The organism is Burkholderia sp. MS389, assembly GCF_016899425.1.
Taxonomy (GTDB): Bacteria; Pseudomonadota; Gammaproteobacteria; order Burkholderiales; family Burkholderiaceae; genus Burkholderia; species Burkholderia sola.
This window is the reverse complement of the sequence record NZ_CP045995.1, coordinates 573,447-629,926: the sequence shown is the minus strand read 5'-3', so window position 1 is coordinate 629,926 and position 56,480 is coordinate 573,447. Positions and strand designations below refer to the sequence as shown.

Genomic DNA, 56,480 nt, shown 5'->3' with positions numbered 1-56,480 from the left:
AGCACATCATGCTGGTTGCGGATGTGTGCTGGTGAGTCGATTGAAAACCATATCGGTATCTTGAATTAAATAAATTCGTATTGTTATGTAAGCGTTATTAAAAATCGATGTTTCTTTATGACTAACCAATCAAGCGAGGCCGTGGCGCCCCTCGTCGATCAAAAGCCATCACCGGATAATCGGCAAGAAGCTCCGGGAGCCATGGCCATCCCGTTGCCGAAAAGGCTGTTGGCCGTCCAGAGCGCACAAAACCCGTTGCTTGAAGCAGCAAGTGCACTCCTGCGTGCGCAGGCGGATATGCCGGAACATCTTGAACCTGAGCAGATACTTGCACTACACATGCTCCTCGATCAGGAAGTGCGCGTATTCGAGAAACTCTGCGAACAGGCAAACATCCGGCGAGATCACATGATCGGCGCGAGCTACTGTCTGTGCACGGCACTGGACGAAGCCGCAACACAAACCGCATGGGGCCAGGAGGGTTCGGCGGCAATCGAATGGATCCACGATGGGCTTGCAACCACTTTCCACGGAGATCTCAAGGGCGGCGACAAGGTCTATCTTCTGATTGGGCGCTTGCTGGAAGATCCGGATGAGCACCGGGACCTTCTTCAAGTGATCTACCGCATTCTCAGCCTCGGTTTCCAAGGCCGATACCGGGACATGACCGACGGCAAGCGCAAGCACGACGCGATTCGTCAACGGCTCTACAACGTGATCACGTCTCAGCGCGAACCCGTGCCGCTGACGCTATCGCCCCACTGGCAATCGCCCGCGACAGGCAAACGCTTGTCGTTCACCGATTTTCCGGTATGGATCACCGTCACGATCCTGTCGGTCATCCTGCTCGGCCTGTTCGGATGGTTCAAGTACGAACTGTTCAGCCGCAGCGCGGACGTCCAGAAGCAGATTGCCGACATCGCCCGCATGACGCCGCCGCCTGCACCGCCTCCACAACTGCATCTCAAACAGTTGCTCGAGGACGAAATCGCGGCAGGCACGGTAAGCGTCGTCGAGGATGCCCGCCACAGCGCCGTCACGTTCCGCGGCGACGCCATGTTCAAGCCCGGTGGCGCTTCGGTTCAGGCATCGATGAATCCGCTGATTTCGAAGATCGCCACAGAGATCGCCAAGGTGCCGGGCAAGGTCACGATCATCGGCTACACGGACAACGTGCCGATTCGCAGCCGACATTTCGCATCGAATCAGATGCTGTCGGAAGAACGCGCCACCCAGGTCATGCAGATGCTGCAAACCGCCGGCGTGCCGGCGAACCGGCTCGAAGCCGTCGGCAAGGGCGATGCCGATCCGGTCGGCGACAACCGCACCGCGCAGGGGCGTGCGCAAAACCGGCGCGTCGAGATCGACGTCGCACGCTAAGCCAGATCCGTTTCCGGAATAACACATGAAGAAGTTCCAGTTCCTGTCGTTTCTGGCCTCGCGCCAGTTCCTCGCGTTCCTCGCACTGATCGTCGTTTCGCTCGTGATCTGGTTCGTCGGCCCGTTTTTCGCGTTCGGCGGGCTCAAGCCGCTCGCCGGCGCCGGCATCCGCGTGCTGCTGATCGCGCTGTTGCTCGCCGGTGTGCTGCTCTGGCTCGTGGGCGTGTCGACGAGCATCGTGTTCATCGCGTTGCTGTGCCTGCTGATCTGGTATGCGGCGCCGCTGCTGTCGCTTGGCCATACAACGCCGTTCGAGCCCGTGTCGGCCCGACTCACCGCGATCGCACTGATCGTGGCGGCTTTTGTCCTCTTCTGGATCGTCCGCGTGTGGCAAAAAATGCGCGAAGACGATGCGTTCATGAAGAAGATGCTGCGCATGGATCGCCGCAAGAATGAGTCGCCCGCTGCAGCCCGCCTGCGGAAAATCGAAGGGATCGTGACGAGCGCGCTCGTGCGCCTGCAATCGATGCGTACCGGCGCGCGTGGTCTTGGCAAGCTATTCCAGGGCAAGCGCTATTTGTACGAACTGCCTTGGTACATCACGCTCGGTTCGCACGCGTCCGGCAAGACGAGCGTACTGATGAACGGCGGGTTGGCGTTTCCCGTTGCCGAGCAGATGCAGCGCGCGGCCGGGACGCCTGTCGGCGACGCTGCCGCGGTGGACTGGTGGTTGACCAACGAAGCTGTATTGATCGACACGGCCGGCTACTACACGCGTCATGGCACGTCGACGGCTGATGACGTCGGCGCGCCCACTGAGGAAACGGGAAAGCCCGCAACCCGCGTTCCGGGCAAGGCCGGCGCCGATGCCGAGCCGGCTGCGGATGGTGCTGGAGAAGATGAGAAGCAGAACGAGGCGTCGCACTCGAAAGCCGCTGCAACGTCGATGGCCAGCGGCCATGTCGTGTCGCCTGGCCCGGGTACGGGCGAACGCCGACAGAAGGTGGATCGTGCGGAGTGGCTCGGATTTCTGGGCATGCTGCGCCGGCATCGTCCTCGCGCACCGATCAACGGCGCGTTGCTGACGATCGATCTTGCGACGTTGGCAAGCGCCGACGAACAGGCGCGCGTGGCGGAGGCTGCCGCGTTGCGCGCGCGGCTGGCGGAACTGAGGCAGGAGCTGGGTATTCGTTTTCCTGTTTATGTGGTCGTCACGAAGATGGATCGTCTGACAGGCTTCGCCGAGTATTTCGGCGCGCTGACAGCCGAGGGGCGGGCGCAGGCATGGGGCTTCGCGCTTCCGTATGGCAAGGAAACCGTTGCGAAGCAAGGGCTGCGCGCGCGCTGCCATACGGAACTCGCCGAACTTGCGCAACGGCTCAGCGCTTCGATCGATACGCATTTGCAGGACGAATACGAATCGCACAAGCGCCGATCGCTTGCCGCGTTGCCCGAGGAGTTCGCCGCGCTGCTCGGACCGCTGCTCGAGATGATCGACCGCGTGTTCCTCGATTCGCGTTACGACGACACCCAGCTCCATTCGACGTTGCGCGGCGTGTATTTCACGAGTGCGCGGCAACGGGATGGCGAGCTCGTTGCGAAGCGCAACACAGTCGTTCAACGTCTTCTGTCGACTCAGAAACACGCGCCCGTTTCACCCGCGCGCGCCGAGGGCAATCAGGGTTTCTTCTTGCACGATCTCCTGACTCGCGTCGTGTTCCCTGAAGCGCATCTGGTGAGCCCCAACCTGCGCTGGGAATATCGTTACCGCCTCTCGCGCCTGATCGGCCACACATTGGCGCTGGTGTTGTTCGTGTGGTTGGCAATCGGACTCCGCGCGAGCTTCGGCCACAACAGCGACTATCTCGATGCGGTTGACCGCAAGGTGCAGGCGCTTGCGGCGCGCGTCACCCAGCTCTACAAGGCACCCAAACCGGAGGCCGTGCCGGACACGCTGACCGACGCGCGCGATTTGCCGACCTTCCCCGGTCTGGACCTGTCGAATCCGGACAGCACGTGGCGCTACGGTCTCTACACGTCGGCGGACATCGCCACCGAAAGCCGCCATGCGTATGACGTGCTGGAGGACAACCTGTTGCTGCCGCAGATCGTGCACCGCCTGGAAGACGTCATGTCCCGGGCGATCGCCAGCAAGGACCCGAAGGCCGCCTACGATGCGCTGCGCGTCTACCTGATGCTGTACGACAAGGCGAAGTTCAACGCGGATGACGTCAAGGCCTGGGTGCTCGACGACTGGGCGAAGACCGACAGCGCGGCTGCTTTCGGTGGACGTGTGTCGATGATCGACCACGTGCAGCAGCTTTTCTCCGGAGCGCGCGTGGTGCAGTCGCCGCTCATCCGCAACGATGCGCTGGTGCAGCAGGCGCGCGCGTTTCTCGATGGCAGCAACGCAACCGATCGCCTTTACCAGCGCGCGAAGGCAGCCATGCTCAAGGAGGCGCCCGACGAATTTACGTTGCTGCGCGCGATCGGCCCGCAGGCCGGCACGGTGTTCACGCGAGCGAGCGATGCACCGTTGTCGCGCGGCGTGTCGGGGCTCTTCACGTTCGAAGGCTATCGGAATCTGTTCGACAAGCGATTGCCGGAATTCGTGCAAATCGCGCGAGACGACGATGCGTGGGTGATGGGGCGCTCGTATCTGGCGGGTTCGTCGGATTCGGCTCAAAAAAAAACGGCTGAGATCGTGAGCAGCGCGACTGGCGCGGACGATGCGTTGACCGACGCGGTCCGCCGCGAATACCTGATGGAATATGCGCAGCAATGGGACGCGTTTCTCGACGACATCCGCACCGTGAGCGGTACGAGCCTTGCGTTCAATCTGAAGGTGCTGCGCAGCTTCGCGGCGCCCGATTCGCCGCTCGTGCGGCTGGCCCGCGCGGCCGTGCGCGAGACGACGCTCACGCAGCCGCTCGCTGCGTCGGACGGTTCGCTGCTGCAGCGGGCCGCCGACCAGCTCAATCAGAAGGCGGACAAGGCGTCGGGTATTCGGGCGTCGGAGCGCGTTGAACGGGAACTCGTCGACAATCACTTCGCGGCGCTGCGCGAGGTCGTGACGGGGAGCGTGGATGCGCAGTCCGATACGCAGCCTGTCGCCGCGCGGGCGGACAAGACGGGGCTGGATGGCGTCACCAACCTGCTGAACGACTATTACACGGCGCTCACCGTCGCCGACAATGCGTTGTCGAACAACAGCATGCCACCGGCGAGCGACGTCGCCGCGAAATTGAAAATGACGGCCGACACGATGCCCGCGCCGTTCCGCGCGGTATTGCTGCAGCTCTCGGCCGACGGCTCGCGCGAAGTCAATCAGGGGATTGGCCACCTGCTGTCGCGCCAGATGCAGGCGGTGGTCGGCGATACGTGCCGGCTGATCGTCGAGGGCAACTATCCGTTTTCACCGGACAGCACGCGGGACGTCGGCATCGACGATTTCACGCGGGTATTTGCGCAGGGCGGCTTGATCGACGACTTCTTCACGAAAACGCTTGCCCCGTTCGTCGACACGGCCGCGAAGCCGTGGCGCTACCGGACGCTGCCTGGCGCAGCCGAACCCATGCGGGGGCCGGACCTGGAGCCGTTCGAGCATGCGAAGGCCATTCGCGATGTCTTTTTCAACGATCCCGGCCACAAGCAACTGACATGGAAGGCCGACATCCGGATTCCCGAGCTTGACCCGACGATCATGAGTCTGTCGCTCGACATCGACGGACAGACTGCGCTCTATCAACACGGTCCGGTCGCGCCTTTCACGGTCACGTGGCCGGGGCCGCGCGGTGGCGTCCACACGGAAATCACGGCCAGCCCGCGGATTCGGCCGGACACGTCGACGATCGCAGCGGACGGACCGTGGGCGTTGATGCGCCTGCTCCAGAAAGGTCGCGTGGTGGACACGGCGACGCCGGGCCGTACGCGCATCGCGTTCAGTTTCGACGGTCGACAAGCGGCGCTCGACGTCGTAAGCGCCGGGAGCGTCGCGAATCCGCTCACGAGCGACGTGCTGAAGACCTTCCGGTGTCCCAGCACGATGTCGACGTTCAACCTGCCGGACAGCGGCCCGCCGCCGGGGTTGCCGCGAGGCATGTTGCCGGCGAGCACGGAAAGCGCCTCCCGCTGAATCGGAAGGAATCGATCGATGACTCTTTCGACATCTTGCCCGCAGGGTGACGCAAGGGCTGTGGCGTCGCTGCCTGTTGCCGCACGTCTCGAGGCTGCCCGGCAAGCGATCAACCCGCTACTCGAAGCGTCGCGCGTCCTGTTGCAGGCGTTGGCCGATACGCCGGAAACGCTCGATGCCGATGCGATCGCACCGCGGCGTCGATGGCTGGGGCACGAAGTTCGCCTCTTTACCTGGATCTGCAATGCGCTCCCGGTCCGACCCGAGCATGTCCGTTCCGCAAGCTATTGTCTGTGCTCCGCGCTCGACGAGGCGGCGATGCAGACGTCTTGGGGAAAGGGCGAAGCAACCGGCGTCGAATGGCAGGACAACTGCCTGGCGAGTGCGTTCGGACATGATCGTCAGGGCGGCGACCGTGTTTTCCGACTGATCGACGAGACAATGCGCGATCCGCGTGCGAACCTCGATCTGATCGAGCTATACCAGAACGTACTCGATCTCGGCTTTCGTGGGCGCTACCGGTTTGAAGCCGGGGGGCAAAAGCGCCTGCAGGTCATTCGCGAACACGTACACGACGTGGTCACGACGGGGGGACACGGCGTGAATCGCGTCAGCAAGCCGCCGAAACGTCAGCGACAGACGGTCGATCCGTGGGTACGTCCCGTTTCGGTGCGTCGATCGCGAGCGAGGTTCGCCGGAGGTCTCGCCGTCGCGTTATTGCTGGGGGCCGGGGGCTACGCCGCGGTGGACCGGTGGGTTCACGCGAAATCGAGGCGACCGGCGTCGACGCTCGATGCACTGGTTCGCAATCTGGAACTGCGGCTGCGCGATGAAGTCGCGGCAGGGAATGTCGAACTGATTCGCGACGCCGGGCGCCATGCGGTGACGCTCCGATTCAGCGGAATGTTTGGGCCCGGCGACGCAACGGTCGCGCCGTGGGGCGCTTCGGTCGCGGCTTCGGCAGGCCGGGAAATCGCGACCGTGACCAAGGACGCGACCGTCCGAGTGGCAGGATATGCGGACAGCACACCGATCAGTTCGGCACGTCAAGCATCCAACTACGCGCTTTCCGAAGCACGTGCCCGGCACGTCGCCCAGATTCTCGCTGCGGCAGGCGTGCCGGCGCCGCGCATCATCGTCGAGGGAAATGGCGATGCCGATTCGCTGGCGGACAACGTTACCGCGTCCGGAAGGGCGAGAAATCGTCGTGTCGAAGTGACCATTACGAATTGACGTTCGATTGCGAGCGACAATTTCAGCCCTGAGCAGGCGACGAGTGCATGTCCAGCAAGATCACGGGCACAGCCGTGTTCGCGGGCCCAGTCACCGACTACCTTCTCGCCGAGGGAGGGAGAAGTCAGGGGCTCATGTAGTGGGAGCTGTTTGAGGACCCTGACACATTCAAACAGCCCCCGGCCTTTCATCTCATTGGCGTTTCTTATTGCTGCCGTTCCCACGCACGCGCCTGCTCGGCGCGCACGAACGCTTCCGACGAGGCCGGCAGCAGGTTGCGGAACGCGCCGCCGTCGCTGTCGATCACGTCGACCATCTTCGCGATCATTTCCTCCGGGTCGTGCTGTTCGAGCGGGAACGTCAACCGCTCGGGCGTCACGGTATGCACGGCCGGATCGTGCCAGCGCCGCGTCGTTTCCATCATCCGGTCGTTGAAGCCGGTGCGATACGGGCCCGGGTTCACGACAGCGACGCGGATGCCGTGCGGCGCCAGCTCCGCGTGCATCGCCTCGGCCACCGATTCGACCGCGTGCTTCGACGCGCAGTACGCGCCGGTGAACGGCCCCGTGATCAACCCCGCGATCGACGACACGAACACGATCTTGCCGCGTTTGCGCGCGAGCATCCCGCGTGCGATCTGCTGCGTGAGTTCGAGCGGCCCGAACACGTTCACGTCGAACAGCTCGCGCACGATCTCGATCGGCAGGTCGACGAGCGCGCCGGCTTCGCCGACGCCCGCGTTGTTCACGAGCACGTCGATGTCGAGTTCGGCGGCGCGCGCGCGATCGTAGGCCGACGTGACGTCGAGCTTCACCGCGCGCAACGCGGTGTCGCGCTGCGCGGCGGCGTCCGTCAGGGCGTCGATCTCGACGGCCGTGCGCACGCCGGCCGTCACGTCGTGGCCGCGTTCGGCGAGCCGCAGCGCGACTTCGCGGCCGAAGCCGGTGCCCGCGCCGGTGATGAAGATGCGTTTCCGTGTCATGTGCTTACCTCGTGGAGTGAAGGGTTGCCTGAAAAAGGTCGCGGCAGTGCTGCGCGATCGCGGCGTCTTCGTCGACGCTGCCGCCCGAGATGCCGATCGCGCCGACGCAGCGCCCGTCGCCGTCGACGAGCGGCTCGCCGCCGCCGAACGTGACCAGGCCGCCGTGACTGTGTTCGATGCCGCGCAGCGGACCGTCGCCCGACATCGCACCCAGCGCACCGGTCGACGTGCGAAAGCGGACGGACGTCAGCGCCTTGCGCTGCGCGAGGTCGATCGCGCCGAGAAAACAGTCGTCGGTGCGCACGAACGCGAGCAGGTTCGCGCCGGCATCGACGACGGCGATCGCGACGCCGGCCACCTGCAGCGACGCGGCATGCGCGAGCGCAGCGTCAATCGTGCGGCGGGCGACGGCGAGCGGCAGCGGAAGTGAGGCAGTGAGCGGGTTCATGCGAGGCTCCGAGGAACGACAGCGCCAGTGTAGGCAGTTGCGGTATATGGGAGAATCCGTATTCCGCTCGAAGCAGTTTCAAGTTTTTCTAATGATGAACAGACGATGAGCAGACGCGATCCGATGGCCGGCCTGCACGTGTTCATGACCGTCGCGACGGCCGGCAACTTCACGCGGGCCGCCGCCGCGCTCGGCCTGACGCCGGCGGCCGTCAGCCTGGCGATCGGGCAGCTCGAGGGCGAGCTGAACGTGAAGCTGTTCAACCGCAGCACGCGCGGCGTGAGCCTCACCGAAGCCGGCCAACGCTACCGGCGGCAGACCGAGCCGGCATACCGGCAGGTCATGCAGGCACGGGACGAACTGAAGGATGCGCGCAGCGAGCCGAACGGGCTGTTGCGCGTGACCGCGCTGCCGCTCGCGCGCTTGCTCGTGATCGCGCCGGTGCTCGCCACGTTCCGCGAGCGCTATCCGAAAGTCCGGCTCGAAATTCGCTACGAGAACGAACTCGTCGACATCGCGAAGGACGGCTTCGACGCGGGGATTCGCCTGGCCGATCGATTGCAGCCGGGCATGATCGGCGTGCGGATCGCGCCTGCGCTGACGTGTGCACTGGTCGCGTCGCCCGGCTATCTGGCGCGGTACGGTGCGCCGGAATCGATTGCGCAGCTCGAGCATCATGCGTGCGTCCGTTTCCGGTTCTCGGAAAGCGGACGCCTGCATAAATGGCTGCTGCGCGACGGGCGACGCGACGTCGATCTCGATCCGGACGGCGTGTTCGTGACGAACGACGACGATGCGGTGATCGACGCGGCGCGCGCCGGTGTCGGCATCGCGTTCGCGTTCGTGCGCGAGCGGATCGAGCAGGACCTGCGCGACGGCACGCTCGTCGAGGTGCTGCCGGGCGCGTGCCGCACGCTGCCGCCGATGTGGCTGTACTACGTGAATCGCAAGCACATGCCGGCCAAGCTGCGCGCGTTCATCGACGTGCTGCGCGAGCGCGAAGGCGCGGGTGCGGCGTAAGCGCGTCGGCCGCTCGCTGCAGCAATGGACCCGGCGGCGCATGATGGCGGCTCCCCCCACGAAGCCATGGAGTCGCGTGATGACCGTATTCCCGCATTTTCCGATTCGAACGTTCGTGATTGCCGCTGCGCTGGCGGCCGCCGCGGTGTGCAGCGCAGCGGCCATCGGCCAGACGTCGACGGTGCCGGCCGGCACGGCTGTCGCAACGCCCGACAACGCGGTGCTGCTGACCGTGTTCCTGAAACACGACCAGTCGCGCCCGCTCGCCGAGTTGAATGCGCAGCTTGCGAAGCAGGGGTTCTACAAGGCGTTTCCGCCGCCGGGCGTCGAGGTGGTGAGCTGGACGGTGACGATGGGAGTCGGGCAGATCGTCGTGCTGCGGCTGCCGGCGTCGCGGGTGCGCGAGGTCAATCGTGTGCTCGAGGATACGGCCTGGGGCGCGTACCGCACGGAGTTCTACCCGACATACGACTACAAGGCGATCGGGATGGGGGAGCATGAGCGGGCGAAGTAACGCGCGGTGGCGTATGTCCGTACCGGCGGTGCGCCGCGGAGGGGCGCAGCGAATCGGCCCGCCGCCATTCCGCACCGCGCCGCGCCCTCGCGTTTTCGTCCTCACCCGGCGGGCTCGGCGCGGTAAATTCCACCGAAATGCATCACAAGTCATTCATCCGATGAAAAAACGACCTCCGTTGCCGGTATGATGCGCACCTTGCGTTCGTGGGACGCACGGTTTCTTTATGCGTTTCGATGCGCGAGAAACCACAAATCCGCACAAAGGCGACGTGAAAGATTCTGTAATATAAGTTCCGTATACTCGTAAGTTCTGATCCAGGCGCCACGCCCGTCTTCGGCCGGCCGCCCATGCAGAACAACCAGACAGGTCGCCGCCCGGCCAACCCGCGCCGCGACACGCTATGCACCACCACTGAACACGTTATGTCTTCCCGCCACCCTGGTTCGCCCGGTCGTGCCGAGGCGGTGATCGCCCGTGCCCGGGCGCTGATCCGCCACGAGCGCGTGCTGTCGCCGCTGCTCGCGCTCGGCATCGGCCTGCTGCTGATCGTGGTTTTCCAGCATCTGTCGGAATCCGTCGACTACCGCTCGGTGATCCGCCAGTTGCGTCACATGTCCGTCGGCGAGTGGGGCGCGTCGCTCGCCGCGACGGCCCTCAGCTACCTCGCGCTCGTCGCCCGCGATGCCGTTGGCCTGCGCTATGTCGCGGCCAAGGTGCCGCGCGTCGCGTTGTGGATCGGCGCGATCGCCGGTTCCGCGCTCGGCAACGCGACCGGCTTCGGCGCGCTGACGGGCGGTGCGGTGCGCGCCCGCGTGTACGGCGTGTCGGGCGTCACGCCCGCCCAGATCGGCCGGATGACGGTGTTCACGAGCGGCACGCTGGCGCTCGCGATGGTGCTGATGACGGCGGTCGGCATGGTCTGCGTGCCGGAGGCGCTCGCCGCGATGCTGCACGTCGCGCCCGGCGTGCTCACGTGGACGGGCGCCGCGTTGCTCGTCGCGCTCGCCGCGCTGGTCGTGCTGTGCGGCAACACCGCACGCCCGGTCGTCACGCGCTTCAAATGGCTGTCGTTCGACGTGCCGGCGCGGCGCGATCTCGTCGCGCAGGTCGTCTACGCGGTGCTCGACGTCGTTGCCGCAGGCCTCACGCTGTGGGTGCTGCTGCCGGCGGCGCCCGTCGGCTTCCCGACCTTCATTACCGTTTACGCGGCCGCGTTGCTGCTCGGGATGATCGGCCATACGCCGGGCGGGATCGGCGTGTTCGAGGCGGCGATGGTCTTCACGCTCGGTCGCGAAGTGCCCGCGCACGCGATGGTCGCCGCGTTGATCGCGTATCGCGCGATCTACTTCGGCGTGCCGCTCGTGCTGTCGGCCGGCCTGCTGGCCGGTTTCGAGGGCCGCGCGCTGCGGCGCCGGCTCGTGACGCGGCAGGCCGTGCGCGTGTCGCAGCTCGCGCCGGTGTTCCTGAGCCTCGTGACGTTCGCGGTCGGCGGGATGCTGGTGATCTCGAGCGCGACGCCCGCGTTCTGGCACCGGATCGCGATCCTGCGCCACATCGTGCCGCTGTGGGTGCTCGAAGGCTCGCAGGTGATCTGCAGCGTGCTCGGCGTCGCGCTGCTGTTCGTCGCGCGCGGGCTGCTGCGCCGGCTCGACGGCGCGTGGTGGATGACCTTCGCGTTGACGCTCGCGAGCCTCGCGCTGTCGCTGGCCAAGGGCCTCGCGTTCGTCGAGGCCGGCGTCCTCGGCACGCTGCTCGTGCTGCTGCTCGTCAGCCGTCGCCGGTTCAACCGTCATTCGTCGCTGCTCGCCGAGCGCTTCACGGTGAGCTGGTTCGTGTCGGTGGCGATGGTGCTGATGCTGGCCGTGTGGGTGCTGTTCTTCGCGTTTCGCGACGTGCCGTACACGCGCGATCTGTGGTCGCATTTCTCGTTCGATGCGCGCGCGCCGCGGGCGCTGCGCGCGACGCTCGCGTCCGGCGTGTTCGTCGCGCTGTTCGCGCTGTGGCAACTGCTGCGCCCGGCGCCCGGGCGTTTCGTGAAACCCGCGGAGCAGGACCTGATCGACGCGGAGCAGATCATTCGCGCGCAGGAGTGCAGCGACGCGGGCCTCGCGCTGATGGGCGACAAGTCGTTCCTGTTTTCCGAATCGCGTCGCGCGTTCCTGATGTACGCGAAGAACGGCCGCACGTGGGCCGCGCTGCACGACCCGGTCGGCCCGCGTGAAGAGTGGCCGGCGCTGATCAGCAAGTTCATCGCGCTCGCACACGCGCACAGCGGCCGCGCGGCGTTCTACCAGGTGCGCGCGAACGCGTTGCCGCTGTATCTCGACGCGGGGCTCACGCTGATGAAGCTCGGCGAGGAAGCGCATATCGCGCTCGACCAGTTCGACCTGAAGGGATCGAACCGGTCGCACCTGCGCTACGCGCTGCGCCGCGGCGACAAGGATGCGCTGACGGTCGAGGTGATCGCGCCGGGCGACGTGCCGGCCGCGCTGCCGGCGCTGCGCGACATCTCCGACGGCTGGCTCGACAGCCGCGATGCGCGCGAGAAGAGCTTCTCGGTGGCCGCGTTCCACGACGGCTATCTGTCGACGCAGTCGGTGATGCTGGTGCGTCAGGCCGACAAGCCGATCGCGTTCGTCACGTTCATGACGACCGACCTCAACACCGAGGCGACGGTCGGCGTGATGCGCCATCTGCCCGACGCATCGCCGTACGCGATGGAGTATCTGTTTACGCAGCTCGCGCTGCATCTGAAGGAAGCGGGGTTCCGCAAGCTGAGCCTGGGCATCGCGCCGTTCTCGGGGATGGGGGCGGCGAAGATGCCGTCGCCGTTCCACCGGCTCGGCCTGATGGTCTGGCGCTTCGGCGGCCGCTTCTACAACTTCCGCGGCTTGCGCGCTTTCAAGAGCAAGTTCGAACCGCACTGGGAGCCGCGTTATCTCGCGGCCTCGGGCTCGGTCGGCGTGTTCGTCACGCTCGCGGATCTGTCATTGCTGGCTGGAGGTCGGCGTTCATGATGTCGAAGAAGTTAATCGCGCGGGCGGCAGCCGCCTGCGCGGGAATGATGCTGGCCGGCGCCGCGTGCGCCGCGCAGCCGGCCGCAGTGAAAGCAGAAACCGTCTCCGGCGGCCGCTACGGGCCCGTGACCGTGACCCGGCCGAGCGGGCCGCTGCGCGGTTTCGTCGTGCTGTTCTCGCGTGAGGCCGGCTGGCATGCCGCCGATCAGCAGGCGGCCGACGCGCTCGCGAAAGCCGGCGCGATGACGGTCGGCGTCGATTCCGGGCGTTACGCGGCGAATCTCGCCGCGAAGCAGGAGGCCTGCCACCACCTCGACGGCGACGCCGAGGCGGTCAGCCATCAACTCGAACGGCTTGCGCAGTCGTCGCGCTATTTCACGCCGATCGTCGCGGGCATGGGCCAGGGCGGCGCGATCGCGAAGCAGATCCTGTCGATGGCGCCGGAGAACACGATCGCCGGCGTCGTCGCGGTCGGTCCGGCCGCGAAGCTCGATCCGCGCTTCAAGCCGTGCCCGCCCGATTCGACGATCGTGCGCCGCGCGATGCCGGGTTTCGTCGAAACGGCTGCCGCGGGCGACACCGCGAAGCTCGTATCGCTCGTCACGTCGCACCTGCGCGACACCAGCAGCAGCGACGAACTCGACGTGTCGGACCTGCCGCTCGTCGAACTGCCCGCCAAGGGCGGCAGCGACCGGCTCGCGATCGTGATCTCGGGCGACGGCGGCTGGCGCGATCTCGACAAGACGATCGCCGAGGCGCTGCAGCGCGACGGCGTGTCGGTGGTCGGCATCGACGCGCTGCGTTACTTCTGGAGCGAGAAGCCGCCCGCGCAGGTGAGCCGCGATCTGGCCCGCGTGATGCGCACGTACACGGCGCGCTGGCATGCGAACCGCGTGGCGCTGGTCGGCTACTCGTTCGGTGCCGACGTGATGCCGTTCGCGTACAACCGGCTGCCCGCCGACCTGCGCGACAAGGTCGCGGTGATGTCGCTGCTCGGCTTCGCGCCGTCGGCCGATTTCCAGATCCGCGTGACGGGCTGGCTCGGCATGCCCGCGAGCGACAAGGCGCTGAAGGTTGCGCCGGAAATCGCGAAGGTGCCGCCGGCGCTCGTGCAGTGCTTCTATGGCGCGGAAGAGACGGACACGATGTGCCCGGCGCTCGCGAACACGGGTGCCGACGTGATCAAGACGCAGGGCGATCACCACTTCGGCCGCGATTACATCGCGCTCGAGAAGAAGATCCTCGGCGGGTTCGGCAAGCCGGCGGCGGCGCGCTGAACGCCGGCGGCGCCCGCGTGACGGCGGGCGCCGGCCGGTTTTGCTTCCGGTTCATCGTACGGGCGGCCAGCGAGCCGCCCGTTTCATTTTCCGGGCTGCGCTGCCGCGTCCTGCGGCGGCATCGTCGTTCTCGCATCGCGCTGATAGAAGCCCGGAAACCGGTCGAGCTGCCGCCGTGCGGCCGTGAGGTCGGTGTCGTCGCCGAGCACCGCGCTCGAAAACCCCGTGCGTTCCATCAGCAGCAACTGGTCGACCAGGACGTCGCCGGTTGCGCGCAGGTCGCCGGCGAAGCCGTAGCGCTTGCGCAGCAGGTAGGCCTGGCTGTATGCGCGGCCGTCGGTGAACGACGGAAACTGCAGGTCGATGCGCTCGGCCTGCGCGATGCGCGCGGCGAGCGGCGGCAGTGCCTCGTCGTTGCCGATCGTCAGCGTCGTCGCGCCGTGCTGCTCTGTATCGTCGGCATGGTCGGCCGGCGTCAGCAGCCGGATGCGTTCGTTTGCGTTCGCGATCTCGTGGTTCATACGGGTTCTTCCTGATGACGCGCGGCGTTCGCGGCGGCCTTGAACGGCTCCGTTCCGACGCGGCGCACCGTGTCGATGAATCGTTCGCAGCGGCCGTTCGCGTCGACGCGCGCGTCGAGATACGCGTTGACGATCGCGTCGACGACGTCGACGATCTCGTCCGCCGAAAACGACGGGCCGATCACCTTGCCCGGCCGCGCGGGGCCGCTTGCGATCGAGCCGTCCGACCCGCCGAGCGTGACCTGGTACCACTCCGCGCCGTCCTTGTCGACGCCGAGGATGCCGAGGTGGCCGCTGTGATGATGGCCGCACGAGTTGATGCAGCCGCTGATGTGCAGGTCGATGTCGCCGATGTCGTGCAGCAGGTCGAGATCGTCGAAGCGCTCGGCGATCGCGTCGGCGACCGGAATCGAGCGGGCGTTCGCGAGCGCGCAGAAATCGCCGCCCGGACACGCGATCATGTCGGTCAGCAGCCCGACATTCGCGCTCGCGAGCCCGATCGCGCGGGCGTTTTCCCACAGCAGGAACAGGTCGTCGACGTGTACCCACGGCAGCACGACGTTCTGCGTGTGCGTGACGCGCGCCTCGCCGGCCGAGAAGCGGTCGGCGAGATCGGCGAGCGCGTCGAGCTGGTCCGGCGACGCGTCGCCGGGCGCCTGCAGGCGGCGCTTGAACGACAGCGTGACGATGCGCAGTGCCGGGTCGCGATGATCGGCGACATTGCGGGCGAGCCAGCGCGCGAACGCCGGATGACGGCTCGCCTGCGCGGACACGCGCGCGTTGGCGTCCGCGAGGTCGAGCGTGCGCGGCTTCAACCGCGGCGGGACGAACGACGCGGCGACGCGATCGAATTCGGCCTGCGGGATCGTGTGCGGGCCGCCGTCGTGGACGACGATCTGGCGGAACTCTTCCTCGACGTCGTCGATGTAGCGTTGCCCTTCGGTCTTCACGAGGATCTTGATCCGCGCCTTGTACTTGTTGTCGCGCCGCCCGTAGCGGTTGTACACGCGGACGATCGCCTCGACGTAGTTCATCACGTGCTCCCACGGCAGGAACGCGCGCAGCAGCATCGCGATCGTCGGCGTGCGGCCCATCCCGCCGCCCACGCTCACGCGAAAGCCGAGCGCGCCCGCGTCGTCGCGCACGAGCTTCAGCCCGACGTCGTGCCAGTCGGTCGCCGCGCGGTCTTCGGTCGCGCCCGTGATCGCGATCTTGAACTTGCGCGGCAGGAACGCGAATTCCGGATGCAGCGTCGTCCACTGGCGCATCACTTCGGCGAACGGGCGCGGATCGGCGATCTCGTCCGGCGCGACGCCCGCGCGTTCGTCGCACGAAATGTTGCGGATGCAATTGCCGCTCGTCTGGATGCCGTGCATGTCGACGGTCGCGAGCAGGTCCATCACGTCGGCCGCCTTCGCAAGCGGAATCCAGTTGAACTGCACGTTGGTGCGCGTCGTGAAGTGCGCGCTGCGGGTCGGCAGGCGCAACGTGCCGAGCAACGCCTGGGCGTCGCACGCGGCGCGGTAGGTGGCGTCGTCGGGTACGTCGTAGTCGCGCGCGATCCGCGCGAGCATGCGAAGCTGCGCGCTCGACAACTCGCCGTACGGCACCGCGACGCGCAGCATCGGCGCGTGGCGCTGCACGTACCAGCCGTTCTGCAGGCGCAGCGGCCGGAACGCGTCCTCGCCGAGCGTGCCTTGCTGCCAGCGTTCGAGCTGGTCGCGGAACTGGGCGGCGCGGCTGTGCACGAGCGCCCGGTCGAAATCGGTATATCGATACATGGCGTGATACGCGAGAGGCGCCACGGCGAATGGCGCGCGGCGCGGGAAGGCGTTGCGACGGATGTCAGGCAACGGAAGACAGCGTAGGGAACGCGATGCGGCGCGACAAGCAGCAGATCGGAACGAAAAAGGCGCAGCAGATGGCCGGTGGGGCGCCGGCGTGGGCCGGGCATGCGCGCATGCCCGTGGCCGAGGTCATGCGTCGACGACGAGCGCCGGATCGAGCGCGCGAATGCGCTGGTCGATGAAGTAGCCGCCGCCTTCCTGGTAGCGCAGGAACAGGCGGCCGCACGCGCGACAGCGGCTGACGGCGCAGCGGTTGTACGGGAAATGGCGCGGCGCGATCGGCGCGTCGTCCGACGCGTAGCGCGTGCCGGCCGGATGATATTCCGCGTAGGTCGGCTCGGGTTCGCCCGGCGGGATGAGCGTGGCCACTTCGATCAGTTGGGTGTCCGGCAGCGACAGCGGCAGGGTCGTCCAGCCGGCGAGCGAGGTCTTCGTGCACGTGCACGGCAGCGTGACGTGCGCCGCGTCGGCCGTCAGTTTCAGCAGCGCGTCGTGATCGAGGTAAGGCAATTGGCTCATGGGCAATCGGGAAAGGGCGGCGGGACCTGCAATGTAACCCGCGTACGGATCGTCTGCATGGCCGTGACGTGGCCGGCGCAGCGCGCGTTGCGCGATCAGCCTGCCTTGCGGACCGACGGCTGCGCGACCAGTTCGCCGAGCACGCGGATCGCGCGCTCGATGTCGCGGCTCCACGGATGGCCGAAATTCACGCGCACGCAGCGCTCGAAGCCGTGCGCGGCCGAAAACAGCGGGCCCGGTGCGAAGCTGATACCGCGTGCGATTGCCTGGCGATGCAGCTCCATCGCGTCGATCGCGTCGGGAAACGCGAGCCACAGGAAATACCCGCCGTCGGGCCGCACCCATTCGACGCCGGCCGGCAGCCAGCGCCGCAGCGCGTCGTCCATCCGGTCGAGCTGCGTGTGCAGCGCGCCGCGCAGCTTGCGCAGGTGCCGGTCGTAGCCGCCGTGCTCCAGATAGTTCGCGATGCCGGCCTGCGCGGGAATGCTGGCCGACAGCGTCGTCATCAGCTTGAGCCGCTGCACCTTCTCCGCGAACCGGCCCGCGGCGGCCCAGCCGATCCGGTAGCCGGGCGCGAGCGTTTTCGAGAACGAACTGCAGTGCATCACGAGGCCATGACGGTCGAACGCGCGGGCGGGCAGCGGATAGTCCGGGCCGAAATGCAGTTCGCCGTACACGTCGTCCTCGATCAGCGGCACGTTGCGCGCCGCGAGCAATTCGACGAGCGCGCGCTTTTTTTCGGCGGTCAGCGTGACGCCGGTCGGGTTCTGGAAATTGGTCATGAACCAGCACGCGCGGATGTCGTGCCGGTCGAGCGCGTTCGCGAGCGCATCGAGATCGAGGCCCGTGCGCGGATCGACGGGAATCTCGACCGCGCGCAGGTCGAGCCGCTCGATCGCCTGCAGCGCCGCATAGAAGCCCGGTGCTTCGACGGCGACGACGTCGCCGGGGCGCGTCACCGCCATCAGGCACAGGTTCAGTGCTTCGAGCGCGCCGTTCGTGACGACGATTTCGTCGATCGGTTGCGAGATGCCGGTCGCGAGATAGCGCCGCGCGATCTGCTGGCGCAGCGCCTCGTTGCCGGGCGGCAGGTCGACGACCGTGCTCCACGGGCTCACGAGCCGCGTGGCCTGCGCGAGCGACTTCGCCAGGCGCGGCAGCGGAAACAGCTGCGGCGCCGGGAATGCGGAGCCGAGCGGCACGATGCCGGGCTGCGTGGCCGCATCGAGCACGGAGAACACGAGGCTGCTGATGTCGACCTTGCGCGTGACGCCGGCGCGGCTCGCGCGGCGTTTCGTCGTCGGGCTCGCGGCCGGCTGGGCGCCCGGCGCGACGTAGTAGCCCGAGCGTTCGCGCGCGCGGATCAGTCCCCACTGTTCGAGCAGGTAGTACGCGCGAAACACCGTCGACTGGCTGACGCCATGCTGCGCGATGATCTGTCGCAGCGACGGCAGGCGCGTGCCGACTGCAAGGTTGCCGTTGCGGATGTCGTCGGCGATCGTATGGGCGAGGGTTTCGTAGCGTTTCATCGGCGTGGGCGGAGCGCGTCGTCGCCGTGCGCGGGCCGGAGCGGCGCCGCGCCGGCGGGCGCGGCACATTGTCCGATGCGCGGCCTGAAAAGGAAAGGCGCGGGTGTGTCGGCCGCGCCGTCCCGCTGCGTCAGGCCGCGTTCGGCTCGGCAATCGGCCCGCCGCTGCCGCGCGGCGGCGGCGGCACCGGCTCGACCTTGCCGACCACGACGACGCACAGCCCGCCGGCCACCGCGAGCGGCGCCACGAACGAGCCTGTCGCGATCGACAGCATCACGTCGGTGAAGGTCGTGATGAAGATGCCCGCGAAATTGCCCGCGCAGTTCCGGATGCCGCCGCGCGATGCGACGTGCGCGGGCGTCGGCGCGACCCCCACACGGGCCCCTGTAATTGGGGGACGTTCGGCCGTGAGGCCCGCGAATATGCGCGATGTGCGGCTTGTTCCGATTGCGTGACCCTGCGTTTTATGGTCTCGTTGCGGGATATCGCATCGACTCAAAAAAGGACAGTCGGATGCAGGCGGGCGATTCACGCGGGGTCCGATTGATCAGGGGAATCGGCGCATGCGCGCGCGCCCGCGGCGCCGTGCGCATGCTGCTCGTCATATCGATGCTGGGCTGGCTCGCGCCCGCTCTGCCGGCCTTCGCCGTCTCTCCCGAAACCGTCAACGACAACGTGCTGCGCGTGCTGGCCTGGCCCGGTTACGCGGATAGCGATATCGTCAGCGCATTCGAGACGCAGTTTCATGTGCGTGTCGAAGTGACGCTGGTCGATTCCGACGAAGCGCTGTGGACGCGGATGCACAGCGCGTCGCCGCCGCCATACGACGTGCTGGCCGCGAACACGGCCGAGATCCAGCGCTATGCGCATGAACGCCTGCTCGCGCCGATCGACCTGACGCATATCCCGAACCGGCGGCGGCAATTGCCGAATTTCCAGCAGCTCGCGACGATCGGCGGCCTCGTGCAGGACGGCGCGTCCTACGCGATCCCGTTCACGTATTCGTCGATGGGACTGATCTACGACCGCAAGCAGGTGCCGGCCGCGCCGCGCTCGATGCGCGAGTTGTGGAACCCGCGCTATCGCGGCAAGGTGCTCGACTTCAACAGCGCGCAGCACAATTTCTCGTTCACGGCGCTGGCGCTCGGCTATCCCGATCCGTTCCGCCTGTCGCCCGCGCAGACGCTTGCCGTGGCCCGCAAGCTGATCGACTTGCGCCGCAACCTGCTGACGTACTACACGCTTCCCGAGGAAGCGACCGCGCTGTTCATCCAGCATCGCGCGGCGCTGATGTTCGGCAACTACGGCACGCAGCAGGTCGAGCAGTTGCGTCGCGCCGGCGCGGACGTCGGCTACGTGATCCCGGACGAAGGCGCGCTCGCGTGGCTCGATTGCTGGGCCGTCACGCGAGGCGCGCGACGGCCGGAGCTTGCCTTCGCGTGGATCAACTACATGCTCGAACCGGCGATCGGCACGCTGCTGACTGAGCGTCAGGGGCTCGCGAACACGCTCGAGCCGCGCGGCCTGGATACCGGGCGCCAGCATCTCGTGTGGCTTCAGCCCGTGGAGGACATCGCGCGCCGCGAGTCGCTGTGGAGCCGCATCGTGTCGGGCGATCGGCCGGAGCGGTTCGCAAAATGATCCGGCTCGGGCTCACGTCGAAGCTGTCGGTGCTGTTCGCGTGCATCGGCGTGATCGCGTCGGGCACGACCGGCTACTACGCGTATCGCGCCAACCGCGCGATGCTCGTGCAGGAAGCGCAGCACAGTCTGCTGATGTCGACGCAACTGCTCGGGCAGCGCTTCACGACCGCGCTCGCCGACGTTGCGGACGACGCGCTCGTGCTCGCGCAGTTGCCGTCGTCCGCGGCCGTCGCGGGCGGCGACAATGCGGACAACGCGCGACGCATGCGGCTCGAGCAGGTGTATTACAGCTTCATGAGAAATCATGCGGAATACTTGCAGATCCGCCTGATCGCAAGCGGGCATTTCGGGATCGAACGCATTCACGTGGATCGCGATGCGCGCGGCATCGTCGTGCTGCCCGAAAGCGCGTTTCAGGAGAAAGGGCAGTTCTCCTACGTATTCGATACGCTCGCGACGGCGCCCGGCCATATCTACCTGTCGCCGATCGTGATCAATCACGAGACGGGATCTCATGCGGCGCAAGGGCTGCCGATCCTGCGCGTCGGGACGCCGGTGGTCGACGCGTCGGGCCAGACGGTCGGCGCGCTCGTCGTCGATGTCGAACTTTCCCGGGTGTTCGACCGGATCGAACGCGATCTGCCGGACGACTATGCGGTCTATCTCGCGAACGAGTGGGGCGATTTTCTCGTGCATCCCGATCCGGAACAGGCGTTCGGTTTCGATCGCGGCCGGCGCGTGCTGATGCAGGACCGTTTTGCCGTCACGCGCGTGCTGTTCGACGGCGGGCGCACGAACGTGACGCTCAATGGACTCGCGCAGCCCGATCAGGCGCCGGGCCAGATGTTCGCGTTCGTGCGCACGCCGTTCGGGCACGACGAGGGCAGCCGCTTCGTCGTGCTCGGGATGGCGCGCCCGCTGGCCGACGTGCTCGCGCCGGACGGCATGCTGGGCGAACGGATCGTCAGGATGGTGCTCGTGTCGAGCGTGCTGGCGGTGATTCTCGCGATCCTGTTCGCGCGTGCGATCACGCGGCCGCTGCAGGCGCTCGCGCGCGCGGCGACGCACGTGTTCGACGATTCGGCTGCCGAACGGCTGCCGGTCGCGCGGGCCGACGAGATCGGCGTGCTCGCGCGTTGTTTCGACAGCATGCGCGTCGAGATCCGCACGCAAATGGCGATGCTGCGCGCGAAGCAGCAGGAGCTCACGCATCTCGCCGGTCACGACCCGCTGACCGGCCTGCCGAACCGCCTGCTGTTCATGGAGCATCTCGATGCGGCGATCCGGCATGCGGCCGCGGCGCGCGAGGGGCTGGCGGTGATGTTCGTCGATCTCGATCGCTTCAAGCAGATCAACGACCAGCACGGCCACTCGGCCGGCGATCGCACGCTCGTCGCGGTCGCGAAGCGGTTGAGCCAGGTGCTGCGCGGCGACGACATGGCTGCACGGCTCGGCGGCGACGAATTCATCGTGCTGATTTCGGACGTGCATTCACCGGCGGTGATCGGCGATGTCGCGACGCGCATCCAGATCGTGATGGCCGAGGAGCTGGAGTTCGACGAAGGGCGCATGGCCGTCGGCGCGAGCATCGGCGTCAGCGAGTTTCCCGCGGACGGCGCATCGGCCGAGGAGCTGCTCGTCAAGGCCGACGCGGCGATGTACGCGGCGAAGGCCTCCACGCAGTGCGTGTGCGTGCGCTATCAGGATCTGGTCCGCGGCGGCGTGCCCGACGGGACCGACCGTGCCGCATCGAGCAGCAGCGGCTGACGGCGGGGCGAAACGCGACGAGCCCGTCGCGGGACGGGCTCGTCACGGGCGCGGGCTGCACGCGCAAGGCGCGCAGCGGCACGCTTAGTGGCCGAAGTAGACCGAGTCGCGCGGGCTGTGTGCGCGGCCGACCGGTGCGCCGCCTTCGACGGTCGCGGCGGGCTGCGCACCGAAGCCGCTGTTGTCGATGCCCTGCACGCGGGCTTGCGCGGCCTCGAGGTCGGCCGGGTAGTGCGGGCTCGCCTGGCTGGGCTTGTAGCCGGCCTTTTCGAGCTGGACCAGTTCGTTGCGCACTTGGGCGCGGGTCACGGTGCTTTGCGCGAATGCGCCGAACGAGGCGGACAGGGCGACGGCGGCAACGACTGCGGAAACGAGCGATTTCATGATGACCTCCGATGTTTATTGGCTTTCCGCGTTCGACACCATGTCGTCAGCGGTTGATTACATCGTAGGCGTCGGCTCACCTAGGGTAAACGTGACTTTCAGCGAAAGATCGTTGCTTTACGGGTAATAATTCGACGCAAACGCGATCCGTCCCCATGCTGTATTGCGAGAATGGCAAGCAATCGCGGGAGAAGTGGGGGCGGGGGCTGGGGCCCGCGCCGGACGGTAAACGACGGGGCGAAGAGCTCACGGTGGAACCGCAGGGCGACAGCGCTGCCGGATCAGACCCCGTCGTCGTCGATTTCCTTGCGCTCGCGACGTTCCTCGTTACCGCGGCGCGCGCGCAGGCGCTGGCGCGACAGGACGGCGATTACCTGCTGGGTCGGCGCGCCGGACGGCAACTCGTTGCGGATGCGATCGGGCACCATCGGCAGGCCCGCGCGCTGTCGGCGCAGCGCCTTGGCGATCGCGCGGCGGCATTCGTCGCCGTGGCAATCCCATTCATCGCGGATTCTCTGGCAATAACGACATTGTTCCATCCGAATAGTCTAACGCGTCTTCGGGAATGGAGCAGGGCGTGGCGCCGGCCGGATGACGCGCTGGGCGGTCGACGGCCCGCGGTACAGGCGCGTCGCAGCTTTCGGAACCCGTGTGCGATCCCGCTCGCGCCCGACGTATGACCATCGAACCGGTTCAATATAATTCAACAGAACTGGCCGCCTCATGCGCGGCGTGCATATCCCCGAACGAAAGGAAATCCGATGACGCTTGCCCAGTTGCAGGCCCTGGCCGCCGTGGTCGAACTCGGCTCGCTGACGGCCGCGGCAGACCGGCTCAGCCGCAGTCAATCCGCGATCAGCCACGCGCTGACGGAGCTGGAGGACATCACGCAGGTCAAGCTGCTCTGGCGCGACCGGCAACCGGTCGTCCTGACGGCGGCCGGCGAACGCCTGTGGCCGTATGTCCAGAGCGTGGTGCGGGAAGCGCAACTGCTGCGCCAGCAGTTCAGCCTGTCGCGCGGCAAGCTCGAAGGGAAACTGGTGGTCGCATCGCTGCCCAGCGTGTCGCTGGCGTTCGTCGTGCCCGCGCTCGAGGCGTTGAAGGACATGCACCCGGGTGTATCGGCGGTGCTGCTCGAAGGGACGGACAGCGAAGTCGAAGGGTGGATCGACGACGGGACGGCCGACGTCGGCGTGGTGGCCGGCACGAAGACGTTCGCGCACCACCTGCCGCTGCTCGACGAGGATTTCGTCGCGGTCGCGGCAGACGATCTGTTCGCGAGCCGCAAGAGCGTGTCGGCCAGGCAACTGGCCGCGGCGCCGTTCATTTTCTCGAAGGCGGGGTGCGGGCCGGTGATCGCGGATTACTTCGCGCGCGGCGGCGTGCCGCTTCGGGCCGCGTTCAACGTCGTCGAGATGCGCACGATCCTGTCGATGGCGGAGGCCGGCATGGGCGTGTCGATCGTGCCGCGCATCACGCTCACGTACACGCCGTTCGGCGGCCGCGTGCTGGCGCTGTCGCCACGGCTGCATCGCTCCGTGCGACTGGCGTGGAATACCGCCGGCAATGCGGTTGCCGATGAGTTCGTGCGGCTCGTCGACGCGCAGCGTCCGAAGGCCGAAAAGACGATCCGGACGCGCGCGAAAAAGGGCAAATAGCGAGCGGCGAACGCGATGAACGGCGCTCATGGGCGACGTGCAGTTTATTCATGCTGACGATGGCCGGGATGCAATACATTGTTCCTACCTCGTCATCGATCCCGAAGGAGTGTGCCGTGCCGGCCCCGCCCATCCTGTTTGCGTTCGGACTCGTGTCGCTCGGCATGGCGCTGACGCCCGGACCGAACATGATCTATCTGGTGTCGCGCTCGATCTGCCAGGGCCGCCGCGCCGGGCTGGTCTCGCTCGGCGGTGTCGCGCTGGGATTCGTGTTCTACATGGTGTGCGCGGCAGTGGGCATCACCGCGCTGCTGATGACCGTGCCGTATGCGTACGATGCGCTGCGCGCGGCCGGCGCGCTGTATCTGGCCTACCTCGCATGGCAGGCGCTGAAGCCGGGCGGGCGCTCCGCGTTCCAGGTCCGGCAGTTGCCGCACGACAGTCGCGTCAGGCTGTTCATCATGGGCTTCGTCACGAACCTCGCGAACCCGAAGATCGCGGTGATGTATCTGTCGTTGCTGCCGCAGTTCATCGTGCGGGGGCACGGCAGCGTGCTCGCGCAATCGCTGGCGCTCGGCTGCGTGCAGATCGCGGTGAGCGTCAGCGTCAACGCGCTGATCGCGTGCGCGGCCGGTTCGATCGCGGGTTTTCTCGCGGGACGGCCGCGCTGGGCGGCGGTTCAGCGCTGGCTGATGGGCACGGTGCTGGCCGGGCTGGCCGTGCGGATCGCGCTGGAATCGTGAAGCTAGCGCGCGTCGATCAATGGTTCCGGGAATCGCCGGCAGCGATCCGGCGTTGTGTCGACGGCACCCGGCATCGTCACCCTTGGCAATTGCTCTTCGCTCCCTTGGCGATCGGCACGGGCTCGGTCGTGTCACGACGCCGTCCGCGCGTCGCGAGCCAGCAAAGGATCGAGCCGCCGCACACCATCGACGCGCCTTGCCAGAATTCCGCCGACAGCGGCGCGTGCAGCAGCGTCGCGGCGAGGGCGGCGGCGAGCACCGGCGTGAAGTACGATGCGCCGACGATGACCGTCACGTTGCCGTGCATGATGCCGGTGTTCCAGGCCGCATAGCCGAAGCCGAGTGCCGACGCCGCCAGCACGAGATACGCGACCGCACGCAAACTGAACGTCATGCCGCCACCGCCTTCGATCGCGAACTTGATCCAGAGCACCGCGGCGACCAGCATGAAGAACGGCGTCACGCCGTTCTTGCCGTCGGCGATGCGCGCGGTCACCGTGCAATAGGCGGCCCAGATCAGCGCGCCGAAGAACGCCAGCCCGTAGCTCAGCGGATTGTCCGCGACGTTGCGCAGCATGCCGGCCGGATCGAGCCCCTGGTCGCCGCCGAGCACCCAGCAGATGCCGAGCATCGACAGCAGGACGCCGGGCACGACCAGCAGGTTCGCGCGCTGCTTGTTGAACACGATGGCGGCGACGAGCGTGAGGCTCGGCCACAGATAGTTGACCATCGCGACTTCGACCGCTTGTCGAGCGTTGCTCGCATAGCCGATCGACAACGACAGGCACACCTCGTACGACACGAACAGCAGCCCGCCCCACAGCAGATAGTTTTTCGGGAACCGGCTCAGGTCGGGGAAGCCGATCGAAAACAGCAGAAGCACGGACGCCACCGTATAGATCATCGCCGCGCCGCCGGTCGCGCCGAGGTTTTCGCTGACCCCGCGCACGAGCGCGACCACCGACGCCCATAACAGCACCGCGCCGAGCCCGACGAGCGTTGCGTTGTTCTTGCGTTTGATGTTTGCTGCCTGTTTCAACATGCTGATTCGATTTCGGATGATTCGGGTCGGCTCGCGCATGCCGTCATCGCGAGCAGCGATACAAAACGGAGATTTCGCCGGAAGCGCGCATTTTACGGGGGCGCAGCCGTCGCGGCGATTCAGCCGGACCGGCGTGTCCGGTCGATTCGGTCGTGCGAGCCGATCACGCGTCGTCGATACGCCACGGTGCACCGATTTCCGACAGCGCACGTCCGATCGAATCGAGCATCGCGTTCCGCGTCGGGCCCAGCGTCGTGACAAGGAGGAAACCGGCTGCTTCGATCGACAGATCGATGAGCGGCCAGCCGTTGGCCGCATCGCGAATTTCAAGCCGTCGTTCGTGTGGATCGACGTCGATGTCGATGTCGACGTCGCCATGCGCTTGTCGCAGCACATTGGCGATGGCGTCGAATGCGTCGGCCGAAGGGGGCGTGTGAATGCGGTATTCGAAACTCATCTGCGTGGACCGGTGTGCGAGGCGGGCAGTCTAACCCGCGCCGTGCTTCCCGTCCGTCGACTGTAACGCATCGGGCGCCCACCGCAGCGGGCGCCCGATGCGTCGATCACCGCTCGCGCCGCTTCTTGCTCAGCTCGATCGTCTCGAACAGCTCGTATTGCGCGGTCGGGTGCTGGTCGGCGCCCGGCGCGTGGTAGTAGCGCATCGTGATCGTCGTGTGGCCGCCCGGCTTGCCCGGATCGTGATCGAACACCGCGATCCCGTAGCCGGTGCCCGTATCGCGGCGTGCGGACCAGATCGCATCCTCGAGCGCATCGGCCGGCTGGCGCACGAACGTGTTCGGCGCGGTGCCCGGCACCGGCCGGTTCGGCTTCGTGAATACCTTCGCCTGCGCAAAGCCGGTCGACGGGTTTTCGCCGTACACGTCGAGCGGCGCGCTGGTGCCGCCGCCGCCGAGGATCAGGTGGATCGTGCCGTGGCTCGTGTCGAACTTCGTGCGGTCGGGATCGTTCGAGCCGACCGGGCGCGGCTGCAGCGTCTCGACCACTTCGCCGGTCTTCGCGTCGACGCCCGCGCGGTGATTGCAGCCGCGCACCGGGTAGCTGCGCTCGTAGTCGTGATCGTGGCCGCACAGCACGAGATCGACGCCGTAACGGTCGAACAGTGGCAGCCACGCTTCGCGAATGCCCTTGTCGGACCCGTTGCCCGTCTTCGACGAACTGAGCGCGTCCTGGTGCATCTGCACGACGATCCAGTCGATGTCGTCGTCATGCGCGGCATGGCGCAGCGTGCGTTCGAGCCAGCGCGTCTGCTCGCCGTTGCTGTAGCCGCGCACGTAGAACGACGTGCCGGGCTCGATCGGCGGTCGGCCGGTGCTCGCGGCCGGCACGAGCGGCGCGGGGCCGCCGACGAACGCGGCGGCATCCTGGTACACGACGTCGTCTGCGTCGAGCGACACGAACAGCACGGAGCTCACGCGGAAGCTGTACCAGCGGCCCGGGAAATGCGTGCCGTTTTCCGGCAGCGTATAGCGTGCGAGGTACGAGTCGAGCCCTTGCGGGCCGTTGTTGAACTCGATCTCGTGATTGCCGGGGCACGGCATCCACGGGCGATTCGCGGCCGACGTCTGGTTGTTGTTGCCGAAATCGCGCCACACCTCGGGCTGGTGCGCGGGGTTCAGGTTCGCGTAGCAGAGGTCGCCGTTCAGCAGGTGAAACAGCGGCTGGAACTGCTCGACGGCCTGCACCGCGAAGCGGCTCTGCGGCGACGACAGGACCCACGCACCGTTCGGCGTCGCGAGATCGCCGTAGCTCGTGAAACGGAACGGCGCCCGGCCGCGCGGCGCGGTCGAAAAATTCGCGGAGAACGGCTGTGCGGCGTTGCTGTCGTTGTCGGCCGTGATTTCGTAGCGGTAGCGTGTGTCGGGCTTCAGCCCGTGCACGCGCGCGTGATACGCAAACACGGTCTCGCCGTTCAGGCCGTCGGTGTACAGGCGCTGGACGCCGTGCACGGTGCGCGGCGGCTCGCCGTCGGCGACGATGCGCGCGCGCGGATTGACGGCCGCGGCGAGCGATGCCCACGAGATCACGACTTCGGACGTCGGGTCGTTGCCCCACGTCAGGTGAACCTGTTCGGGCGTGCCGTCCGGATTCGACGCGGCAGCGCGGGCGGCCGCGAGCCCGCCGGCGGCGGTGGCGAGGCCGGAGACGCCCGCGAGTTTCAGGAAGCCGCGACGCGACACGGAAGCGGCCGGCTCGTTCGGCTGATCAGGGGAGGTGTCCTGGTTCGACATGGTCGGTGTGTTCGTTGATGGGACGCGAGAGGGGAGCCGCACGGCCATGCGCGAGCGCGGCCGGGGCGTGGGCCGGAAACGAGCGGGATCCCGGTCGCATGCATTGTCGAAGGGCAGTTTTGCCGCGTTGTGACAGTTCGCAACCCGGCGTGTGCGCTGGCCGATACATAGGGCCCCGCGCCGCGCGGCCTCCGTGAAAATTATTCGCCGATGTCGCGACGGATTTCTCCCGCCTGCTCCGTTTAACGCATGAACGACCGCTTCCGGTCAATGCCATTACTTCGGAGTCTTTCATGAAACTTTCTGTTCCATTGCGATGGGCTGCCGGCTGCATGGCTGCGTTCGCGACGTCCGCCGTATTCGCGCAGGCCGTCATCGTCGCGCCTTTTGCGCCGCCGCCGCCGCGCGTCGAAGTGATGCCGGCGCCCCGGGCGGGCTACGTCTGGGACCAAGGGCACTGGCACTGGCGGCAGGGCCGTTACGTGTGGATTCCGGGCCACTGGCAGATCGTGCGGGTCGGTTACCACTGGGTGCCCGGGCATTGGGCGGCGCGCGGCCCGGCCTGGCGCTGGGTGCCGGGCCACTGGGCCTGACGGGCCCTGACGTGCACGCCGCCGCGCGTCGAAGCGATGCGCGCGCGGCGGATTCTTCATGCAACCTCATGAGTCGAAGCGATGCTTTTTCGAACCATCGTGATACTGGCGGCCGCGGCCCTCGTGCTGGCCGGCTGCGTCGTGGTGCCGGCCCGTCCGGTGTATTACCGGCCCGCGCCGGTCGTCGTATATTGAGCGCGCCGGCCGACGGTCGCGCGGCCGGCAGACAGGATCGACATGCGGCGCGAACCGGATGTCGATGAAACCGGCACGGCCGATGCCGTGTGCGACGCCTGGCGCGACGCGCGCGGAGATCCCGAACCATCGGAACCGTCGGCATGGCGCCGTCCGGCGATGGCCCGACGCATGCAAGGAGAGCACGACGATGAGCTTCAGCCGGGCGGCGGGTCCTTCTGCCGTGACAATGCGGCGCCCGCGCGCCGCGCAACGGAGCAGGCGGCGTTGAACGATCGCGGCGACCGCGATCCGGACGCGGAACTCGTCGCGCGCGTCGGCGCACGCGATGCATCGGCGGTGCGCGTGCTTGTCGCACGCAAGCTGCCGCGGCTGCTCGCATTGGCGACGCGCATGCTCGGCGACCGGAACGAAGCCGAGGACGTCGCGCAGGAGACGTTCTTGCGAATCTGGAACCAGGCGCCGCGCTGGCGTGAAGGCGAAGCCCGCTTCGACACGTGGCTGCATCGCGTCGTGCTGAACCTGTGCTACGACCGGTTGCGCAGCCGGCGCGAGGAGCCCGGCGACACGCTGCCCGACGTGCCCGACACGCAGCCGGAGCCGGCCGTGCATGCGGAACTGCGTTCGCGCGACGCGCGCGTGCGGCAGGCGCTGGCCGCGTTGCCGCCGAGGCAGCGGGAAGCGCTGGTGCTCCAGTACTATCAGGAAATGTCGAATGGGGAAGCGGCCAACCTGATGGGCATCACCGTCGATGCGCTGGAAAGCCTGCTCGCCCGTGCGCGGCGCAACCTGCGCGCGCAACTGGCCGGCGACCCACCTAGCGAGGACAAGCGATGACACCCGAACGATTTCGTACCATCGTCGCCGCGTATGGCTCGGACGCGCGGCGCTGGCCGCAAGCCGAACGCGCGGCGGCCGAAGCGTGGGCGCACGCGCATCCGCGCGACGCACTGAACGCGCTCGACGAGGCCGCCGAGCTCGACGCGTGGCTGATGCAGGATACGGTGGCGCCGCCCGCGCCGGCGCTGGTCGAACGTATCGTCGCGACGGCGCCGCCGCCGCAACGCGCGCGCCGCCGCGGCCGCGTGTGGTGGTCGGGCGCCGCGTTCGCAGGCGTCGGGCTGGCCGGCGCGCTGGCCGGTGCGGTGGCCGTGTCGATGCTGATGCTCGGCAGCGCGCCGATCGCGCAACACGAACCGGGCTACCTGACGACGACGTTCGGCGGCCCGAGCATCGACGGAGCCGACGAATGACCGAACGCGGCTGGAAATTCACCCTCATCGGCTCGGTCGTGCTGAACGTGTTCATGCTCGGTGCGATCGGCGGCGGCGCGTATCAGTGGTTCTCGACCCATCGCGACCTGCACGCGGCCGGCACGCCCGCATCGCGCACCGCGTTGCGTTTCGCCGCGGATGAATTGCCCGATGCGCGGCAGCGCGAGTTCGCCGCCGCGCTGAAGGCGGCGCGCAAGAGCGGCCGCGATTTCGCGCGGGAAGGGCGCGACGGCCGGATCACCGTGCTCGACCTGCTCGCGGCGCCGCAACTCGATCGGGCGGCGATCGATGCGGCGCTCGACCGCACGCGCGCGGCCGACACCGCGATGCGGGCGCAGATCGAGCGCAGCGTCGTCGATTTCGCGGCGACGCTGACGCCCGACGAGCGCGTGAAGTTCGTCGACGGCTTGCAGCACAGCGGAAACTGGCGTCTGCCGCCGAGGCTGCAGAAGAAGCCGGACGCATCGGCGAGCGAGTAAGCCGAATAAACACCGCGCGCGCGGGCGGCATGCAATCTGCGTGTTGCTCGCGCGTCATGCGTGTGCCGCTTCCGATGAATCGCGCGGTCGTTATCCATCGACAACGCACGCCGCCGCGCTGCGAGACTTTCGCCCGGCGTTTCCCCGATCACAAAAAATATTTCCCTTCCCGCGACGGATTTCTTGGTGTGCTTGCGTTGAACGTGAGTATGCACCGCAAGAGAGCCCGTCATGGACCACCCGAACGACGCCACACCGGCCGCGATCGCGCTGAACCGCTTCGGTCTCGGCGCGCGCGCCGACGAAGCCCCGCCCGCCGACCCGAAGGCCGCATTGCTCGCCCAGTTCGACCGCTACGACGCAGGGCCCGCCCCATGGGCGAGCGAGCCGGACGCGATCATGCTCGCCACGCGCTTCGCGAACACCCGCAACGCGATGACGAGCGACGACCCGACCGCCAAGCGCGCAACCGAGCAATCGATTCGCCGCGACGGCTACGACGCGTATCGCAGCGCCGTCGCCGCGCGCATGAACAGCGCGCTGACTACGTCCGCGCCTTTTGTCGAGCGTCTCGTGCATTTCTGGGCGAACCATTTCGCGGTATCGGTCGACAAGGGGCAGGTGGCCGCGTACGCGGGCGCGTTCGAGCGCGACGCGATCCGCCCGCACGTGCTCGGCCGTTTCGAGGACATGCTCGTCGCCGTCGAGCAGCATCCCGCGATGCAGGTGTTCCTCGATCAGGCGCGCTCGGTCGGCCCCGACAGCCCGGCCGCGCTGCGCGCGCAGGCACGCAATCCGTCGGCGAAGCGCGGGCTCAACGAAAACCTCGCCCGCGAGATCATGGAACTGCATACGCTCGGCGTGCGCACCGGTTACACGCAAGCCGACGTGACGGAATTCGCGCGTGCGCTGACCGGCTGGAGCATCGCCGGCGGCCGCGGGCCGCAACCGGGCGATGCGGCGCCCGGCGCATTCGTGTTTCGCGCGAATCTGCACGAACCGGGTTCACGCACGGTGATGGGCCGCACCTACGATCAACCGGGCGAAGCGCAGGGGCGCGCGGTCCTGCACGACCTCGCGCGATCGGAGGCGACGGGCCGGCACATCGCGTTCCAGCTCGCCCGTCATTTCGTCGCCGACACGCCGCCGCCCGCGCTGACCGACCGGCTCGCGCGCGCATTCGACGCGAGCGGCGGCGACCTGCCGACCGTCTATCGCGCGCTGGTCGACGCGCCCGACGCGTGGTCGCCGGTCAACCGCAAGTTCAAGACGCCGTGGGAATGGGCCGTATCGACGCTGCGCGGGCTCGGCTGGCGCGACACCGCTGATCTCAAGGCCGCGCCGCTGCTCGCGCAGCTCGGCCAGCCGGTGTGGCGCCCGGGCTCGCCGGCCGGCTACGACGACGTCGCCGCGAGCTGGGCGGCGCCCGACGCGCTCGTGCGCCGCGTCGAGATCGCGCAGCGTCTGGCCGCGCGTACGGGCGACCGGCTCGATCCGCGCACGCTGGGCAACACGCTGCTCGCCGGTTCGATGAGCGCGCCGACCGCGACCGCGGTCGCGCGCGCCGAAAGCGCGACGACCTCGCTCGCGCTGCTGCTCGTGTCGCCCGATTTCCAACGGAGATGACCATGACACTGTCCCGCCGACAATTCCTCCGCGTGGCCGCCGCCGGCGCGGGCGCGATCCTCGTCGCGCCGCGGATCGTGTTCGCGAACGTCGAGACCGACCGGCGCTTCGTGTTCGTGATCCAGCGCGGCGCAGCCGACGGCCTGAACATCGTCGTCCCGTATGCGGAGCCCGCGTATGCGTCACTGCGCGGCCCGCTCGCGATCGACACGGCGGCCGCGACGCGACTCGACGGCACGTTCGCGCTGCATCCGTCGCTCGCGCGGACCGCGCAGTTGTACCGAGACGGGCAGGCGCTGTTCGTCCATGCGATTGCGTCGCCGTATCGCGACCGCTCGCATTTCGACGGCCAGAACGTGCTCGAAACGGGCGGCCGCGCGCCGTACCAGGTGAAGGACGGCTGGCTGAACCGGCTCGCCGCGCTGCTGCCGGCGACGCGCGACAACGCGATCGCATTCGCGCCCACCGTGCCGCTCGCGCTGCGCGGCACGGTGCAGGCCGCGTCGTATGCGCCGTCCGGTTTGCCGGCCGCGCCGGACGATCTGCTCACCCGCGTGTCGGCGCTCTACGAAGCCGACGCGCAGCTCGGCCCGTTGTGGCAATCCGCGATGGAAGCACGCGGCCTCGCCGGCGACGCGCATGCACGGCAGGACCCGGCCGGCGTCGGCAAGCTCGCCGCGACGTTTCTCGCGCGCGACGACGGGCCGCGGATCGCGATGATCGAGACGGGCGGCTGGGATACCCATAGCGCGCAGAACGCGCGGCTCGCGAATCAGTTGAAGGCGCTCGACACGATGCTCGCCGCGCTGCGCGACGGCCTTGGACCTGCGTGGCAGCAGACCACGGTGCTGGTCGCGACCGAGTTCGGCCGCACGGCCGCGGTGAACGGCACGGGGGGCACCGACCACGGGCAGGCGTCGGTCGCGATGCTCGCGGGCGGCGCGGTTGCCGGCGGGCGCGTGATCGCGGACTGGCCGGGGCTGCGGCCGGGCGACCTGTACGAAGGGCGTGACCTGAAGCCGACCGCGTCGCTCGACGCGCTGATCGCGGGCGCGGCCGCCGACAGCCTGCGGCTCGATCCGCGCCGCACCGCGTCCGCGTTATTTGCGGAAAGCGGCGCGACACGGCCGATGAGCGGCCTGATTCGTGGGGTCGCGTAACGTGGCGCATGCCGCGCGCGGCCCGCTCAACCTATTACACAACAGGGAGAATCGACATTGAAGATCCAATCCGTTTCGCTGGCCGTGCTGGTGAGTGCGAGTGCCGTGCTGATGTCCGCCTGCGTAGTCGAGCCCGTGCGGCCGCCGCAGCCCGCGCCCGTCGTCGAGGTGGCGCCGCCGTCGCCCGCACCCGGCTATCGCTGGGCGAAGGGGCATTACCGGTGGGCCGGCAATCACTGGGCGTGGGTGCCGGGGCATTGGGTGGCCGTGTACTGACACGGCAAGCGCATCGACGTGCTGCTGTGCGGCGAGATCGACGTGCCGGCCACAAGCGATCGTGCGAAGTGCCGCAGCAACGGCGGTCTCGGCGGGCTCGACCTCGTACGCTGAGCGGCGCAACGCAGCCTAGGGCGTGTTCACGCTAATAACGGGTTTGCGAACGTGCCTTTCCGCCCGCAGTGCAAGGAGTAAGGAGCGCCGTTTGGCCGTGCCAAACAAGCGACGCACGACGCCGCAATGTGGGCGGAAAGGCACGTTCCCCTGTTTGGAAAAATTCATTCGCGGGGCCAGCGCAAACCCGTTATTAGCGTGAACACGCCCTAGTCCCACCCGATCCGGTGCTTCTCCTCCGTCTCGCGATGGCGCCAGTCGTCGTCCGCGTGAAGATACTGGCTCGTCGTCGTGAGCGATACATGGCCGAGGTTGTCGCGCACGAGCCGCAGGTCGACGCGGCCATCGGCCATGTGCGAGCCCGCGCTGTGACGCAACCAGTGCGCGGATGCCTGTTCGAGCACGCGCGCCGCCTGCTCGCCGGCCTCGCCATTCGCACGTAGCCGGTCGGCCGCGTGCCGGAACACCTGCTTCACGATCCGGTGCAGCGCCGCACGCGTGAGCGGCTTGCGCGTCTGGCCGACCGGCAGCACGAGCGGCGTCGGTTCGCCGTCGAGCGGCAGCGCGGGCAGGCCGTGCGCACGCCGGTAGCGCGACAGCTCGGCCATCATCTCGTCGGTGGCCGGCACGAGCCGCTGCCGGCCGCCTTTGCCCGTCACGTCGAGCCACCAGCGCGCGTGCCCGTTCGCGTCGCGCCGGCAGAAAAATTGCCCCATCGTCGTATCGGCCGCTTCGGTGATGCGCAGCCCGCCGAGATACAGCAGCGTGAAGAGCCACCGCGCGCGATCCGCATGGAAGCATGCGCGTGCATCGTCGCGCGGCATCGCGGCGATCGCATCCTTCACCGATTGCCACAACGGCTGCCCGAGATGGCGCGTGACGCGCGGCGCGGGCCGGCGCTGCCGCTGACGCGACAACGCGAGCGGGTTGCCGGCCAGATAGCCGGCCTGCACGAGCCACGAGAACATCACGTTCAGGATCACCAGCGCCTGCCGCTGGCTCGCTGCCGACAGCGGCCCGTAAAACGGCCGCCAGCGCGGATCGTCGCGCGGATGCTTGCGGCCGCCGTTCGCGCACCATAGCTCGGCCGGCGCGGGCGCGAGCAGGAACTGCCGGTACACGACGAGATCCTCGTGCGTGAGCGACGACAGCGGCTTGCCGCATGCGATCACGGCCCACAGCAGCAGGCGTTCGGCTTCCTTGCGGTAGTTCTGGAACGTGGTCGGCGTATCGACGAAGCGCGCGAGCCACGCACGCACGGCGTCGAGGTCGTTGGTCGCGGCGATCTGCGGATGCGCGCTGCCCGACCGATTGGTGCCTGAGCGTCCGTCGAGCGCGGCCGGCACGGTCAGCGTATCGATCGGCAGCGGGCGGAGTGCAGTGTCGGGCGAAGCGGATGCGGTCATGCGAAGGAAACGCGCTGCGCGAATCGCACGGGCGTGGCCGGGCGCACGACCGCAGCGCACGAAAGCGTATCGGGAAGCGCCGATGGTACACGATCACCATACGGTGAAGCCGCCGTCGACGGCGATCGCCCGGCCGGTGACGAAGCGCGCGGCGGAACCGGAACACGGTAACGTATCGGCTCGCACGCGACATCCGATAAACGACGGCAGTCGAGCACGTTCAGTAAGGTGTTTGTGAACCTTCTCACCGGGCGGTTCGTCTAATTGGCCCTCCAACGCTCGCAGAGGCATACCAGATGATTCACAAGATTCGAACGCTGCTCGGCGCGGCCGTCATTGCCGGCAGCACGCTCGTCGCCGGATGCCAGACCGACGCCGCTGCCATCGCGCCGAGCGCGGCGCGCCCGGCCGACGGCACGCCCGTGACGAAGACGGTCTATGTCGCGCCGCAGTCCGCGCGCTGCACGGGCGTCGCGCCGATGGAGTGCCTGCAGGTGCGCAGCAGCCCGAGCGAGCCGTGGAGCCTGTGGTATGCGGGAATCGAAGGGTTCGCGTACCAGCCCGGCTACCTGTACACGCTCGAAGTCGACGAATACCGCGTCGCGCGGCCGCCGGCCGACGGTTCGTCGATCCGCTGGGTGCTCAAGCGCGTCGTCGAGCGCAGCCAGGTGAACTGACGGCCGCGATCACGCGGAAGGGCGCGCCGCCGCACCGGCCGGCGGCGCGGCCGTATCGATCCGCCGGAACACGACCGACGACAGCAGCGTCACCGCGCCCATGCACGCGAACGACAGCATGAACCCGTGCGCCATCGAGCCCCGATAGGCAGCGAACAGGTTGACGAGCCCGCCGCCGATCGACACGCCCAGCCCCATCGCGAGCATCTGCATCATCGTGAACAGGCTGTTGCCGCTGCCGGCATCGGCATGCGACAGCCCCTTGAGCGTCACGCCGTTCATCGCGGCGAACTGCATCGAATTCGCCGCGCCGAACACGATCAGCAGCACGCCTTCCAGAACAGGCGCGGGCCGCGCCGACACCAGCGCGAACCCCGCGATCGCGAAGCCGACGATCCCCGTATTCACGACCAGAAACGCCGCATAGCCGAAGCGCTTCACGAGCGGCGCGATCCAGCGTTTCGCGACGACGCCCGCGATCGCGGCCGGCAGCATCATCAGCCCGGATTGCAGCGGCGTATAGCCGAGCTGCACCTGCATCAGCAGCGGCAGCAGGAACGGCACCGAACTCGTGCCGATCCGGCACAGCAGGTTGCCGAGCAGCCCCGAGCCGAAGTTCGGCTCGCGGAACAGCCCCAGCCGGAACAGCGGCTGAGTGCGGCGCCGCGCGTGGGGCAGGTACGCCAGCGCGCTCGCCAGCCCGAGCCCGGCGAGCCCGGTCGCCCACGCGGTGCGGTGCGCGGACATCGGCGGGTCGATCGCGAGCGACAGCGCGATCATCGCGGCCGACAGCAGCGCACAGCCGACGAAGTCGAACGGCGGCGGCTGCGTCGCCTGGTCGTGCGGCAGGTAGCGTTGCACCGCGATGAAGCCGATCACGCCGACCGGCACGTTGACGATGAACACCCAGTGCCACGAAATCGCCTGCGTGAGCCAGCCGCCGAGCGTCGGCCCGACGATCGGGCCGAGTTGGCCGGCGATCGACACGAACGCGATCGCCGCGACGTACTGCTCGCCCGGCACGCGGCGCAGCACGGCGAGCCGCCCGATCGGCAGCAGCATCGAGCCGCCGATGCCCTGCACGGCGCGCGCGACGACGAGCTGGCCGAGCGTGTGCGACGCCGCGCAGCCGATCGACGCGACCACGAACACGAGGATCGCGACCGAGAACACGCGGCGCGTGCCGAACCGGTCGGCGAGCCAGCCGGAGGCCGGCGTGAGCATCGCCATCGTCAGCGTGTAGACGACCACGACGGGCTGCATCGCGAGCGGCGACGCATGCAGGCTTTGGGCGATCGACGGTAGCGCGGTGTTGACGATCGTCGTATCGAGCGACTGCATGAAGAACGCCGCGGCGACGATCCAGAGCAGCGCGGAATGTGTGGGTTCGCGGGACATGGTGAAATCGGTGGTACGGAAGACGGGCGCCGGCGCGGGGTCGCGCGGCGGCCGCCGGGCCTCAAGCGCTCGATGGTACCGATTCCGCCGGTCATCGGGAAGCTGTCTCGCCGACCGCATCGAGGGCATGTTCGTCGTCGGCGGGACGCTGCTCGACGTGGCGCAGGCGCGTTTGCGCGGTCGCGCGGCGTGCCGCGCGTGCGTCGTGGCGCTTGGCGATGAACGGATGCTCGACATAGCGGTAAGTCAGCAGCGAACACAGGACGGCAACCAGCGCGCATGCGAGCGCGAGCGCCCAGATGCCGGAATCGCCAGCCGAATTGATCGGGAAAACGAACTTGTTGAACGCATGAATGATCATGTACACGATCACCATGTGGATCATGTAGATACTGAAACTGGCGGTGCCGAGCAGCGCGAGCGGCCGGGTGTCGAGCAGGCCGTAGAACGTGTTCCCGCTGGCGATGCAGAGAAACACCGGGAGCAGCGGCAGCGCGCCTTCGATCGAATAGCGTTCGGCCGGGGACGGCGACATCGCGAGGATCAGCAGCGCGACGGTCGCCGCCGGTTTCGTCGCGAGCCGCGCGCGGATCGCGGGGTGCCGCGACACCTCGTAGGCCACCGCGCCGAGCGCGAACAGCAGCGCCATGCCGCCGGGCGGCCCGAACAGCGCCGCGCACGCCGTGACGATCGCGAGCGCGAGCAGCTTGCGCCACGCACGTGTGGCGACGAACCAGGCGAGAAACGGAACGGCGACGTAGAACCGCCATTCGTAGGCGAGCGTCCACCAGACGCCGCTCAGATACGGCGTCCGCTCCGCTCCGTTGATCGGGAACGCGCCGAACCAGCCGAGCGAAACGGTCTTGAGCAGGTCGGCCAGCAACTGCGTCGGTGCGCCGACGGCGTTGCGGGGAAACCAGTAAAGCGTGCAGACGACGATGACGGCCGCGTAAAACAGATAGAGCGGCGCGACGCGTCGCACGCGTCCGACGAAGAAGTTCCGCACGTCGAGCGCGCCTCGGCATGCGCGTTCCCAGAACAATAGCCCGGTGACCATGAAGAACATCGCGACGGGAATCGTGCCGAGATTGCGCAGGAAATCGGTGCCGGCACCCCAGACGCCGGTCGACAGCAACGCCTGGTTGCACGCGAAATGATGGAAGACCACGGAGACGGCCAGCAGGCCGCGGAAACCGTCGAGATTGCGATAGCGCATCGACAGCGACTTGTCGACGGCCGACCGGTAGAACGGCACGTGTCGCGCGACGAGCCACGCGATGATCGCCACGGCCGCAACGCATGCCGGGAAGTAGAGTTTGTCGGGTGTCGGGGAGAACAGGGTTTCCAGAGAGGGCGTAACAAAGTCCACTGAAGAGCGTCTCGTGTCTTGGATCGGGATGTCAGGCACGGATGGTCGGATGGTCCGCGTCGATGCAAGGTCTTCTGCGCGCTTCGCACGGCTTTCGATCGCCGGTCTTGTGATCCGATGGTATCAAACGATTGCGAGCGTCGCGGGCGATGTGGCGGCCCGTTGTGCAACACGATGTTTCAGGGCGAATCGATGCGGGCGCGTACTCGTCGTGCTGGTCGCCTGCGGGGCTCGCCTCGCAAATCCTGTTCCTCGCCGGTCGGACATTCGTCGTCGTCAATGGCACGCGACTGGCCATTCGGCCGGCTTCCCCGTCGTCCGGCGCGGGCTTACCTTGAGCGACAGCAGTTCGATGCGTCGGGCCAGCGGCGGAAGAAGGGCGGATTCCTGCCGTCCGTTGCCGCTGGTCTACGCCGACCCGGGATCCGTCCGGTCCTGAAGGTGATAGCAATGCTTGCAATTTACCTTCATGGTGCTATCATTGATAGCAAATCTGGATGGAGGTACTCATGGCAAATCTTCTGGTGCGTAACGTGGATGACACTATCGTTCAAAGCCTGCGCGAGCAGGCCGCGGCTAATGGCAGGAGCGCCGAGGCCGAACATCGAGCCATTCTGGCCGAAGCGCTCGGCCGACCGAAGCGGCGCACATTCGCGCAAGTGCTGATGAGCATGCCGGAGGTGGGCGAAGACGCGGATTTCCAACGTGTTCAGGATTCAGGCGAGGTCACGCGTGTTTTTGATTGATACGAACGTCATCAGCGAAATCAGGAAGGGCAGGCGAACCAACCGCGGCGTGCGGGCGTTCTTCAGGCAGGCCGAAGCCGAAGCGAGCCCGCTTTACCTGTCCGTCGTGACGGTGGCCGAGCTGCGGCGCGGCGTCGACCTGATCCGTCATCGCGGCGATCACCCGCAGGCGTCGGCGCTCGAGGCCTGGATGGCGATGATCGTGTCCGGCTATGCGCCGAACATCCTACCGGTCGATATCGAGATCAGCCAGATGTGGGGGCATTTGCGCGTGCCCGATCCGACGCACGAACTCGACAAGCTGATCGCGGCCACCGCACTGATCAATGATCTGACGGTCGTCACGCGCAACGTCGACGATTTCGCTCGCACCGGCGTTCGGTTGTTGAATCCGTTCGACTAGCGCCGGGGGCGGGCTCGATGCCGCGTGCGACGCATTCGCTGTTCGCGCCGGGCACCATGGCGCTGTAGACCGACATGCTGGGTTTGTGGTGGTGACACGAATCGGAGCCGCAGTAAAAGCGGGCGGTCAGCAAAGAACGAGGGATGCATTCAAACGGGCTGTGTCGACTCAAAACCTCCGTCATGGAACGCGTCCGAAGCGCTCGTGCTTGTGCGCCGCATCAAAATAACTTGACGAAACGTCCGGTACCGCGTAGTGTCCGAGACCGAAGTCATCAAGAAGTCCGATTGCTCATCATTGGCCGTACACCGTGCGGCAGTCGTTGGTCTCTCCCTCTTTGATTCTTTCTGTGCCCGTCGCGGGCGCATGTTCAATTATTTGTATTAAGGAAGTATTTGTGGATACCGGTACCGTCAAGTGGTTCAACGAAACCAAGGGCTTTGGTTTCATTTCCCCGGACAACGGCGGCGACGATCTGTTCGCCCATTTCTCCGAAATTCGCGGCACGGGCTTCAAGACCCTGGCCGAAGGCCAGAAGGTCAGCTTCGAAGTGAAGCGCGGCCCGAAGGGTCTGCAAGCGTCGAACATCACGCCGCAGTAAGCCGCATCGGCAGCGGTCGCCAAGCGGCGGCCGATGCCGAATGGAGTATCGCGCGGGCGCCGCATGACGGCGGCCTGTGCGTTCCGATGCGCACGACCGATGCATCGCGACATTCACGATGCATCGGTCGTGACGCCTCCCTCATCGCATGCGTGAACCGCATGCGACGCAACGCCCTCGCGAAGCGCACGTCGTTTCGCGAGCGCATCACCGCTTCAACGCATCAACCCGAGCAGACCGCCGCCATGCCGTAGCTGGCGCGGTCCCGACTTGCGCGGCGCTGCTGGCGCCGCAGCCACCGACCGCCCGAACGTCGCAACGCGCCGGGCTCCGATCGCAAGACAGGCCCGAGGCCCGTCTGAACGAACCGATCCCGGCTGCCTGCCGGCCGCCGTCCCGTTTGCGGGAGCGGCGCCGGGCAGTTGCCGCGGCCGCGGTCAATCACCTTGTCTGGAGGAATTGGTTTGGCAAAAGAAGAACTGCTGGAACTGGACGGAATCGTCGACGAAGTGCTGCCGGACAGCAAATACCGTGTCACGCTGGAAAACGGCGTCGTGGTCGGCGCGTACGCGTCGGGCCGCATGCGCAAGAACCACATCCGCATTCTCGCGGGCGATCGCGTGACGCTGGAACTGTCGGTGTACGACCTCACCAAGGGCCGCATCAACTTCCGGCACAAGGACGCGAATTCCCCGCGTCCGCCGCGAAGCGGGCAGCCGCGCCGCTAAGCGGCCAGGACCGGTGCGCAGCAACGCGCACCGATCGCCAACTGTCCGGCCCCGTGGCCGGACGAACCGGATGAACGGCGCACGGTGCGCCGTTCGTCGGTCGCCAGCGGCGCCATCGCGCCGCGGCGGCTACTTCTACCTCTCCCGCCTTTGCCGGCGCCGCGCGTGTTCCTCGCTCAGGCGGCCGCGTCCCGCAGGCAATCCTCGATCGCCATCGCGAAATACAGCGAACATTCCGGCATCGGTTACTGCCCGCCATTCGGTATCGTCACGAGCCGCGCGTTCGGATCGCATGCGACAAACGTCGCCTGCATCGCTGAAACCGCACGGGCCGACGACCGACCGTGCACGCTGCGACGCCGTTCGCCCGCGGCTTTACGCGCGGGCTGGCGTGGCAGTACATCGAGGAACTGATGCCGGCGCTGCTGCAGAGACGCGCCGAGCACCGGACGCGCAAGTGTGGCGGGAAGCATCGTCGAGCGAAGGGCGAGCATGCAGTTGACGCGTCATGCGGCCCGCTGCACGCTGACTGCCGATACCATTGCGCCCGTCAGTTGAACCGCCGCGCCGGCGAACATCGCCACGCGCAGGCTGGCCGCGCCGCCGTGCGCGGCTGCGAACGCCGTGCCGAGCACCGCGATCCCGAGCGTCGCGCCGGTCATGCGTGCGACGTTGACGAGTGCGCTCGCGGTGCCCGAGCGCGCGGCGTCGACCGCGCCCACCGCGACGGTCATCAAAGGACCCGTCGCGACCCCCATCCCGAGCCCCGTCAATGCGAGCCCGATCTCCGCGCCGAGCAGACTCGACGAACCGGCCGATGCGCCGATCGCGACGAGTCCGCTCGCGATCACCGCGACGCCGCCGGCCGTCGCCGCCCGCGTGCCGACGCGCTCCGACAACCGCCCGGAGCACGGCGACACGGCGACGAACAGGAGCGCCATCGGCAGCAATGCGAGGCCCGCGCCGGTCGAATCGAGGCGGCCGGTGCTCTGCCACGTCAGCGGCAGCAGGAACAGCACGCCATACATCCCGAACGTCATGCCGGTGGTCGCCGCGATCGCGCCGCGAAACGCGCTGATCCGGAAAATGTCGAGCGGCACCAGCGCGGATTCGCCGTGGCGGCGCTCGATCGCGACGAACGCAACGAACGACGCAACCGCGACGCAACCGGCGATCGAACATGCGACCGGCGCCTCGCGGAACACGATCGCCGCATACGCGAGCGCGCCGAGCGCGAGTGCGCCCGTGACTTGCGCCGCGCCGTCGAAATGCCGGCCGTGCGGATCGGACGACTCGGGCACGGCCGGGATCGCGAGCAGCATCGCGGCGATGCTCAGCGGCACGACGACGAAAAAGATGCTGCGCCAGCCGAAGTGCCGGATCAGCACGCCGCCGAGCGTCGGCCCGATCGCCATCGCCACGCCGTTGCACGCGGCCCAGATGCCGAGCGCGCGGCCGCGTTCCACCGGGTCGCGCCACACGACCCGCACGATCGCGAGCGACGCCGGCAGCAACAACGCCGCGCCGACGCCGGCCAGCGCGCGTGCGGCGATCAGCACCGACACCGACGGCGCGAGTGCGCACAGCAGCGACGCGATGGTGAAGACGGCCGTGCCTGCCAGGAAGACGCGGCGGCGGCCGTACAGGTCGGCGAGCAGTCCGCCGGTCAGCAACAGCACCGCGTACGTGAGGTTGTAGCTGTCGACCACCCATTGCAATGCGCCGACACCGGCATGGAAATAGGCGCCGATCGCGCGTGTGGCGAGATTGACGACGGCCGTGTCGATCTGGGCGACGAGCACGGCGAGGCACAGCGTGAGCAGGGTCACGCCGCGGCGTTTGACGATGCGGCCGACGAGCGCAGAAACTTCTCCGGGACGAGTCATGGGCGACATTCCTGGGCGGGCGATCATGCGAGCTTAAGCGCCGCCTGCTGCCAGCATGGTGTCAGCAGGGCGAGGGCAGCGACGCAAACGGCATGCCAGTCTGCTCGTCAGCTCGGTCTGCCGCGTCACGCCCATTTCCCACAACACCGGGGGCAAATTAACCGCGCGGGGCTGTGGTGGGGCGCCGTCGTTTTGGCAGAATTCCGGAGCGACAACCTTTTTGCGTGAGATGCAGCACCAGCGACGCTTTGCTGCGGGTCAGCTTGAACATGGCCTGCAGCGTCGTCCGAGACCTGCGGCCGGCAATCGGAATCGCGTCCCAGGAAAACGGCGGCCGAGCGGCCCGCTTGCTGATTGATCGGCACCGGCGGCGCGAGCGGCGCCCCGCATGCCGCGCCGGTCACGTTCTTTCGTGCCAGCGCGTCACGGACCAGCGCGTGCAGCGCGGCTGGTTCGCGGCGCCATCGCACGCAAGCCTGCCATCGGCGGAGCTCAAGCCTCCGCGTTTTTTGTCGGGACGGCGGGATTGGCCGTCGCGGGGGCAGGCGGTCGGCACGACCACAGGCCGGAACGTTGCCGTTGCGATGCCGAAAACCATTCAGCTACCGGATTGACGAATTGGTTTGCTTTATCGCTATCGGCATACTGAGGGCACTATCGGCAATGCGGAATTGCGATGATCGGCCTCGTGGGTCGCCAATTTTCTGAAGCATGCCACGGAGTTTATTCGGCTGACGGATTTTATTTAGTACGTGTCCTAGTGATAAATTTGTTTCAAACTGAAAATTATCACCTCAATCTCAAAATTAGAATGAAAAGGCGCATCGTCATGCATTGACGCATTGATTCCATAAAAATAGAATCCGTCGCCAGTCTAGGGGGTTTTTGCTTCGTCCCGAGTTTTACTTTCCTGCATCGTGCGTCCCAACTGACGATGGCGATTCGCTTCGCTTGCGGGTTTTTCTTTGGTCTAGTCGCATTCGGGTTTGCGGTTTACCACATCTGATCGAATTTAAATCCATCCTGTATGGATTTGTCGTGTCTATTCGAATTTTAATGATGGAGGCGCATCAATGGATGAAACAAAAGAATCCCGATCCGCAACGGCATCGAATGTCTATTTTGGTCCTTCCGCGCAGAGAAAATGGCTGAGACGCGGTGCGCCGCGCGACGTGGACGTCGTTCTGCTGACTCATCCGCGCGATAGAGCCGATGTCGAGCGGATGTTTCCGTGGGCGGGCATGCTCGACGGCGACGCACTCGCTGATCTGCTGGACTGTCTGCAACCCGTCTATGGCGAGATCATCGAGGCGAAAGGCATCAACATCGGAATCCTTTTTTTGCCGATTCTCGCGGAAGACATGCTCGATCCGAGAAAGCGTGCATCGAGTCGCAGTCGCATGGAGAAGGAGGGGTTGACCAAGGCGGCCGCGATGGGCGCACGACATGTCTGCCTGGGCGGCCTGACGGGGGCGCTGACGAATTACGGCCGCCGCATCGAAGCACGTTCGAAGGAACTCGGTATCGAATTGACGACCGGCCATGCGGTGACGTCGGTCTCGATCGTCCGGCAGATCGACAAGGCACTGTCCGAGTCGGGATTGAGCGGTGGCGATGCGGTCCTCGCCATCCTTGGCGTTGGCAGTGTGGGCGCGGGAGTAGCGAGGCTGCTGGCGCACTCGCCCCGGGCCACGCGACCCGCGGAGTTGATCCTCGTCGACACGCTGCAACAGCAGGACAGGGTTCGCGCGATTGCAGACGAAGTGATGGCATGTTCACCGATGCGGGTATCGGTAGAGGTGCTTCCGACGCGTTACGCGTTGCCGGATGGCAGCCGGTGCTACCGCGATGCCAACGTAATCGTCAGTGCGGTCAGCACGCCATCCATCCTCGATATCGACCTCGTGCGCGCCGGCACGATCCTGATCGACGACAGCCAGCCATATTGCTGGGATCGCAACGCAGCGTGGGCGCGCGTGCGGGCACGTGGCGACATCCTTCCGTGCGACGCAGGGCTCGTCGATGCAGGTGCGACCGCATATCGGTCGTTCTTTCCGTTCGATTTCGCCGATGACGTCGGACACGGCAGCGTCGTCTCATGGTCGTGCCTGGCCGAGGGGGTATTACGCGCCAGTCTGCCGCAGCTCGCAAGCAATATCGGCGAGGCCGATGTGGCACAACTGCTCGCCTACGAGCGCGCGTTCGATGAGCTGAAGTTCGGAATTCCGTCCCTCCAATGCGGAAAGCATGTGCTTGATGTGACCGCTTTCCGCCGTTTTCTGCGCGATGGGGACGGATTGTCCGGCGAGCGAGGAGGCCGTTCGTGAAGACGATCCCGATCTATCGAGGATGCAATCGCTGCGGGATGCCGTTGCACTACGACGCGCTGATGAATGGCACCGACGTCGACAAGACCGTAGCGTCGGCGCTATGCGCACACTGTTCGGGCATGCAATCCGATCGGCGCCGCCGCGAATACGAACGAGACGCCGATCACGAATGGTTGCTCGATGCGATTATTTCCAGCGCCCACGGCGAACGAACCTGGCGTCACAAGGCGCTGTCGGTCGCGAAACGCTTGCCAATCGTCGGTGACGGCGGTCTCGGGACGGCGGCCGCCATGCTCGATTCGATTCCGGCACGCGAACCGCGTTCGACGTATTCCGCGATGGTGCTCTACAGCGGCGGCAAGGACAGCACCTACATGCTGGTTCAACTGGCGGAGAAAGGATTGAATGTTTGCGCGTGGATGCTGGATCCCGGTTACCAGTCGCCGCAAACACTCGAGAGTGCACGGCGCGTCACCGCCAAACTCGGTATTCCGCTTGTGATCGAACGTCCGGATAAAGCGCTTGCGGATACGCTGTTCCGATCGGGATTTTCGATCGACGGGAACTCGGATGTCGATCTACAGAAGGGAGCCATGACGTACGGCTCCGCGTGCTGGCCGTGTTTTTCGCTGATCGCGGTCAGCGCAAGCGCCTTTGCGAATCGTCATCGCATTCCGCTGTGCTTCATCGGCACGCAGAAAGGGCAGAACCGGTTGAATCTGGAGGGTGCGGGCGTGTTGTCGGCGCAAGCCTTGCCGAAGGTCAACGATCTCGTCGCCAGGTTCGTGCAGCCGTTCCGCAAAGCGATCCCGGATCACGCGGCTTCGCTCGATGCGGATCCCGACAAGATCGGGTTTCCGACCGTGCTCGTGCCGTACTACGAACTCGTGCGCAAGCCCGAGAGGGAGATCCAGATTGCGCTTATCGATCGATATGACTGGATCCGCCCGAAAAATACGGGCGCATGCAGCTCGAATTGCATGATCAACGAGTTGGGCCGGGCGGTCATGCGTTCGAGATTCGGTTTCGATCTGTATCAGGTCATCGACGCGAACGAACGTCGGCTCGGGTACGCGCCGGATCAGGCGGCCGCGGGCTCGCCGGATCCGGCCATCGTGCGCCTCGGCGCAACCATGCTCGGCTTGAGCGAGCAGGAGGCCGCCGAACTCGGCGTGAAGATTAGGCAGGGTAATCACGATGCGTAACCTGAGCGAAACCGAGACCTACTCCTTTGCCGATCACATTCTGAGTCGCGCCGTCTTCGCGCTGTCGCGCGTCGTGGGCGTGAAGAACATCACGCGGCCGTTCTGGAATCGCTGGCGGGCGGCGCTGTTCGACCAGAACACGCTCGATCGCTTCCTTGCGGCGATAGACGGTCTTTCCGACTGGCCGACGGAAGGCATGGACTTCCTGCAAGCCGAGATTCGGCAGGTCGAGGCGATGCTGGCTGGGATGTCTGGCGACGATGCCATTGCGCACTACCGGCGGTTGTCGTTCCTCGCCCATCTGGTCCAATGGGGCTGCCTGCCGCTTTCGGAGGCGAAGACGAGGGCCTATCGGCACTGTCGAGACTTCTACATCGAGGCCGAACGCCGGGCATTTGGTGGGCGATTCGCCCGTATGCGCATCGACTGGCAAGGCAAACCGATGTGGGCGAACCTGCATTTGCCGGAACCGAGCTTATCGTCGGGGCCGATTCCGTTGGTCGTGATCGTGCACGGCATGGACGACGTCAAGGAAGAGCATCTTGCGAGCGAGCTATTGTTTTCCGAAGCGGGTTTTGCCGTGTTGTGCATCGACGGCCCAGGGCAAGGCGAAACATTTCTGCTCGATGGCGCGACGTGGCCGGAGAACTTCGACGAGGCGATCGTCGCGGCCGTCGACGCGTTGACCGACTATCCGGGAATTGACACGGAAGGCTATGCCATTGCCGGTATCAGTTGGGGCGGCATGTGGGCTTACAAGATTGCAGCAGTCGACTCGCGTGTTGGAGCGATTCTCGATCTGGGCGGCCCGGTCGATGCGCGCCAATTCAACAAGCTGCCTTTCTTCCTGAAAAGCAAGTTTTGCCAGATTCTCGGCATTACGTCGCTCGACGACGCCCGGGATTCGGTCGACCACTTCGCCATCCGCGACGTCACGATGCTCGGAAAGATCCGTGCCCGTGTCCACATCGTTCATGGCGGCCGCGATCCGCTGGTGTCGGTCGCAGACAAGACATGGCTGCGCGATACCCTGAACGAGCTCGGGCGAACCGACGGCGTCAAGCTGACGTTGTTCGCCGATGGAGACCATTGCTGCACGCAATACGTGACGGAAATCCGGCGAGCTGCAGCCGCGGAGTTTTTCGATGCCTACAGGCAGCGAATCGGCGCTCGATGCCAGTCGGGCCATCGCGCGCCGACCGCGTAAGCGTTCATCGCATACAACCGCGCCACATTCGGTTCTTTCACTATGGAACGCATCACGCTCATGCCCCGGTGGGTCGGGTACGGCTTCGTTTGCGCGTGCTTCTTCGCCGCGGGCTGTACCAAGTCGCCGGAAACGTATCACGGCTATGTCGAAGGGCAGTTTTCCTATCTGTCTGCGCCATACGCGGGAAACCTGAAGACATTGCGCGCGGCGCGCGGCGATCGTGTCGAATCGGGCGCGGTCGTCTTCGAGATCGGCGCGCCGGACCTGGAACAGGCGATCAAGCGTCAGTATCACCAGTGGCAATCGTCGCTGAACGTACTTGGCGACCTGCAGCAGGGCAAGCGCCCATCGGAAATCGATACGGTGAAGGCACAGATCGAACAGGCCCGGGCGAGCGCCGCCCTTTCAACGCAACGGCTCGCGCGTGCAGAAGACGACTACCGGATACAGGCGATCTCGCGCGATCAGCTCGAACGCGAACGTGCGGCAGCCCGGGTGGACAAAGCACGAGTCAGCGAGCTCGCCAGTCAACTGAGGACGGCGCGTTTGCCGGCACGCGACGGTCAACTGCATTCTCAACGACAGAGCGCGGACGCACAGCGGGCCGAATACGAACGGTTGCAGACGCAATACCGGCAACTGTCCGTGGAGGCCCCCGGCGAGGGCGTCGTCGTCGATACGTTCTTCACGCCGGGCGAGTGGGTCGTCGCCGGCAACCCGGTAGTCAAGATTCTGGTCGATCGCAATACGAAAGTGCGCTTCTTCGTGCCTGAGGCCGCGCTGGCCAATTTACACGTCGGTCGTGTCGTGAGGATCGCATGCGACGGCTGCGAACGCGGCTATACGGCGACGATCAGCCATATCGCGTCGGACGCGGAATATACGCCACCGGTCATCTACAGCAACGATGCGCGTTCGAAGCTGGTGTTTCTCGTCGAGGCGCGGCCCGATACCGTTGCCGCGCGGAGTCTACATCCCGGCCTGCCGATCGAGGTGACGCCATGAACCGTGCGATGCCGCTGATCGATGTGCGCGATCTGAACAAGCATTTCGGCACCCGGCACGTCGTCAAGAACCTGAGCCTGCAGGTCGGCCGCGGCGAGATATTCGGCTTTCTCGGTCCGAACGGGAGTGGCAAGACAACCTCGTTGCGCATGATGTGCGGATTGCTGACGCCGGATTCCGGCAGCGGAACCTGTCTCGGATTCGACATCCTGACGCAATGCCGGGAGATCAAGCGACGAGTCGGCTACATGACGCAGCGTTTTTCGTACTGGGACGATCTGACGGTGCGGGAGAACCTCGACTTCGTCGCCCGGCTGTATGCGATCGACGCGCGAAAGCAACGCGTCGCGCGAATTCTCGCCGAGATGGGTCTGGAGTCGCGCGCGAGCCAGCTGACCGGCTCGTTGTCGGGCGGCTGGAAGCAGCGGGTGGCGCTTGCCGCTGCGCTGTTGCAGTCGCCGGAACTACTGCTGCTCGACGAACCGACGGCCGGTGTCGACCCGGGCGTGCGCAGGGTGTTCTGGGAGGAACTGCACCGTCTGGCGGCCCGCGGTATTTCGGTGCTCGTCAGCACGCACTATATGGACGAGGCCGAGCGTTGCCACAAGCTGGCCTACATCTCGTACGGCACGCTGCTGGCACACGGCGAGGCCGGTGATCTCGTACGGAGGCACGCGCTCCATACCTGGTCGGTGTCGGGGGGCGATCTCGTCCGGCTGAACGACCGGCTCAAGGGCCGGCCGGGCATCGAACAGGTGATTGCGTTCGGTCGTGCACTGCACGTATCGGGACGCGACGAGGCCATGCTTGCGGCGAGTCTCGCAGCCGTCTGCGGCGATGGTGTCGAGGTTCACAGAATCGCGACGAATATCGAGCACGTTTTCCTGCATTTGATGAAGGACGCATCGGGGGAGCCCGGCTGATCATGATCGAATTCTCGATTTCCCGCTGGTGGAGCATGGTGACGAAGGAATTCCTTCAGATCCGTCGCGATCGCGTGACGCTCGGGATGATCGCCGTGTTGCCGATCGTGCAGCTGGCGCTGTTCGGTTTTGCGATCAACAGCGACCCTCGGCATCTTCCGACGATCGTGCTCGCTGACGACACAAGCGAATTTTCGCGATCGCTCGTCGCCGGTATGCGCAACACGGGATATTTCGATGTCCGGGGCGGCCTGTTTTCCGAACGGGCGGCCCGTGACGCGCTGCAAAAGGGCACCGTGCAGTTCGTAGTCAGCGTGCCGCACGACTTCTCGCGCCGGCTGGTGCGCAACGAGCGTCCGGAAATTCTGGTCGAGGCGGATGCGACCGATCCCGCGGCAACGGGAAATGCGATCGCCGCGTTCAATACGATGACGCAGACGGTGTTGAACAAGGATTTGACGGGGGCCTTGGCGACAACTGCGTCACCGCAAATATTCTCGGCCCGCGTGCACCGGATCTACAATCCGGCCGGCATTACGCAGTACAACATCATCCCCGGATTGATGGGCGTCATCTTGTCGATGACGATGGTCATGATGACGAGCCTCGCCATCACGCGTGAACGTGAACGCGGAACGATCGAGAACATCCTCGCGTCACCGGCAACCTCGATCGAGGTGATCTGCGGAAAAATCGTGCCGTACATTCTGATTGGCCTCCTGCAATGCACGATCATCCTGCTGGCGGCCCGGTTCGTGTTCGGCGTGCCGTTTGAAGGCAATCCTGTAACGGTCTATTGCCTCGCATCGTTGCTGATCGTCGCGAACCTGATGGTTGGCATCGCTATTTCGTCGGTCGCACGCAACCAGTTGCAGGCGATGCAGATGACGTTCTTCTATTTCCTGCCGAGCGTCCTGCTCTCCGGATTCATGTTTCCGTTTGCAGGCATGCCGGGCTGGGCGCGTCTGCTCGGCAACGGATTGCCGTTGACCTATTTCAACCGGGCCATTCGAGGTGTCCTTCTGAAGGGGAGCGGATGGAACGAAGTATGGCCCGATGCCGCGACAATGGTCGTTTTCGCGCTGGTTGCGATGACGGTCGGCCTGCTCGCGTACCGAACCACGCTCGATTGAACGACGATGGCACAACGAACCTCTCCACGCCGCCGCGCCTGCCGTGCGATTGCGGTCCTGTTGATCGCGGTTGCCATCGTCGCGGTGCAGGGGTGCAGCCATCCCGCGTTTATCCCACGCTCCGCGGGCGAGCTGGCATTGCCTTCCACCTTCATGGGAATGAGTGCCAGGTCGACCGATCGCAATGACGCGGGTGTGCGTGGCGAACCCGATCCGCGTTGGTGGCGGCGCTTTGGCTCGCCGGCGCTGGATGCACTCGTCGAGCAGGCGATGCAGGATAGTCCGTCCGTAAAGAGCGCGGAGTCGCGGTTGATCGAGGCCACGAAGTATCTTGCGGGACAACACGGTGCCAGTCGCTATCCGCAGATCGACCTCGGCGCGTCGGCCAAAAGGGAGCAGTTGAATACCGCAGCTGCCGGCTTGCCGATGATTCCGAACCCGTCCCCGTTCATGCTCTACAACACGAACGTGAACGTCCGATACGACTTCGATTTCTTCGGTGCGCAGCGCCATCGGATCGCGGCGAAACGGTACGAAGCGGCTCTGAGACAGCATCAGGCAGACGCTGCACGCTTGACACTGGCCAGCAATATCATCGCTGCGGTGGTCCGGGAAGGGCGGCTGCGCGACGAAATCGAATTGACCGACGCAGTGTTGCAGAACCGGCAAGCCGTTCGGCAGATGCTGCACGAACGGCATGAAATCGGCAGCGTCGCGTATCGGGAAACGATCGATGGCGATTCGGACGCTGATCGAATCGAGGCAGAACTGGCGGTATTGCGCGCGGAACTGCTGCAGGTTCGGTTTCAACTTGCGGTCTATGCCGGTGTTCCATCGCCCGTATCGCTGCCGCAGTTTCGCTTGGACGATTTGCAGTTGCCGCAGGATCTGCCATCGGTGGTTCCGTCGGAGCTTGTGCGGCAACGGCCCGACATTCTCGCAGCGGAGGCGAGCCTGCATATAGCCGGCGAGCTGGCCGGCATTGCCACGGCCAATCTTTACCCGCGGATCGAATTGGATGCGCGCATTGGGTCGTCACCGCTGGTGCTCGGTCAGTTGTTCGCCGGCGGTACGACGATCTGGAATATCGGTGCTCAGCTCAGCGCACCGGTTTTTCATGGTGGAGAATTGCGTGCGGCGCGGGATGCGGCGGTTGCCGCTTACCATGCCACGTTCGAAGACTACCGGAAGGTCGTGCTGGGCGCGTTGCAGAGCGTCGCCGATGCGATGACCGAAATCGATCGCGATGCGACCGCGCTGCAGGCCCGTAGCGCGGTCGCGCGACGGCAACGGACCGTTCTGGAGATGACCCGTCGCCAGTTCGATAACGGCAGTTCGGACCGGCTCCGTGTGCTACGGGACGAGTATGCATACGACCTGACGCGGATCGAGGTCGCTCGCGTTCGCGCGGCGAGAATGGCCAGTACGGTTTCGTTCTTTGCCGCCGTCGGTGGCGATGCGTCTCGTCCGGATTGACAGTCCGGACGCCGGGCGGGGGGCCAGAGTCGGCGAGCGCCGACCCGCGCCGTCCCGCATCCGCTCGCCGCTGTCGGAATCGACGCTCTTTACGCGTGCCGGTCAATCGGGTCGACACCGGATCGATTGCATCACGCATCGCCATTGGCTTAAGATCGTCGGGAGACCATCCCACGACCATCCCACGCCTTCAGCGTCAATGAAAAAGAGCCTAAGCCTGCGGGTCGCCGTCATCGCGTCGGCGGTTGCCGTGTACAGCATCTACATGCACGTCCAGCAGTTGATCAGCGGCTGCATGTGGGTCAGGGGCCATCAGCGCTGCAGCTTCGAAAACAGCACGAATTTCCAGGGCTGGATGGATCTGGACTTGATGATCACTTGTTGCTGGGTCGCCGCGGCGGTGGTCGGGTGGATTTCCGTTGCGCAGGGCACGAAGAAACCGGGTTAGCCACGTCATGCAGGTGCTGCCCGATTGAACGGGCACGAAATACCGCTCGACCGGATCGAATCCGTCAATCCGTGACAACGCGCATTCGTTGACGAGTGGAGACGGTGCGCTCGATGCATTCGCGCCCCAAACGAACGCTGATTCCGCTGCCGGCGGACGAGATCATGCTGATCTCCGGCGACAGGCGTTGCATCGCGCGCTGCGCGAGGGGAGGTTCCCGTGCAATTTCCAGCAGGATCGGTGGTCGCGCTCAGCTCGGCCGCGGCGACGATGTTCTCGATCGGCATGCTGTTTCTCGGCTACTGGGGATGGCACGAAGCATTGCCCTGGCGGTTCGGCGACTACGTCGTGATCGTTCCCGCGCTGGCCGGGTTCGCGTGCCTCGCCAGCGTGCCGTTTCTCGCGACGTCGCCGATGAAAACGCCCGACGACGAGTCGCGAATGTTCGTCGCGCGACGCGTGTTTCTGTGCGGCGCGAGCGCGGTGTGGTGTGCAATCGTCGTGTCGCTGTTCGTGTGAGAACGGGGTGACCGGACGGTTGCCGGCACAACCGCGCGAACCCATCCCGAAACGTCTTACGTGAGGCCGAAACCCGCGGTTTTCATGCTGTCGTTATCGCTTTGCTTTCCCCGGTCGCGTGCACTAGATTCGAAGCGTTCGTCCGTTTCCGAGCGCGAGGTGAAGCCATGACGCCGTGGGAGATTCAGGGCACCGAAATGATCAGTTGCAATTGCTCATACGGTTGCCCTTGCCAGTTCAATGCGTTGCCGACCAACGGCAGCTGCGAAGCGATGGGCGCGATTTCGATCGACCGCGGCCACTACGGCGACGTGGTGCTCGACGGCGTCAGGATCGCGGTGGTATTTCAATGGCCGGGTGCGGTTCACGAAGGGAAAGGCAAGTGCCAGCCGATCGTCGACGAGCGCGCGAGTCCGGCGCAGCGCGACGCCGTGCTGAAAATCATGACCGGTCAGGATACCGATCCATTCGCGACGATGTTCTCGGTGTATGCGTCGACGCTCGAGCACGCGTTCGATCCGATCTTCACGACGATCGATTTCGACGTCGATGTCGACGCGCGGCGGGGCCGGATTCACGTGGACGGTGTGTTCGATGCCGCCGGCGAACCGATCCGCAATCCGGTGACGGGAGACGAGCACCGTGTGCGGATCGACCTGCCGCACGGTTTCGAATACGAGCTGGCCGAGATCGGTTCGGGAACGGGGCGCTCGCAGGGCAACATCGAGCTGAATCTCGACGGAACCTATGCGCAATTCGCTCGGCTGCATCTGAACAACCACGGGCTGATCCGGCATCGCGTCGCGGCATGACGCCGGTCGATACATGGCTCGCGCGCGAGCGCGCCGTCACGCTGCTCGGCATGGCCGCGCTCGTCGGCCTGTGCTGGTTTTACCTGTGGACCGGCGCGGGAACCGGCATGTCGGCACGGGAGATGACGACCGTCGCGCTGTTTCCGCATCGGCTGGCGGATGGCATGGGCAGCATGGATCCGTCTCTGCCGACCGTGATCGCGATGTGGTGGGTGATGATGATCGCGATGATGACGCCTGGCGCCGCGCCGCTCGTGATGCTGTACCGGCGCGTGCTGCGGCAGCACGGCAACGGAGCGGCGGGATCGGCGTTCACGTCGGTGGCGCTGCTGGCCGGCTATCTGACGACATGGCTCGCGTTCTCGATCGGCGCGGCGTTGCTTCAGGCGCTGCTGCAGCCGGCCGGGCTGATCTCCGCGATGATGCTGTGGTCGAAGAGCGCACTCCTTTCCGCCATCGTGCTGGCGCTGGCCGGGCTCTATCAATTCTCGCCGCTGAAACGCGCGTGTCTGCGGCAATGCCGTGCGCCGGCGGCGTTCCTGGTTGCGCACTGGCGTCCGGGCGTTGCCGGCAGTTTCCTGCTGGGCGCGCGGCACGGTGTGGTTTGCGTGGGCTGCTGCTGGTTGCTGATGGCGCTGCTGTTCGTCGGCGGCGTAATGAATGTCGTGTGGATCGTCGCGTTGTCGCTGTTCGTGTTCGTGGAAAAGGTCGTGCCCGGCGGCGATCGTATCGGCCGCGTGCTGGGTGTCGTGCTGATTGCGTGGGCCGGTGTGACGTTGATCGTGTGATGCGCGGCACCGGCTGGCGGCAGAAACACGCCGGGTGCGACGGGAGACGCTCGATGAAGATCCGCTTTCACACTGTCGCCATGTCGTTTGCGATGGCGGTCATTGCAATGCCGGCGCTCGCGGGCGGCGACATGTCGGGCATGAATTCAGGCGATGCGAGCATGTTGGCGCAGGATTCGAAAATGACCGATGCCGAAGTCAAGGAAATCGACGCCGGGCGCAGGCGCGTGACGCTGAAGCATGGCGCGCTCGACAACATCGGGATGCCGCCGATGACGATGGCATTCAGGGCCGGCGACGCGGCGATGATCCCGTCGCTGCATGTAGGCGACAAGGTTCGGGTTCGGGTGGAAAACGTCAACGGCACACTGACGATCGTGAAGCTGGTGAAGCGACCGTGACGACGATCCGGCGTGCGCACGGGTGGGCGCCGTCGGTTTTTCCCTTCTTGTGCTACGTAACGCAGGGCCGGTGTTACGTCAGTGTTATCGGAATGCCTGCCCGGGCTGAGCCGGGCAGCACGATCCGCATCCGATGCGCGCTTCCCCGCCGCGCGGCGTGGACGTCCATTGCAAGGCGACTGTGAAACTGTGAAGGAGGCCGATGGAAATGGCACGGTAGATGCTTGGTGGAGTGATCGGCTGAATAGCGAACGGGGGCTTCCATGCAAGATCACTTCATCACGGCGAATGTTGCACTCGCCGCCGTTGCCGCTGCGTGTGCACTCGCGGGCTGCGGCGGTGGGGACGTTACGGCACCGACGCCGGCAGGTAACACTATCGGGACGAGTACGAGCGGAACCAGCGGGACTAGCGGGACTAGTGGGACTAGTGGGACTAGCGGGACTAGTGGGACTAGCGGGACTAGTGGGACTAGCGGGACTAGCGGGACTAGCGGGACTAGTGGGACTAGCGGAACGAGCGGAACGAGCGGAACCAGCGGCACACCCGGCACGAACGGCATCATCAGTTCCGCCGGCGCAGTCGTGCTGGCCGCAGGGGCGACGCTCGGCGACGTGACGTTGCCCGGGGTCGGCAAGGCCGCGACGGCCGGGCCGGCCGACACGGTCACCGGCGTCGGCACGATCATCCGCGATACGACGAATGCCGTGAGCAACGGTATCGGCCAGATCGGCTTCACGCCGAACCCTGTCGGCGGGACGGTCGCGGGCCTCGGCACCCTCGTCGGCTCGACCGGCAACCCGGTCAACGGCCTCAGCGAAACGGTGAAGGCGCTCGGCGCCGGCCCGCTGTCGCCGCTCGCGCCGTTCGCGACGCCCGTCGGCGGCCTGCTCGACACGGTGGCCGGCGGCCTGAAGTCGGGCGGCACCATGCTCGGCTCGGCGCTGTCGTCGGGCCCGGTCCAGCAGGCGACGCAAGCGATCAGCACCGCGATCACGCCGGTCGTGACGACGGCGGGCCAACTCACGCAGCAGGTCGGCACCGCAACCGGCCTCGGGCAGCCGGTCGCGGGCCTGCTCGGACAGGTCGGCGGGGCGATCACGTCGGCCGGATGGCAGGTGACGTCCACGTCGCCTCAGCCGATCGTCGGCGCTGCCGGCAGTCTCGTCCGGGCGGTCGGCAACACGGTGACCAATGCGGGCGGCCTCGTGAACCCGAGCGGCGCGAATGGCGCGGCGCCGATTGCCGGTCTGGTGACGAGCGTGGTCGGCGGCATCCCGGCGACCGTGCACAACGGCTCCGCGACCAGTACGAGCGGCGGCGGCTCGTCGCTGGGCGGTCTCTCCAATCCGCTCGCGCCAGTGACGTTGCTGGTGGGCGGCCTGCTC

General features: G+C 66.4%; 53 protein-coding genes and 1 pseudogene (2 of these 54 cut by a window edge). 37 read left to right on the top strand and 17 right to left on the bottom strand.

What is annotated here, in order from left to right; all coding sequences use genetic code 11:
* The 4 genes in view from GJG85_RS19310 to icmH are tightly spaced (at most 53 nt apart) and all read left to right on the top strand, a layout consistent with a single transcriptional unit that may run on beyond the window.
* Positions 1-64, top strand: the 3' end of a protein-coding gene (locus tag GJG85_RS19310; RefSeq protein WP_080334197.1) for a PAAR domain-containing protein. 200 nt of this gene lie to the left of the window's left edge; the window shows 64 of its 264 coding nt (coding positions 201-264); its start codon lies off the left edge, out of view; it ends in the stop codon at positions 62-64.
* A 53-nt stretch (positions 65-117) separates the two neighbouring features.
* Positions 118-1,380, top strand: coding sequence for a type VI secretion system protein TssL, long form (tssL, locus tag GJG85_RS19305; RefSeq protein WP_089489409.1), 1,263 nt, complete (start codon positions 118-120; stop codon positions 1,378-1,380).
* A 25-nt stretch (positions 1,381-1,405) separates the two neighbouring features.
* Positions 1,406-5,515: a type VI secretion system membrane subunit TssM gene (gene tssM, locus GJG85_RS19300; RefSeq protein ID WP_204384282.1), complete on the top strand. Its 4,110-nt coding sequence runs from the start codon at positions 1,406-1,408 to the stop codon at positions 5,513-5,515.
* Positions 5,516-5,533: 18 nt separating this feature from the next.
* The gene (icmH, locus tag GJG85_RS19295; protein ID WP_176015745.1) at positions 5,534-6,748 is read left to right on the top strand and encodes a type IVB secretion system protein IcmH/DotU; all 1,215 of its coding nucleotides are present in this window, start codon (positions 5,534-5,536) and stop codon (positions 6,746-6,748) included.
* Positions 6,749-6,953: 205 nt separating this feature from the next.
* Here icmH and GJG85_RS19290 read toward each other — a convergent pair whose 3' ends face one another.
* Positions 6,954-7,730 carry an SDR family oxidoreductase gene (locus GJG85_RS19290; protein ID WP_050012727.1) on the bottom strand — a complete coding sequence of 259 codons (777 nt, stop codon included), beginning with the start codon at positions 7,728-7,730 and terminating at the stop codon, positions 6,954-6,956.
* Between the two features lie 4 nt (positions 7,731-7,734).
* Complete coding sequence (locus GJG85_RS19285) at positions 7,735-8,178, bottom strand: heme-binding protein (RefSeq protein WP_050012726.1); 444 nt, start codon at positions 8,176-8,178, stop codon at positions 7,735-7,737.
* A 105-nt stretch (positions 8,179-8,283) separates the two neighbouring features.
* Between GJG85_RS19285 and GJG85_RS19280 the strand changes: the two genes are divergently transcribed.
* The 4 genes from GJG85_RS19280 to GJG85_RS19265 all read left to right on the top strand — a co-directional run bounded on the left by GJG85_RS19280 (position 8,284) and on the right by GJG85_RS19265 (position 14,009).
* Positions 8,284-9,198, top strand: a complete 915-nt coding sequence (locus GJG85_RS19280) for a LysR family transcriptional regulator (protein WP_050012725.1) — start codon at positions 8,284-8,286, stop codon at positions 9,196-9,198.
* Between the two features lie 79 nt (positions 9,199-9,277).
* Complete coding sequence (locus tag GJG85_RS19275; RefSeq protein ID WP_050012724.1) at positions 9,278-9,712, top strand: hypothetical protein; 435 nt, start codon at positions 9,278-9,280, stop codon at positions 9,710-9,712.
* A gap of 425 nt (positions 9,713-10,137) precedes the next feature.
* The gene (gene mprF, locus GJG85_RS19270) at positions 10,138-12,732 is read left to right on the top strand and encodes a bifunctional lysylphosphatidylglycerol flippase/synthetase MprF (protein WP_050012723.1); all 2,595 of its coding nucleotides are present in this window, start codon (positions 10,138-10,140) and stop codon (positions 12,730-12,732) included.
* On the top strand, positions 12,729-14,009 hold the full coding sequence (locus GJG85_RS19265) for an AcvB/VirJ family lysyl-phosphatidylglycerol hydrolase (protein ID WP_050012722.1): 1,281 nt from the start codon (positions 12,729-12,731) through the stop codon (positions 14,007-14,009). Before mprF ends, GJG85_RS19265 begins: the two co-directional genes overlap by 4 nt.
* 83 nt (positions 14,010-14,092) lie before the next feature.
* Here the strand turns inward: GJG85_RS19265 and GJG85_RS19260 are convergent, their stop codons facing one another.
* From GJG85_RS19260 to GJG85_RS19240, 5 genes and pseudogenes are all read right to left on the bottom strand, one after another.
* On the bottom strand, positions 14,093-14,530 hold the full coding sequence (locus GJG85_RS19260) for a DUF934 domain-containing protein (protein ID WP_050012721.1): 438 nt from the start codon (positions 14,528-14,530) through the stop codon (positions 14,093-14,095).
* Positions 14,527-16,311, bottom strand: a complete 1,785-nt coding sequence (locus tag GJG85_RS19255; RefSeq protein ID WP_204384276.1) for a nitrite/sulfite reductase — start codon at positions 16,309-16,311, stop codon at positions 14,527-14,529. Before GJG85_RS19255 ends, GJG85_RS19260 begins: the two co-directional genes overlap by 4 nt.
* Positions 16,312-16,506: 195 nt before the next feature.
* A complete protein-coding gene (locus GJG85_RS19250) occupies positions 16,507-16,896 on the bottom strand; it encodes a hypothetical protein (RefSeq protein WP_089489405.1) in 390 nt (129 codons plus the stop codon).
* Between the two features lie 95 nt (positions 16,897-16,991).
* The gene (locus GJG85_RS19245) at positions 16,992-18,425 is read right to left on the bottom strand and encodes a PLP-dependent aminotransferase family protein (protein WP_050012717.1); all 1,434 of its coding nucleotides are present in this window, start codon (positions 18,423-18,425) and stop codon (positions 16,992-16,994) included.
* A gap of 130 nt (positions 18,426-18,555) precedes the next feature.
* Positions 18,556-18,801, bottom strand: a pseudogene (locus tag GJG85_RS19240) (MFS transporter); the annotation flags it as partial.
* 137 nt (positions 18,802-18,938) lie between these two features.
* Between GJG85_RS19240 and GJG85_RS19235 the strand changes: the two are divergent.
* Both GJG85_RS19235 and GJG85_RS19230 read left to right on the top strand, forming a co-directional pair.
* On the top strand, positions 18,939-20,066 hold the full coding sequence (locus tag GJG85_RS19235; protein ID WP_050012715.1) for an extracellular solute-binding protein: 1,128 nt from the start codon (positions 18,939-18,941) through the stop codon (positions 20,064-20,066).
* Positions 20,063-21,835, top strand: a complete 1,773-nt coding sequence (locus GJG85_RS19230) for a GGDEF domain-containing protein (RefSeq protein WP_050012714.1) — start codon at positions 20,063-20,065, stop codon at positions 21,833-21,835. The genes GJG85_RS19235 and GJG85_RS19230 overlap by 4 nt, the downstream gene beginning before the upstream one ends.
* Before the next feature lie 84 nt (positions 21,836-21,919).
* Here GJG85_RS19230 and GJG85_RS19225 read toward each other — a convergent pair whose 3' ends face one another.
* Positions 21,920-22,219: a DUF4148 domain-containing protein gene (locus GJG85_RS19225; RefSeq protein WP_050012713.1), complete on the bottom strand. Its 300-nt coding sequence runs from the start codon at positions 22,217-22,219 to the stop codon at positions 21,920-21,922.
* A 281-nt stretch (positions 22,220-22,500) separates the two neighbouring features.
* A complete protein-coding gene (locus tag GJG85_RS19220) occupies positions 22,501-22,758 on the bottom strand; it encodes a hypothetical protein (RefSeq protein WP_006478949.1) in 258 nt (85 codons plus the stop codon).
* A 222-nt stretch (positions 22,759-22,980) separates the two neighbouring features.
* Between GJG85_RS19220 and GJG85_RS19215 the strand changes: the two genes are divergently transcribed.
* Both GJG85_RS19215 and GJG85_RS19210 read left to right on the top strand, forming a co-directional pair.
* Positions 22,981-23,877, top strand: coding sequence for a LysR family transcriptional regulator (locus GJG85_RS19215; protein WP_050012712.1), 897 nt, complete (start codon positions 22,981-22,983; stop codon positions 23,875-23,877).
* 116 nt (positions 23,878-23,993) lie between these two features.
* Positions 23,994-24,620 carry a LysE family translocator gene (locus GJG85_RS19210; protein WP_050012711.1) on the top strand — a complete coding sequence of 209 codons (627 nt, stop codon included), beginning with the start codon at positions 23,994-23,996 and terminating at the stop codon, positions 24,618-24,620.
* Between the two features lie 76 nt (positions 24,621-24,696).
* On the opposite strand, the gene yddG is transcribed toward GJG85_RS19210, so the two are convergent.
* The 3 genes from yddG to GJG85_RS19195 all read right to left on the bottom strand — a co-directional run bounded on the left by yddG (position 24,697) and on the right by GJG85_RS19195 (position 27,911).
* A complete protein-coding gene (gene yddG, locus GJG85_RS19205; protein ID WP_143328916.1) occupies positions 24,697-25,641 on the bottom strand; it encodes an aromatic amino acid DMT transporter YddG in 945 nt (314 codons plus the stop codon).
* Positions 25,642-25,825: 184 nt separating this feature from the next.
* The gene (locus GJG85_RS19200) at positions 25,826-26,119 is read right to left on the bottom strand and encodes a hypothetical protein (protein ID WP_050012709.1); all 294 of its coding nucleotides are present in this window, start codon (positions 26,117-26,119) and stop codon (positions 25,826-25,828) included.
* Positions 26,120-26,225: 106 nt separating this feature from the next.
* On the bottom strand, positions 26,226-27,911 hold the full coding sequence (locus GJG85_RS19195) for a metallophosphoesterase family protein (protein ID WP_050012708.1): 1,686 nt from the start codon (positions 27,909-27,911) through the stop codon (positions 26,226-26,228).
* A gap of 293 nt (positions 27,912-28,204) precedes the next feature.
* Here GJG85_RS19195 and GJG85_RS19190 point away from each other — a divergent pair, with 293 nt between their 5' ends.
* From GJG85_RS19190 to GJG85_RS19160, 7 genes are all read left to right on the top strand, one after another.
* On the top strand, positions 28,205-28,504 hold the full coding sequence (locus GJG85_RS19190; protein ID WP_050012707.1) for a YXWGXW repeat-containing protein: 300 nt from the start codon (positions 28,205-28,207) through the stop codon (positions 28,502-28,504).
* Between the two features lie 237 nt (positions 28,505-28,741).
* Positions 28,742-29,536 (top strand): RNA polymerase sigma factor, encoded by a 795-nt coding sequence (locus GJG85_RS19185; RefSeq protein WP_080334195.1) that lies wholly within the window; start codon positions 28,742-28,744, stop codon positions 29,534-29,536.
* Complete coding sequence (locus GJG85_RS19180) at positions 29,533-29,952, top strand: hypothetical protein (protein WP_050012706.1); 420 nt, start codon at positions 29,533-29,535, stop codon at positions 29,950-29,952. The genes GJG85_RS19185 and GJG85_RS19180 overlap by 4 nt, the downstream gene beginning before the upstream one ends.
* Positions 29,949-30,452 carry a periplasmic heavy metal sensor gene (locus GJG85_RS19175; RefSeq protein WP_050012705.1) on the top strand — a complete coding sequence of 168 codons (504 nt, stop codon included), beginning with the start codon at positions 29,949-29,951 and terminating at the stop codon, positions 30,450-30,452. Before GJG85_RS19180 ends, GJG85_RS19175 begins: the two co-directional genes overlap by 4 nt.
* 231 nt (positions 30,453-30,683) lie before the next feature.
* Positions 30,684-32,078 (top strand): DUF1800 domain-containing protein, encoded by a 1,395-nt coding sequence (locus GJG85_RS19170; protein ID WP_050012704.1) that lies wholly within the window; start codon positions 30,684-30,686, stop codon positions 32,076-32,078.
* Complete coding sequence (locus GJG85_RS19165) at positions 32,075-33,238, top strand: DUF1501 domain-containing protein (protein ID WP_179233169.1); 1,164 nt, start codon at positions 32,075-32,077, stop codon at positions 33,236-33,238. Before GJG85_RS19170 ends, GJG85_RS19165 begins: the two co-directional genes overlap by 4 nt.
* 57 nt (positions 33,239-33,295) lie before the next feature.
* A complete protein-coding gene (locus tag GJG85_RS19160) occupies positions 33,296-33,514 on the top strand; it encodes a YXWGXW repeat-containing protein (protein WP_089489400.1) in 219 nt (72 codons plus the stop codon).
* Between the two features lie 323 nt (positions 33,515-33,837).
* On the opposite strand, the gene GJG85_RS19155 is transcribed toward GJG85_RS19160, so the two are convergent.
* Positions 33,838-35,034, bottom strand: coding sequence for a tyrosine-type recombinase/integrase (locus GJG85_RS19155; RefSeq protein WP_089489399.1), 1,197 nt, complete (start codon positions 35,032-35,034; stop codon positions 33,838-33,840).
* A gap of 296 nt (positions 35,035-35,330) precedes the next feature.
* Between GJG85_RS19155 and GJG85_RS19150 the strand changes: the two genes are divergently transcribed.
* Positions 35,331-35,711 (top strand): DUF4377 domain-containing protein, encoded by a 381-nt coding sequence (locus GJG85_RS19150; protein ID WP_089489398.1) that lies wholly within the window; start codon positions 35,331-35,333, stop codon positions 35,709-35,711.
* 9 nt (positions 35,712-35,720) lie between these two features.
* Here the strand turns inward: GJG85_RS19150 and GJG85_RS19145 are convergent, their stop codons facing one another.
* Positions 35,721-37,109, bottom strand: a complete 1,389-nt coding sequence (locus GJG85_RS19145; protein ID WP_050014114.1) for a DHA2 family efflux MFS transporter permease subunit — start codon at positions 37,107-37,109, stop codon at positions 35,721-35,723.
* 91 nt (positions 37,110-37,200) lie between these two features.
* The gene (locus tag GJG85_RS19140) at positions 37,201-38,478 is read right to left on the bottom strand and encodes an acyltransferase (RefSeq protein ID WP_235356230.1); all 1,278 of its coding nucleotides are present in this window, start codon (positions 38,476-38,478) and stop codon (positions 37,201-37,203) included.
* Positions 38,479-38,987: 509 nt separating this feature from the next.
* On the opposite strand from GJG85_RS19140, the gene GJG85_RS19135 reads away from it, so the two are divergent.
* From GJG85_RS19135 to infA, 4 genes are all read left to right on the top strand, one after another.
* Positions 38,988-39,224, top strand: coding sequence for a DNA-binding protein (locus GJG85_RS19135; RefSeq protein WP_050014174.1), 237 nt, complete (start codon positions 38,988-38,990; stop codon positions 39,222-39,224).
* A complete protein-coding gene (locus GJG85_RS19130; RefSeq protein ID WP_235356229.1) occupies positions 39,211-39,627 on the top strand; it encodes a type II toxin-antitoxin system VapC family toxin in 417 nt (138 codons plus the stop codon). The genes GJG85_RS19135 and GJG85_RS19130 overlap by 14 nt, the downstream gene beginning before the upstream one ends.
* 397 nt (positions 39,628-40,024) lie before the next feature.
* Positions 40,025-40,228 (top strand): cold-shock protein, encoded by a 204-nt coding sequence (locus tag GJG85_RS19125; protein ID WP_006483056.1) that lies wholly within the window; start codon positions 40,025-40,027, stop codon positions 40,226-40,228.
* A 464-nt stretch (positions 40,229-40,692) separates the two neighbouring features.
* A complete protein-coding gene (gene infA, locus GJG85_RS19120) occupies positions 40,693-40,956 on the top strand; it encodes a translation initiation factor IF-1 (RefSeq protein WP_006483034.1) in 264 nt (87 codons plus the stop codon).
* A 506-nt stretch (positions 40,957-41,462) separates the two neighbouring features.
* On the opposite strand, the gene GJG85_RS19115 is transcribed toward infA, so the two are convergent.
* Entirely contained in the window at positions 41,463-42,842 is a 1,380-nt protein-coding gene (locus tag GJG85_RS19115; protein ID WP_050014112.1) for an MFS transporter, read from the bottom strand.
* A 1,073-nt stretch (positions 42,843-43,915) separates the two neighbouring features.
* Between GJG85_RS19115 and GJG85_RS19110 the strand changes: the two genes are divergently transcribed.
* From GJG85_RS19110 to GJG85_RS19075, 8 genes are all read left to right on the top strand, one after another.
* Positions 43,916-45,169 carry a hypothetical protein gene (locus GJG85_RS19110; protein ID WP_204384275.1) on the top strand — a complete coding sequence of 418 codons (1,254 nt, stop codon included), beginning with the start codon at positions 43,916-43,918 and terminating at the stop codon, positions 45,167-45,169.
* Positions 45,166-46,377 (top strand): phosphoadenosine phosphosulfate reductase family protein, encoded by a 1,212-nt coding sequence (locus GJG85_RS19105; RefSeq protein ID WP_050014110.1) that lies wholly within the window; start codon positions 45,166-45,168, stop codon positions 46,375-46,377. Before GJG85_RS19110 ends, GJG85_RS19105 begins: the two co-directional genes overlap by 4 nt.
* Complete coding sequence (locus GJG85_RS19100) at positions 46,370-47,584, top strand: alpha/beta fold hydrolase (RefSeq protein ID WP_089489397.1); 1,215 nt, start codon at positions 46,370-46,372, stop codon at positions 47,582-47,584. Before GJG85_RS19105 ends, GJG85_RS19100 begins: the two co-directional genes overlap by 8 nt.
* Before the next feature lie 42 nt (positions 47,585-47,626).
* Positions 47,627-48,592 carry an HlyD family efflux transporter periplasmic adaptor subunit gene (locus tag GJG85_RS19095; RefSeq protein ID WP_050014108.1) on the top strand — a complete coding sequence of 322 codons (966 nt, stop codon included), beginning with the start codon at positions 47,627-47,629 and terminating at the stop codon, positions 48,590-48,592.
* Positions 48,589-49,515, top strand: a complete 927-nt coding sequence (locus GJG85_RS19090) for an ABC transporter ATP-binding protein (protein WP_050014107.1) — start codon at positions 48,589-48,591, stop codon at positions 49,513-49,515. Before GJG85_RS19095 ends, GJG85_RS19090 begins: the two co-directional genes overlap by 4 nt.
* A gap of 2 nt (positions 49,516-49,517) precedes the next feature.
* On the top strand, positions 49,518-50,648 hold the full coding sequence (locus GJG85_RS19085) for an ABC transporter permease (RefSeq protein WP_089489396.1): 1,131 nt from the start codon (positions 49,518-49,520) through the stop codon (positions 50,646-50,648).
* Positions 50,649-50,654: 6 nt separating this feature from the next.
* On the top strand, positions 50,655-52,124 hold the full coding sequence (locus GJG85_RS19080; protein WP_089489395.1) for an efflux transporter outer membrane subunit: 1,470 nt from the start codon (positions 50,655-50,657) through the stop codon (positions 52,122-52,124).
* Positions 52,125-52,323: 199 nt separating this feature from the next.
* On the top strand, positions 52,324-52,572 hold the full coding sequence (locus GJG85_RS19075) for a hypothetical protein (protein ID WP_050014104.1): 249 nt from the start codon (positions 52,324-52,326) through the stop codon (positions 52,570-52,572).
* A 64-nt stretch (positions 52,573-52,636) separates the two neighbouring features.
* Here the strand turns inward: GJG85_RS19075 and GJG85_RS35240 are convergent, their stop codons facing one another.
* Positions 52,637-52,765 (bottom strand): hypothetical protein, encoded by a 129-nt coding sequence (locus GJG85_RS35240; protein WP_256975775.1) that lies wholly within the window; start codon positions 52,763-52,765, stop codon positions 52,637-52,639.
* Positions 52,766-52,791: 26 nt separating this feature from the next.
* Between GJG85_RS35240 and GJG85_RS19070 the strand changes: the two genes are divergently transcribed.
* From GJG85_RS19070 to GJG85_RS19050, 5 genes are all read left to right on the top strand, one after another.
* The gene (locus tag GJG85_RS19070; RefSeq protein WP_050014103.1) at positions 52,792-53,091 is read left to right on the top strand and encodes a hypothetical protein; all 300 of its coding nucleotides are present in this window, start codon (positions 52,792-52,794) and stop codon (positions 53,089-53,091) included.
* Positions 53,092-53,258: 167 nt separating this feature from the next.
* Positions 53,259-53,903, top strand: a complete 645-nt coding sequence (locus tag GJG85_RS19065; protein ID WP_050014102.1) for a DUF1326 domain-containing protein — start codon at positions 53,259-53,261, stop codon at positions 53,901-53,903.
* Positions 53,900-54,691: a DUF2182 domain-containing protein gene (locus GJG85_RS19060; protein WP_050014101.1), complete on the top strand. Its 792-nt coding sequence runs from the start codon at positions 53,900-53,902 to the stop codon at positions 54,689-54,691. Before GJG85_RS19065 ends, GJG85_RS19060 begins: the two co-directional genes overlap by 4 nt.
* Before the next feature lie 53 nt (positions 54,692-54,744).
* Positions 54,745-55,092, top strand: coding sequence for a copper-binding protein (locus GJG85_RS19055; protein ID WP_050014173.1), 348 nt, complete (start codon positions 54,745-54,747; stop codon positions 55,090-55,092).
* A gap of 263 nt (positions 55,093-55,355) precedes the next feature.
* A protein-coding gene (locus tag GJG85_RS19050) for a collagen-like triple helix repeat-containing protein (RefSeq protein WP_204384274.1) crosses the window boundary here: on the top strand, positions 55,356-56,480 show its 5' portion. The gene runs 21 nt beyond the window's last position; the window shows 1,125 of its 1,146 coding nt (coding positions 1-1,125); its start codon is at positions 55,356-55,358; the stop codon falls past the right edge of the window.

What these genes read in the sequence shown, in the direction of transcription:
- GJG85_RS19085 (WP_089489396.1), top strand. Translation starts at nt 49,518, where the DNA reads ATGATCGAATTCTCGATTTCCCGCTGGTGGAGCATGGTGACGAAGGAA.
- GJG85_RS19260 (WP_050012721.1), bottom strand. Translation starts at nt 14,530, where the DNA reads ATGAACCACGAGATCGCGAACGCAAACGAACGCATCCGGCTGCTGACG.
- GJG85_RS19245 (WP_050012717.1), bottom strand. Translation starts at nt 18,425, where the DNA reads ATGAAACGCTACGAAACCCTCGCCCATACGATCGCCGACGACATCCGC.
- GJG85_RS19175 (WP_050012705.1), top strand. Translation starts at nt 29,949, where the DNA reads ATGACCGAACGCGGCTGGAAATTCACCCTCATCGGCTCGGTCGTGCTG.
- GJG85_RS19060 (WP_050014101.1), top strand. Translation starts at nt 53,900, where the DNA reads ATGACGCCGGTCGATACATGGCTCGCGCGCGAGCGCGCCGTCACGCTG.
- GJG85_RS19225 (WP_050012713.1), bottom strand. Translation starts at nt 22,219, where the DNA reads ATGAAATCGCTCGTTTCCGCAGTCGTTGCCGCCGTCGCCCTGTCCGCC.
- GJG85_RS19150 (WP_089489398.1), top strand. Translation starts at nt 35,331, where the DNA reads ATGATTCACAAGATTCGAACGCTGCTCGGCGCGGCCGTCATTGCCGGC.
- GJG85_RS19250 (WP_089489405.1), bottom strand. Translation starts at nt 16,896, where the DNA reads ATGAGCCAATTGCCTTACCTCGATCACGACGCGCTGCTGAAACTGACG.
- GJG85_RS19200 (WP_050012709.1), bottom strand. Translation starts at nt 26,119, where the DNA reads ATGAGTTTCGAATACCGCATTCACACGCCCCCTTCGGCCGACGCATTC.
- GJG85_RS19080 (WP_089489395.1), top strand. Translation starts at nt 50,655, where the DNA reads ATGGCACAACGAACCTCTCCACGCCGCCGCGCCTGCCGTGCGATTGCG.
- GJG85_RS19145 (WP_050014114.1), bottom strand. Translation starts at nt 37,109, where the DNA reads ATGTCCCGCGAACCCACACATTCCGCGCTGCTCTGGATCGTCGCCGCG.
- GJG85_RS19155 (WP_089489399.1), bottom strand. Translation starts at nt 35,034, where the DNA reads ATGACCGCATCCGCTTCGCCCGACACTGCACTCCGCCCGCTGCCGATC.
- GJG85_RS19275 (WP_050012724.1), top strand. Translation starts at nt 9,278, where the DNA reads ATGACCGTATTCCCGCATTTTCCGATTCGAACGTTCGTGATTGCCGCT.
- GJG85_RS19265 (WP_050012722.1), top strand. Translation starts at nt 12,729, where the DNA reads ATGATGTCGAAGAAGTTAATCGCGCGGGCGGCAGCCGCCTGCGCGGGA.
- GJG85_RS19075 (WP_050014104.1), top strand. Translation starts at nt 52,324, where the DNA reads ATGAAAAAGAGCCTAAGCCTGCGGGTCGCCGTCATCGCGTCGGCGGTT.
- GJG85_RS19285 (WP_050012726.1), bottom strand. Translation starts at nt 8,178, where the DNA reads ATGAACCCGCTCACTGCCTCACTTCCGCTGCCGCTCGCCGTCGCCCGC.
- GJG85_RS19135 (WP_050014174.1), top strand. Translation starts at nt 38,988, where the DNA reads ATGGCAAATCTTCTGGTGCGTAACGTGGATGACACTATCGTTCAAAGC.
- GJG85_RS19235 (WP_050012715.1), top strand. Translation starts at nt 18,939, where the DNA reads ATGCAGGCGGGCGATTCACGCGGGGTCCGATTGATCAGGGGAATCGGC.
- GJG85_RS19280 (WP_050012725.1), top strand. Translation starts at nt 8,284, where the DNA reads ATGAGCAGACGCGATCCGATGGCCGGCCTGCACGTGTTCATGACCGTC.
- GJG85_RS35240 (WP_256975775.1), bottom strand. Translation starts at nt 52,765, where the DNA reads ATGCAACGCCTGTCGCCGGAGATCAGCATGATCTCGTCCGCCGGCAGC.
- icmH (WP_176015745.1), top strand. Translation starts at nt 5,534, where the DNA reads ATGACTCTTTCGACATCTTGCCCGCAGGGTGACGCAAGGGCTGTGGCG.
- GJG85_RS19195 (WP_050012708.1), bottom strand. Translation starts at nt 27,911, where the DNA reads ATGTCGAACCAGGACACCTCCCCTGATCAGCCGAACGAGCCGGCCGCT.
- GJG85_RS19190 (WP_050012707.1), top strand. Translation starts at nt 28,205, where the DNA reads ATGAAACTTTCTGTTCCATTGCGATGGGCTGCCGGCTGCATGGCTGCG.
- GJG85_RS19090 (WP_050014107.1), top strand. Translation starts at nt 48,589, where the DNA reads ATGAACCGTGCGATGCCGCTGATCGATGTGCGCGATCTGAACAAGCAT.
- mprF (WP_050012723.1), top strand. Translation starts at nt 10,138, where the DNA reads ATGTCTTCCCGCCACCCTGGTTCGCCCGGTCGTGCCGAGGCGGTGATC.
- GJG85_RS19255 (WP_204384276.1), bottom strand. Translation starts at nt 16,311, where the DNA reads ATGTATCGATATACCGATTTCGACCGGGCGCTCGTGCACAGCCGCGCC.
- GJG85_RS19095 (WP_050014108.1), top strand. Translation starts at nt 47,627, where the DNA reads ATGGAACGCATCACGCTCATGCCCCGGTGGGTCGGGTACGGCTTCGTT.
- GJG85_RS19110 (WP_204384275.1), top strand. Translation starts at nt 43,916, where the DNA reads ATGGATGAAACAAAAGAATCCCGATCCGCAACGGCATCGAATGTCTAT.
- GJG85_RS19185 (WP_080334195.1), top strand. Translation starts at nt 28,742, where the DNA reads ATGCGGCGCGAACCGGATGTCGATGAAACCGGCACGGCCGATGCCGTG.
- GJG85_RS19100 (WP_089489397.1), top strand. Translation starts at nt 46,370, where the DNA reads ATGCGTAACCTGAGCGAAACCGAGACCTACTCCTTTGCCGATCACATT.
- GJG85_RS19065 (WP_050014102.1), top strand. Translation starts at nt 53,259, where the DNA reads ATGACGCCGTGGGAGATTCAGGGCACCGAAATGATCAGTTGCAATTGC.
- GJG85_RS19230 (WP_050012714.1), top strand. Translation starts at nt 20,063, where the DNA reads ATGATCCGGCTCGGGCTCACGTCGAAGCTGTCGGTGCTGTTCGCGTGC.
- GJG85_RS19165 (WP_179233169.1), top strand. Translation starts at nt 32,075, where the DNA reads ATGACCATGACACTGTCCCGCCGACAATTCCTCCGCGTGGCCGCCGCC.
- GJG85_RS19180 (WP_050012706.1), top strand. Translation starts at nt 29,533, where the DNA reads ATGACACCCGAACGATTTCGTACCATCGTCGCCGCGTATGGCTCGGAC.
- GJG85_RS19215 (WP_050012712.1), top strand. Translation starts at nt 22,981, where the DNA reads ATGACGCTTGCCCAGTTGCAGGCCCTGGCCGCCGTGGTCGAACTCGGC.
- GJG85_RS19290 (WP_050012727.1), bottom strand. Translation starts at nt 7,730, where the DNA reads ATGACACGGAAACGCATCTTCATCACCGGCGCGGGCACCGGCTTCGGC.
- GJG85_RS19220 (WP_006478949.1), bottom strand. Translation starts at nt 22,758, where the DNA reads ATGGAACAATGTCGTTATTGCCAGAGAATCCGCGATGAATGGGATTGC.
- GJG85_RS19170 (WP_050012704.1), top strand. Translation starts at nt 30,684, where the DNA reads ATGGACCACCCGAACGACGCCACACCGGCCGCGATCGCGCTGAACCGC.
- tssM (WP_204384282.1), top strand. Translation starts at nt 1,406, where the DNA reads ATGAAGAAGTTCCAGTTCCTGTCGTTTCTGGCCTCGCGCCAGTTCCTC.
- tssL (WP_089489409.1), top strand. Translation starts at nt 118, where the DNA reads ATGACTAACCAATCAAGCGAGGCCGTGGCGCCCCTCGTCGATCAAAAG.
- GJG85_RS19115 (WP_050014112.1), bottom strand. Translation starts at nt 42,842, where the DNA reads ATGACTCGTCCCGGAGAAGTTTCTGCGCTCGTCGGCCGCATCGTCAAA.
- GJG85_RS19055 (WP_050014173.1), top strand. Translation starts at nt 54,745, where the DNA reads ATGAAGATCCGCTTTCACACTGTCGCCATGTCGTTTGCGATGGCGGTC.